The organism is Microbacterium sp. (assembly GCF_041641055.1).
Taxonomy (GTDB): Bacteria; Actinomycetota; Actinomycetes; order Actinomycetales; family Microbacteriaceae; genus Microbacterium.
On record NZ_JBEPZB010000027.1, the window covers coordinates 1 to 44,121 of the forward strand.

Consider the following 44,121-nt stretch of genomic DNA (forward strand, 5'->3'; position numbering starts at 1 on the left):
TTCGGCCAGAAGTCGGTCGACGAGGTGCGCGACAAGCTCATCTCGCTCGGTCTGTCGCTCAAGGATTCGGTGCCCGGTTTCGACGGCGCCCACTTCTACGGCGGCAGCGAAGACGAGTCCTTCTGACCCACCCGGATTGTCATCTGGCATCGGCCAGCTGACCGACCTTTCCTGACCAGGAGCTAGATATGCCCAAGCCCACCAAGGGTCCCCGCCTCGGAGGCGGCCCCGCCCACGAGCGCCTGCTGCTTGCCAACCTCGCGGCGGCCCTGTACACCCACAAGTCGATCAAGACGACCGAGACCAAGGCCAAGCGCCTTCGTCCGCTCGCCGAGCGCCTGATCACCTTCGCCAAGCGCGGAGACCTGCACGCTCGTCGTCGCGTTCTCTCGGTCATCGGTGACAAGGATGTCGTGCACACCCTGTTCGCCGAGATCGCACCGCTGGTCGCTGACCGCGACGGCGGCTACACCCGCATCACCAAGGTCGGCAACCGCAAGGGCGACAACGCTCCGATGGCCGTGATCGAGCTCGTCCTCGAGCCCGTCACCCCGAAGGCGAAGTCCACCAAGAAGGCTGCCAAGGCTGAGAAGCCGGCCGAGGTCGTCGAGGAGGCTCCGGCCGAGGAGGCACCCGCTGAGGAGGCTCCCGCCGAGGAGTCCGCCGGTGCCGAGTCGCAGGCCGAGGGTGAGGCAGCCGAGGCTGCCGCCGAGGACGCTGTCGAGAAGAAGTCCGAGTAAGCACCTCGCTCACTCGAAGAAGCCCGTCATCCGAGAGGATGGCGGGCTTCTTCGCGTGCGGGCCGCGACGTCAGGACCCGGCGCGCAGATCCTTGCGGAGGATCTTGCCGGAGGCCGACTTCGGGATCGCGTCGATGAACTCCACCTGACGCACCTTCTCGTGCGGGGCGACGTGCCCCGCGACATGCGCCATCACCGCATCCGCGTCGAGCTCCGCGCCCGACTGCACCACGACGAACGCCTTGGGCACCTCCTGCCCGTCGTCGTCGAGTGCGCCGATGACGGCCGCATCGGCGATGGCGGGATGCTCGAGCAGCACGGCCTCGAGCACAGCCGGCGCGACCTGGTAGCCCTTGTACTTGATGAGCTCCTTCAGCCGGTCGACGATGCGGAAGATGCCGTCGTGGGTGACCGTCGCGACGTCTCCGGTATGCAGCCATCCGTCGGCGTCGAGCATGTCGGCTGTGGCGTCAGGGCGGTTGAGATAGCCCTGCATGACCTGGGGACCGCGGATGAGGAGTTCGCCCGGCGTGCTCGCACCCTCCGCCGGCACCTCGACATCGGCTCCGTCCTCGCCGATCAGGCGGGCTTCGGTGTCGGCGAGGAGCAGACCCACCGACGAGCGGTCGATGTCGGGGCGGTCGTAGGGGATCGCATGCGTGACGGGGCTGGTCTCGGTCATGCCGTACCCCTGGCAGACCGTGCAGTCCAGGCGCGTGGCGACGGCTGTGGCGAGGGCGCCGTCGAGCGGAGCGGCACCCGAGAAGATGACCTTGATCGACGACGTGTCGAACTGATCGACGAGCGGATGCTTCGCGAGCGCCACCGCGATGGGGGGAGCGATGAACACCCAGGTGGTGTGGTGGTCCTGCACGACGCGAAGGAACTCGGTCAGGTCGAACTTCGGCATCGTGACGAGCGCGGCGCGCTGGCGCAGTGCGAAGTTCAGGAGAACGGTCATGCCGTAGATGTGGAAGAACGGCAGCACGGCGAGCACACGGTCGTCGTCGCCGAGCGAGATCGTGGACCGGCACTGGCTCACGTTGGCGATGAGGTTGCGGTGGGTCAGCATCACACCCTTGGGGCGCCCGGTGGTGCCGGACGAATACGGGAGGACGGCCAGATGCGTCGCCGGATCGAATGCCACCTCGGGGGCGTGGTGTCCTTCGCCGAGGAGCGCGGGCAGTGACGGATGACCGTCCGCGCCGTCCAGCACGATCAGGTGATCGTCCGCGATACCTCGGCTGGCGGCAGCGACCTTCGCTCCGGGTAGGAGCGGTGACACCGTGATCAGCCAGTCGGCGTCGGCATCCGTCAGCTGGTTCGCGATCTCGTCCGGGGTGTACAGCGAATTGATGGTGGTGGCCGTGGCGCCGGCCCGCAGCACCCCGTGGAAGACCGTCGCGAAGGCGGGGACGTTCGGGCACAGGATGCCGACCTTCGTGCCCACGCCCACTCCGCGCGCGGCGAGAGCGCCGGCGAAGAGGTCGATCTGCCCGATCAGCTGCCGGTAGGTCGTGGTCGCGCCACTGACGCCGTCGATGAGGGCGACCGCGTCGAGACGATCCTCATCCACGTCGCCGAACAGGAACTCGTGGATCGAGACCGCGGGGATCTCGACACCGGGATAGGAACTGCGCACCATGAGATCTCCTTCGATCCGGCCGAGGACGACGACGTCCGATGCGATCCAGTGTCGCACAACTCGATACCCAGTCCCAGGGGTTCGTCCGCAGTCCGAGTCGGGGGTCGTCCGAGAGTAGGCTGAACCGGTGACCGATGCCGAGACCCTGAGCAGAGGGCCTCGCGCCTACACCGCCTTCATCGGGATCGGCCTGATCGCCGGCCTCCTCTCCGGCCTCTTCGGCGTCGGCGGCGGCACGGTCATCGTGCCGCTCCTCGTGCTCTTCCTGCACTTCAACCAGCGCCTCGGCGCCGGCACCTCGCTCGCCGCGATCGTGCCGACGGCCACGGTCGGCGTCATCTCCTACGCGGTGAACGGCGCGGTCGCGTGGATCCCTGCACTGATCCTCGCGGCGGGCGCCGTGGTGGGGGCGCAGATCGGCACCCGACTGCTGCCGAGGATCTCGCAGACGGTGCTGCGCTGGTTCTTCGTCGGCTTCCTCGTGATCGTGATCATCAGCCTGTTCCTCGTCGTCCCGTCGCGCGACGCAGAGTTCGAGCTGCAGCTGCTGAACGGGCTCGCCCTGCTCGTGGTCGGCGTCGGCACCGGCATCCTCGCAGGTCTCATCGGCGTGGGCGGCGGCGTGATCGTCGTGCCGGTCCTCATGCTGGCATTCGGCACCAGCGACCTGGTGGCCAAGGGCACCTCGCTGCTGATGATGATCCCCACGGCGATCTCGGGGACGATCGGGAACCTGCGCAATCACAACGTCGACCTGCGGGCAGCGGCGATCGTCGGGGTGTCGGCCTGCACGACGACCGCACTCGGCGCGTGGCTGGCCACGCTGATCGACCCGCTCGTCGGCAACATGCTGTTCGCGGCATATCTCGTGGTGATCGCGGTGCAGATGGCGATGAAGGCGATCAAGGGGCGCAAGAAGAAGGACTGAGGGCGGACCTGTCGCAGGCCCTCGGTAGGATCGAGGGGTGGCAGTGAATCAAGAACTGGTCGGCCGGGCGTTCCCGCCGACGGCCCCGTACCTCGTCGGCCGTGAGAAGGTGCGCGAGTTCGCTCGCGCCGTCTTCGCCGACGCCCCGCAGCACACCGACGTCGACGCCGCGCGTGCCGCAGGCTTCGACGACGTGGTCGCTCCACCGACGTTCGCGATGGTGATCCAGGACCAGACGCTCCAGCAGCTGCTCGCAGAACCCGACTCGGGCATCGTGCTGGCGCGGACCATCCACGCCGAGCAGAAGTTCACGTACTCGCGGCCGATCGTCGCCGGGGACGAGCTCACCGGTCGGCTCAGCGTCACCGGCATCCGGATGATGGGCGGCAACGCGATGATCACCAGCGCGGCCGAGATCGTGGATGCCGCGGGCGAGCACGTCGTGACCGCCACCAGCGTGCTGCTGGTCGGCGCCGAAGAAGGAGCCGAGTGATGCCGTTCGCCGTCGGAGACGTCGTCGCAGAGCGCACCGTCCACCTCACGCGCGAGTCCCTCGTGCGATACGCCGGTGCGTCCGGCGACTTCAACCCCATCCACTACCGCGACGACGTGGCAGCGTCGGTCGGTCTCCCCGGCGTGCTCGCCCACGGCATGCTGACCATGGGCATCGCCTCGTCGGTGGTCGTCGCAGCCCTCGAGCCGGGCACGCGGATCCTCGACTACGGAGTGCGCTTCACCAAGCCGGTGGTGGTCGACCCGGTCGACGGAGCTGACCTGCATGTGGTCGCGACCGTGGGCGCCGTCGATGACGCCTCCACGCGCGTCGACCTCAAGGTGACGTTCGACGAGACGACCGTCCTGGTCAAGGCGCAGCTGCGCATCGCCTCCTGATGGGCGGCGCGGTGCACGAGGTCGAGCCGATCCGGCTCTCGACTCTGACGACCCTGCGCACGGGCGGCGCACCGGAGCGCATGCTCGAGGCCTCGACCACGGCAGAGCTCGTCGACGCGCTCACCGAGGTGTGGTCGCGCGGCGACGAATGGCTCGTCCTGGGCGGCGGCTCGAACCTGTTCGTCGGCGACGAGCCGTTCGAGGGCACCGTCATCCGCATCCTCACCCAGGGCATCGAAGAGCTGCCGTCCCCGCACGACGGTCGCGTGCGGCTGCGCGTGCAGGCGGGGCACGGCTGGGACGACCTGGTCGCCTACGCCGTCGAGCACGGGTACGCGGGCCTCGAGGCCATGAGCGGCATCCCCGGGACCGTCGGCGCCTCACCCGTGCAGAACATCGGGGCGTACGGCCAGGAGATCCAGGAGACGCTGGTCGAGGTCGAGCTGATCGACGAGGCGACGGGCGAGATCTCGGTCGTCCCGGCGGCCGAGCTCGGTCTGGGGTTCCGGACCTCCGTGCTCAAGCACCACTACGGCGGGGTGCCGCAGCGTCGGGCCGTCATCCTCTCCGTCACGGTCGACCTCGTGGTCGCGAGCGAGCGCGTCGTGCGCGGCGAGCAGCTGCGCAGAGCACTCGGTCTCGACTCCGACGCACCGGTGCCGCTCACGTGGGTGCGCGAGCGCATCCTCGCCACGCGCGCGTCGAAGGGGATGCTGCTCGATGAGCACGACCCCGACACCCACGGCGTCGGCTCCTTCTTCCAGAACGCGATCGTGCCGGAGATCGTGGCGCGGTCGCTGCCGCCGGAGTGCCCTCGGTGGCCGGTGACTCCCGACCTCGACGCCGTGACGGTGATCCCTCTCGCCTCGTACGACGGCTTCGTGCCCGCCGTGAAGCCGGAAGCGCCCGATGTGAAGGTGAGCGCCGCGTGGCTGATCGAGCAGGCCGGGATCCGCAAGGGGTTCAAGCTCCCGCGGTCGCGCGCCTCGGTCTCGACCAAGCACGCCCTCGCCCTCACCAATCGGGGCGGTGCGACGGCGGCCGAGGTCTCCGAGCTCGCCCGCTTCATCCAGAGCCGCGTGCACTCGGAGTTCGGCCTCGTGCTGCAGCCTGAACCGGTGCTGCTGGGCGTCGAGCTCTAGCCGGCGATGCTCGACTGGCTCCAGGCCGAGTGGCCGCAGGTCCTCGGTTTCGTCACCGGCGCCGTGTGCGTCTGGCTCGCAGGCCGACGCCACGTCGCGAACTACCCGATCGGCATCGCCAACAACGTGGTGCTGTTCGTCGTCTTCATCGGCGCGGGACTGTATGCGACCGCGGTGCTGCAGGTGGTGTACCTGCTCATGGGGGTGCACGGCTGGTGGCGGTGGACGCACGGTGTCGAGCAGAGTCGCACCTACGTCGTGAGCACTCCTCGCCGCGCGTGGACGTGGCTGATCGCCGCCGCGCTCGTCGGGACGGCCGTGCTCGTCTGGGTGCTCCTGACGTTCACTGACTCGCAGGTCGCGATCGCCGACGCCGCCACGACCGCCGTGAGCCTCGTGGCGCAGTACATGCTGAATCGCAAGTGGATCGAGAACTGGTTCGTCTGGATCGCGGTCGACATCGCGTTCGTCGGACTGTCCGTCGCGGCGGGGCTGTGGGTCATCGCTGCGCTCTACACGCTCTTCATCGGGCTCTGCGTGATCGGATACCGCTCCTGGCGTCGGGCGGCGGCCGCTGATCTCGAGGCGGGTGCCGCGGCATCCGTCATCCGGGCGTGAGGGCGCAGGCGTGAAAGGACGAGCATGAGCGGGCAGCGACTCGGGCACGGACTCGTCCTCGGCAAGTTCTATCCCTTCCACAGCGGTCACTCCCACCTGATCCGCTCAGCCCAGCGTGCGAGCGACAGGGTCACCGTCCAGGTGCTGGGAGCATCGGTCGAGTCGATACCGCTCGACGTCCGTGCGGCCTGGATCCGCGAGTCCCACCCGGGCACGACAGTGGTCGCGGCGATGGACGATGCCCCGGTCGACTTCGACTCGGAGTCGGCCTGGGACGAGCACATGGCGCTGATCGCGTCGCTGCTCGACAGCCCCGTCGACACGGTGTTCTCGTGCGACGCCTACGGCGGCGAGCTGGCCAGGCGACTCGGCGCGCGGTGGGTGCGGATCGACGAGGGACGCCGGATCAACCCCGTCTCCGGGACCGCGATCCGCGGCGACGTCGCCGGGCACTGGCACGAGCTGGCCCCGGCCGTGCGGGCCTGGCTCACCTCCAGGGTCGTGGTGCTGGGCGCCGAGTCGACGGGCTCGACGACCCTCGCCGCAGCGCTCGCGGCGCACCTCGGCACGCTGTGGGTGCCGGAGTACGGCCGCGAGCACTCCGTGACCCGGGAGGGCGGCTTGACCGCCCCCTGGCGCAGCGACGAGTTCGACGTGATCGTCGACCGGCAGATCGACCTCGAGCGGCGGGCGCTCCGGGAGGTGCCGGTGCCGGTGCTCGTGTGCGACACCGACGTGCTGGCGACGGCGCTGTGGCACGAGCGCTACGTCGGTCACCCGGCTCGGCGGCTGTTCGATGCGGCGGCCGCGCACCGTCCGCTCCTGTATGTGCTGACCGGGGACGAGATCCCCTTCGAGCAGGACGGCATGCGCGACGGCGAGCACATCCGCCACGACATGCAGCAGCGGTTCCGAGCCGTGCTCGCGGCGCAGGACGTGCCGTGGCTCGAGGTGCGCGGTGACGTGCCGGCACGTGTCGAGGCGGCCGCATCCGCTCTCGCCCCGCTGCTCGCCGAGCGGCTGCGGTTCGCGGTGCCGCTGGAGGCGAGGCCCCTCGACGAGCAGCGTGCGCTCCAGTCGGACGCGCGGACGAGATCGTTAGGATGATCGCATGCCCGACCGCTGGAACCGAGTCTCCGCATCTCCCACGAACCCCGGCAGCGGTCACGGCGTCGAGGACTTGACCGCCGAGGACCTGTTCCGCCCGGCCGCACGCGCGACCGTGCCTCTCGACGAGAAGCTCCGACAGGTCTACTACTGGATCGTCAACCGCGCGGTGATCTCGCCCTACTACGACATGGAGTTCTCGCACGGCGAGCCGCTGTCGATCGGCCTCGGCGACGCGGGGGCGACGGTCTCGCTGCCGACCCAGGCCTCGTTCTCCTCGAACGTCCTCGTGCCGCTGCTCACCTTCGCGGTCGGCGGGAAGTGCCTGCTGATCGGCGGACCGGGACGCGGCAAGACGACCGTCGCCGTGCTGATGGGCGTGCTCGCGGGCACGTCGTCCGAGGACGTGCGACGAGCGGTGCAGCAGGGACAGCCACAGCTCACGGTGAGCGATCTCGTCGGCATCCCGCTTCCGCGCGACCTCGTCGGCGCCGAACGCCTCGCCGACATCCGCATCGCCTGGCGGGACTGGCTCGGTCTCCCCGTGAAGATCATCGACGAGTACAACCGCATCCCCACCAAGACGCAGTCCGCGCTGCTGACGATGGTGGCGGAGGGATACGTCGAGAGCCACGACCAGATGCGACGCACGGCGCCCGACGGCGGCGTCGAGAGCTGGTTCTTCACCGCCAACGACGACGCGGGTGGTGGGACGTTCCCCGTCATCCAGGCGCTCCGCGATCGGATGGACGTCACGGTGCAGGCGGCGGGCTTCAACAGCCGCTTCTTCGACGAGCTGATCACCCGCGTCGAGGCGGGGGAGAAGCCGGAGGAGCACGTGCCGACGGAACTCGCCTTCGACGCCGCGCAGCAGTCCGAGATGCGCGCGCGGATCCGCGCGGTCCCGATCCCGGATGCGGTGCGCGATCGGCTGCGGTTCTTCCTCAGCCACTTCGAGTTCGTGCAGCACGGCGGACGCCGGTTCGAGTATCGGACGAAGGATGTCGTCACGACGGCCGGCGGCCGTGTCGGCGATGTCATTGAGGCGAACAGCGGTGCCGACCTCGAAGTCGATCTCGGCGCGCAGACTCGCAACGGCCTGTCGGTCCGAGCACTGCAGACGCTCATCCTGTACGCGAAGGCGATGGCCTGGTTCCGGGGCATGGACGCGGTCGAGCTCGACGATGTCGCGGCGGTGCTGCCCTTCGTGCTCCGCGGCAAGCTCCTGCCGCACAGCACCCACCCACGGTTCGACGTCGGCGCCGAACCCGAGCTCAGCACCGACACGGTGAGCTGGCTGGCCGACCTGTTCACGCAGTCCTGCCGCCAGTACGACGCCCTGGGGCGTGACGCCGACGACGCCGTGGCGGCCCTGCTCGCGGAGTTCGATCGTGGACTCGACGGCGTCTCGGCGCTGGAGGCCTCTCGGCGCATCACAGCGGTCGAGGCGCAGCTGCGCCGCATCGCCACGGTCGGCAAGCTCTACGGACGCGACTTCGACGACGTGATCGCGCTGAAGTACCTCCACCAGCGGTACACCGCCTATGTGCGCTGGCAGGAGCTGCGCGGGTGAACCGTCTGCCCGTGCAGCTCGCGAACATCGCGGCGCCCTTCACCCCGGCCGACCTCCCCGATCTGTCCGCCGCGGGACTGGATGCCGCACTGGCCGCCGCCTCCGTGCGAGCGGCTCACGGTGACCCTGTGCTGTTCGCTCACGCGCTCGCCGCGGGCGTCGCGACGGACCCCGCCGCGGCGACGGAGCGGGAGCGCGCCCTCGCCCTCGTCGCGATCGCGGCGTGGAGATCGGGTGCTCTGGCGCTCAGGGCGGATGCTCTCCGTCGCCTCGACGCGGTCGACACCGCGCCCGGTCTGACCGCGGCGGCGGCGACGCTCGGCCTTGAGCTGGATGTGCTCGAGGAGTTCCGACGACGCCAGCGGACCGACCGGTACTGGTGGCCGGGGCGCGCGGAGCAGCGCGGGTATGTGCTCGCCGTCGGCGGCTTCCGCGGCATCGGCGGTGCCTGGATCCGGCCGCCGGAGCGAGTGGAGCGTCTGGCAGACGACGGCGCCTTCGCTCTCCTGGTCTCGGACACGTGGTGGCGCCTGGACAGCGACGTGTGGGGTGCTCGGCTCTCGTCGCTCCCGGAGGAGCCTTCGCCGTCACCCGCTCGCGACGACGGCGTGAGTGTCGTCATCGGACCGGACACGCACCTCGCCTGGGTGCATGTGCGGGAGCAGGGATGACCCGCCTGCCCGACCGTGTGCCGCTGTCGGATCAGGCTCGCTCCGCCTGGGAGCGAGCGCTCGGGCTGTGGCGGGTCCGACTGGAGGATCCCGCGATCCGACCCGGCGCCGCTGCGCGCCAGGGCGCGCCCGCCTGGTTCGCCTTCCCTCCGTCGGTGACCGTGGATCCTCGCTACCTCGCCGATCACGGGCTCGCCGACGAGCTGTGGAGCATGTTCGCGCACGAGATCGGTCACCACGTGCTGGCCCCCAGCACCCGGATCGATTCGCTCAAGATCGATCACCAGATGGCCAGGGCGATCGCGGTCGCCGCACCGCGGCGGGATGCCGGCGACGGGGCGCGGCGGCTGTCGAACCTGTGGTGCGATCTGCTCGTGAACACGAGACTCGCCCAGCTCCAGCGGGCGGAGCGGGCGCCCGACCACGTGCCCACGGCCGACCTGGGCGTCGTCCGCCTCGGACGCGCGCTGTACCCGGTCCCCGAGGGGAGCACCGACCGCCTCTGGTGGGTGTACTGCCGCGCATACGAACTGCTGTGGCAACTGCCGACCGGCACCCTGTGCGCCGCCCGGCCTCCGGCACGGCCGGTGCGGGCGCGCGTCGAATCGACCGAGGTGCCGCTCAGCCGCATCCCGGAGAAGCACCGGGAGCAGGAGCGGCTGCTGCGGGCGGCGCGCGCCGAGAGCGCACGTGTGGCCGCCGAACTCGCGGGGGCGACCGCGACGAACCCCGCGGTGGACGCCGCTCTCGTCGCCGATGCCGTCCGCTCCTTCTCCGCCGACCCGGTCTCGGGAGCCGCTCTGTTCGGTGTGATCGCGGCGCCGTACCTCGCGGAGCACGACGGCGCCGGTGGGGTCGGCGATACCCCGAAGGGCGGCGGGCGAGGCAGCAGCGCCACGAGCGGATGCGGGGTCGACGATGCCCCGGCCACCGCGGACGAGCTCGGTCGCATCCTGGCCGATCAACGGCTCCGCGGGGACCTGCCTCGGCATCCTGGCGCAGTCGGGGACGCCGACGCGGGGAGCGGCGACGACGACCAGGCCGCAGACGACGGGAGCGCCGGGCAGACCCTGACGATCGCCCGCACGCTGCAGCTCTACAGCGAGAGTGGAGAGGATGCCGTGCTCGCCGCCTGGTACCGCAACGAGGCCGCAGCGTGGGTGCGCCCCTATACCCGTCAGGCGCCCTCGACGCCGACCGGCGGCATCCCCGGTCCCGTCGAGCTGTGGGAGGTGGGCGACGCGCTGGCTGACGTCGACTGGCCGCTGACGATGCGCTCGGGTGCGGTCATCCCCGGGGTCACCACGCGTCGACGCTCGGAGCTCGACGACGAACCGCTCGTGCAGGAGACGAGTCTCGAGCTCGACCTGTACATCGACTCCTCCGGCTCGATGACCCATCCGCGCAACGGCTCACCCGCGGTCCTCGCGGCGACGATCCTCGCGCTGTCGATCCTGCGCGGCGGCGGCCGGGTGCGCGTCACCAGCTTCTCTGGCACGGGCGAGGTCGCCGGCATGTCCCGCTTCGGCCGGAACCCCTCCGAGATCATCGCCGCGGTTTCGCTCTTCTTCGGCCGCTCCACCTCCTTCCCGCTCGATCTGTACGCGTCGCGCTATGCCGGCCTTCCGCCCGCCGACGATGCGCAGCGTCATGTCGTGGTGCTCTCCGACGACGGCCTCGTGTCGATGTTCGGCGTCGGCAACGAGCCGTACTCGGGCGTCGCGAAGGCCGTTCGCCAGGTGCTGACCACCGGTACGCTCGTGCTCATGGACCCTCGGCACCAGGTGGCGCAGCTCGCCGAGCGCGACGGCTACGACGTGGTGTATCTGCGCACCATGGCCGATGCCCCCGGAGCCTGCGCGGCGTTGGCGGAGACTCTGCATGGCTGAGACGGAGGCGCTGCTCGCAGCCTGGAGCGAGCGCTCGGGCGGTGAAGCCGAAGCCTGGGCGCGCGCACGACCGGGACCCCGGCTCGACGCGGTCGCGGCGCGCATCTCCGGCATCCCTCAGGAGTTCCTCGACGAGCGGATCGCGCTGCGGGCGCTCGCCGGAGACATCCTCGGCGTGCAGCTCGCAGCGCAGCGTTTCGACGACGACCCGCGGGTTCGTCAGGGGGCCGCGATCGGGCTCTGGCTCGCGGCGAGCGAGGGACTGCTCGAGCCCTTCGAACCGGCGCTCTCGACCGGATGGACGGCCCTCGCCGTCGACGCCCTGGCACTTCGGGTCGCCCCGGTGGCAGCGCCGTCGGCGTGGACCTCCGACGATGAGAGACGGATCGAGGCCGCACGCACGTTCCTGCTGTGGTGCGGGTTCCTCCCCGCGGGCGAGGATGCCGCGACGGCCTCCTCGCTGCTCGCCGCCTGCGACTCGCTCGCCCGCGACCGGGCGCTGGCCGAGGCGTATGAGGGGCACCGGCATCGGGCGGACATCGCTCGCAAGCTCCAGGAGGCCCGCCGCAAGGAGGCAGCGGCGCGGTACTCCAGTGAGTGACCCGGACCTCGCGGGCGCGCTGGCGCTCGCCGAGTACGCGCCGGGGGAGGCCGCGGTGCTGTCGGATGCCGAGCGCTGGCCGACGATCGATCGCGAGGGGTCGGCGCGGCTGTCGCGCTGGCGCTCGCATCCCGACGCCCCGCACTGGACCCATGCCACGGGCGACAGGCTGACAGCGGAGCAGGTGGAGCGGGTCCGCCGTCCGCTCGCCACCGCCGGCTGGCTCGACGAGCACCTCGCTGCGGCGCGCCGCACACTGCGGTATCGCGGGATGCCTGCGGGTGCGGCACTCGAGGACCATCCCACGATCTCCCGCTCCGACCTCGTCGAGGATCTGGCGGCGTTCGTCCCCCTCGACGCGGACCTCTCCCGCATGCTCCACGGCACGAGCTCCGGCTCGACCGGCGCCGCCCTGCTGATCCCGGACGACGTCGAGGAGGTCGCTCGCGGCTTCCACCTGCTCCTGAGCCTCGCCGAGCGCGCCGGAGCCACCGTCGTCGCGGTCGGAGAGCGGATGGCGCTCGTCAACCTCGTCTTCCAACGGCAGGCGTTCACGTATGCGTCGGTGATCTCGAGCTTCGCGCACCGCGCGATGGCGCGCCTCAACCTGCATCCATCCGCCTGGCCGGCACCTGCCGCCCGTACCCGCTTCCTCGCCGACGCCGACCCGCAGATCCTCAGCGGGCACCCGACGAGCCTGGCCGAGCTGCTGGATGCCGGGCTCGATGACGTGCTGCATCCCGCGGTCGTCTTCTCCGGGGCGATGGCGCTGTCCGCTCCACTGCGGGCGCGGCTGGAGGCCGCCCTCGCCTGCCCGGTCATCGACGTCTACGGCCTGCACGAGACGCGCCCGATCGCGGCGCGCACCGACGACGGTCCGTTCCGGATCCTCGACCGCCGGGTGCACGTCGAGGTGCTGGACCCGCGGCGGGACGTCGCGGTCCCGCCCGGAGCGATGGGCGAGATCGTCGTGACGGCGGGGGAGAACCCGCTCCTGCCTCTGGTGCGCTACCGCACCGGCGACCACGGCCGTCTGGTGACGTTCCCCGACGGCACGCGGGGCATCGCCGACCTCGAAGGCAGGGACAACACGCGTTTCCGGGGGGCGGACGGCACTCTCGTGCCGTGTGTCGAGGTGACCCAGCAGCTCCAGTCCCATGGCGCGGAGGGCTGGTCGATCGAGCAGGACTCCGACGGCGAGGTCAGCGCGACGATCGTCGCCGGCGACCTCGACGCGATCCGCCTCGCCCTGCACGCCCTGCTCGGACAGCCGCTGACCGTACGGCAGGTCGCACGGCCGATCGACCTGGGCGAGGGGAAGCCGCGCCGCTACCGCAGCGCCGTCCCGGACTGACAACCCCGTCGGTTCGCCGTACACTCGCGGCATGAGCGGACTGATCCCGTACCTGCTGTTCCCCGGCAACGCCGCGGAGGCGCTCGAGCACTATCGCTCGGTCTTCGGCGGCGACCTGCAGCTCCTCGACTACGCGCACGCCGGGCGTCACGACGGTCCTGGTGACGCGATCGCGCACGGGCAGCTGTCGGGTCCGGTCGAGCTGGCAGGAGCGGATGCCGGTGCGGACGACGACGCCGTGCAGATGAACGGCATGTTCCTCTCGCTGCTGGGCACCGCGGACGCCTCGACGCTCACCAGCTGGTTCGACCGGCTCGCCGTGCAGGGGCGCGTCATCGATGCGCTGCAGAAGCGCCCCTGGGGCGACTATGACGGCACGCTCGTCGACCGCTACGGAATCCGCTGGCTCATCGGATTCCACGACGAGGACTGAGTCGCGTCGGACTCAGGAGAACAGCCGCTGCAACCGCTGCACGCCCTCGAGGAGCTGGTCGTCTCCGAGCGCGTACGACATGCGGATGTAGCCGGAGGGGCCGAAGGCCTCTCCCGGCACGACGGCGACCTCGGCCTGATCGAGGATGAGGTCGGCGAGCTCGAGCGACGTGGTCGGCGTCACCCCTCCCCAGGTGCGTCCGAGCAGCCCCTGCACGTCGGGGTAGACGTAGAAGGCGCCGAGCGGGTTGGGTACGACGAGGCCGTCGATCTTCGACAGCTCGGAGACGATGAGGCGGCGGCGACGGTCGAAGGCCTCGCGGAACTGCTCGGCCTCGGTCTGGGGGCCGTTGAGCGCCGCGATCGCCGCCTTCTGCGCGACGTTGTTGACATTGCTCGAGAGGTGCGACTGCAGGTTGCCGGCGATCTTGATCGCGTCGGCGGGGCCGACCATCCAGCCCACCCGCCAGCCCGTCATCGCGTAGGTCTTCGCCACTCCGTTGACGAGGATCGTCTGGCCGGCGAGATCGGGAACCGCCGCGACGATCGAGGTGGCCGTCGTGCCCTCGTACGTGAGGTTCTGGTAAATCTCGTCCGAGATCACCCAGATGCCGTGCTCGAGCGCCCACTCGCCGATGGCTCTGGTCTCCTCGGCGGTGTAGACGGATCCGGTCGGGTTCGAGGGGGAGACGAACACGAGCACGGTCGTGCGCTCGGTGCGGGCGGCCTCGAGCTGCTCGACCGTGACCTTGTACTCCTGGTCGGCGCCGGCGAAGACCTCGACCGGGGTGCCGTCGGCGAGGCGGATCGCCTCGGGGTACGTGGTCCAGTACGGCGCGGGCAGCAGCACCTCGTCGCCCGGGTTCACGACGGCCTGGAAGGCCTGGTAGACCGACTGCTTGCCGCCGTTGGTCACGATCACCTGGCTGGGGGAGACATCGAGCCCGGAGTCGCGCAGCGTCTTCGCGGCGATCGCCTCACGCAGGGCCGGGAGGCCGGGAGCGGGGGTGTACCGGTAGCTCGCGGGGTCGGCCAGCGCCTCGGCGGCCGCATCCACGATGAACTGCGGCGTCGCGAAATCGGGCTCGCCGGCGGCATACGAGATGACGGGCTTGCCTTCGGCCTTGAGGGCCTTCGCCTTCGCATCGACCTTCAGGGTCGCCGATTCGGCGATGGCGGACAGTTTGCGAGAGAGAGGAGCGCGTTCGGTCACGAGTACGAGCGTACCCGGGAGGCCCCGGGTCCTGCCGGGCGTGTCGCCGACAAGAAGCGAGGTTCTTATCGAGCGGTCAGGTGCTCACGCGGGCGCTCGCGGCCGAATCGCTCAGACCGCGTCGAAGCCGTGAGCGCGGGCGACGGCATCCAGCGTGATCCGTCCGTCACGGACGTTGAGCCCCTTCGCCAGTGCCGCATCGGCGGAGGCCGCGGCATCCCAGCCCTTGCCGGCGATCGCCGACACGTAGGGGAGGGTGGCGTTGGTGAGGGCGCGGGTGGCCGTCTCCGGCACGGCACCCGGCATGTTGGCGACGCAGTAGTAGATCGAGTCGTGCACCGCGAACGTGGGGTCGTCGTGCGTGGTCGGACGCGATCCCTCGAAGCATCCGCCCTGGTCGATCGCGATGTCCACGAGCACCGAACCCGGCTTCATCGCGGCGACCATGTCGTCGGTGACCAGCTTCGGTGCGGCGGCACCGGGGATCAGCACCGAGCCGATCACGAGGTCGGCGCTCGCCAGCTCCTCGGCGATGTCGTATCGGCTCGACGCCCTGGTCTGCAGGGCGCCGCCGTAGCGGTGCTCGAGCTCGCGCAGTCGGGGGAGGGAGATGTCGATCACGGTCACCTGCGAGCCGAGACCGAGTGCATTCGCGGCCGCGTGCTCTCCGGCGACGCCGCCGCCGATCACGACCGTCTTGGCGCGCGGGGTGCCGGCGATGCCGCCGAGCAGCACGCCGCGACCGCCGGCGGAGCGCATCAGCGAGTACGAGCCCATCGTGACCGAGAGGCGCCCGGCGATCTCGCTCATCGGCACGAGCAGCGGCAGGCTGCGGTCGGGCAGCTGCACGGTCTCGTAGGCGACGGCGGTGGTGCCCGCATCGACGAGCGCCGTGGTGAGGGCCCGATCGGCGGCGAGGTGCAGGTAGGTGAACAGGGTGAGATCGGGCCGCAGGAAGCCGTACTCCTGGGCGATCGGCTCCTTGACCTTGATCACGAGCTCCGCCTCGCCCCAGGCCTCGGCCGCCGTGTCGACGATCTCGGCACCGGCGGTGCGGTAGTCGTCGTCGGAGATGCCCGAGCCGACGCCCGCGCCCGATTGCACGAGCACGCGGTGGCCTTCGTGCACGAGGCGGTCGGCGCCCGCCGGAGTGAGGGCGGTGCGGTTCTCGTTGTTCTTGACCTCTGTGGGCACGCCGATCTTCATCGATCCTCCATCTGACGGTTGCGCGAGTGCAATCCAGAATCGCAGAAACGTCGACCGATCGACAGATCTCCTGAAGAAGATTCGCTGAGGACGGGATTCCTGCATAATCGTTCACATGGAGACCTCGTCCGAAGCCCCGCCGTCGAACACTCTTCGCGCCCCGGCTCTCGATCCGATCGATGCGCGGATCGTGCAGCTCCTGAGCGGGGACGGACGCATGACGAACGCGGAGCTCGCGGGCCAGCTCGGGGTCGCTCCCTCGACGGCCCACGCCCGGCTGCGTGCGCTCGTGGATCGCGGGGTCATCAGCGGCTTCCACGCGAGCGTCGACGAGCGGATGCTGGGCGCCGGCCTCCAGGCGATCATCGGCGTGAGCCTGCGTCCGAGCGCTCGGCGTGAGAGCATCGTCGAGTTCGCCGACCGCGTGCGGGCGCTGCCGCAGGTGATCCAGGTGTTCTTCCTCGGCGGAGACGACGACTTCCTGCTGCACATCGCGGTCGCCGACTCGTCCGAGATGCGCGAGTTCGTGCTGGAGCACCTGTCGGCCCAGAGCAGCGTCGCCTCGACCAGGACCAGCATCGTGTTCGACTACCACCGCAACTCCGTGGCGGCATCCTTCCGCTGAGAGCGAGCGCCGAGCGTATATATTGCAGGCGCTCTCACGACCTCCCTAGGGTGAGGGCGGAAACGGAGCGGCCGACGAGCGAGCGGTCAGCATCCGGTGGGGGTGCGATGGGTCGGGTGCTCGACGACGCGGAGATGGCGGCGTGGCTCGCCCGCCTCTCAGGCGGGCTCTGGACGAGAGTCGGTGACGACCCGGCCGGTGCGACGGTGCCCGCCTGGTTCACGGAGGAGGTCCTGAGGCTCGAAGGCCAGGTCGGGATGCTCCAGCTGTCGAACTTCGGCACGATGAAGGCGCATGATCCCGACGCATTCGAAGCGGCCCTGCTGCGGCGTTCGATCGGAGCCACGATGCTCTACAGCACCCTGCAGACCCCGCATACGGTCACGTACGAGCGGGGCGACGAGGCGGACGAGGACATCGTCATCGTCGGCATGGCCAATCAGGGCGGTGAGCGATTGCACACGGCGACGGGCGCGCAGTTCCTGAGTGTCGGGCGGATGGGCTTCATGTCGAGCCTCGGTGCCTCCGTCGTCGAGCATCTCGGGGTGAGCGACACTACGGGCGTCGTCGTACCAATCGCCGCTCTTCCCGGATACACCAGCGTGCTCGCCCGCGGAGCCGAGCTGTTCCCCGACACCCCTCTGACGAGGGCGGCCGGTGCGGCACTGGGGCGGATGCTGTTCGAATGGGCGAAGGATCCCGATCAGGGACCAGGAGCGATCGCCGGCACGGAGGCGGCCCTGCTCGCACTGGTGCGGGGACTCTTCCGACAGTTCCCGGCAGACGGCGAGGCGGATCGCGCGAGCGAGCTTCGCGCCGAGGCGGGGAAGATCATCGAGAGACGTCACAGGGACGCGTCGTTCGGCATCGAGGAGCTCGCGGCCGACCTGCACATGAGTCGACGGCAGCTGTTCCGGCTCTTCGCGGGAACCGAGGAGAGCGTCGCGGGGCGGCTGTCACGCCGGCGACTGGCGACCGCACGGGAGGAGCTGCTGATCCTGCCGGCCCAGGACCTGGCGACGGTGGCGACGCGCTCGGGTTTCACGGATGCCGCCGCGCTGCGCGCGCAGTTCTCCCGCCACATCGGCGTGAGTCCGCGCGCCTTCCGCCACGCCGCGAGCTTCCGGCCGCCGCGGCTGGCGGAGGCGATGCTGCTCAGCGACGAGCAGTCCGGTGCCCCGGTATCCGACGGTCCGCGCGCCCGGTGACGTGCGATCGCGAATAGCGTGCCATCCTCGACGCTGAGTGCCGGAGTGCGCGCGGGCGGTGACAGATGCCGCTGCGGCGCTTCTCCCCGGTCCCGAGCGTCTCTACTCTGAACCTGCCCGCGCCCCCAGGCGGGCCACGACGGCAGGTGATGACGGGTCCGCGGGCCTCGAGACGCCGGCCCGTCGGGGCTTCCGGACCGGCGGATCGCCGGTCCGGAAGCTCGGGCGCGCGGGCGGCGGCGTTCGTCGGTCAGGCGCCGAACGACGACGGCAGCGCGCAGTAGTCGGCGAAGCGGCGGGTCGCGTTGTCGGGATCCGTGAGGTCGACGAGAGCACTCGCGATCGAGTGGGGCGGCTCATCGCCGGCCAGCTGCCAGACGATGAAGTTCCAGAGGCCACGGGCCGTCGGGGCCACGAGCATCTCGGGCCCCGAGACGACAAGGATCGTCGGCGCGTCGGCGGCGCGGAACGGCGCGATGATGTCGGCGCGCAGCGCGGCCTCGTCCTCGTCATCGACGTGCCCGCGTTCGACCTGTTGGTCCGCGGCGGTGAGAGCCGCCGCGAGATCATCGGCGGCGCGGCGCGAGCGCTCGGCATCCGCTCCGGAGACCGCGACGAGGCGACGCCCTCGCGGATACAGGTGCAGGAACTCGGAAGCCAGGTCGGACCAGACGTCACTCATGATTCCAGGCTACGCCCGCACACGACCACGGGCCCTGCGGATGCCGATGCCCCCGCGGGCCCCGCCGGGCGCTCAACCCTCTTCGACGAGGAACCGGCTGTAGGCGCCGAGCGTCAGGAAGGCGGGGAACTCCTCCTGCAGCGCGACCTCGCGGAACACGGATGCCGCGTCGTCGAAGCGATCGCCCTGGTGACGGTCGACCTCGTCGAGCACCTCCGAGATCAGGCCTTCCACGAACTCCGCCGTGATGGCCGTGCCGTCCTCGGTGGAGCGGTCCTGGTGGATCCACTGCCACACCTGCGAACGGCTGATCTCGGCCGTCGCGGCATCCTCCATCAGGTCGTCGATCGCCACGGCGCCGAGTCCTCGCAACCAGGCCTCCAGGTACCGGATCGCCACCGAGACGTTGCCGCGCACCCCCCGGGCGGTGATCGGTCGACCGATGTGCAGGTCGAGCAGCTGCGACGCGGTCACCATGACCTCAGGGCGGGTGCGGTCGATCTGGTTCGGCCGCTCGCCGAGCACGGCGTCGAACTCGGCCTGGGCCGTCGGGATCAGGTCGGGATGCGCCACCCAGGTGCCGTCGAAGCCGTCGCCGGCCTCTCGCTTCTTGTCGGCCGTCACCTTCTCGATCGCCCTCGCCGTGACCTCAGGGTCACGGCGGTTCGGGATGAAGGCGCTCATGCCGCCGATCGCGTAGGCGCCCCGCTTGTGGCAGGTCTGCACGAGCAGCTCGGTGTACGACCGCATGAACGGCACCGTCATCGTGACCTCGCTGCGGTCGGGGAGCACGAAGCGTGCGCCACGGCCGCGGTAGTTCTTGATGATCGAGAAGATGTAGTCCCAGCGTCCGGCGTTCAGGCCTGCACAGTGATCGCGCAGCTCGAAGAGGATCTCGTCCATCTCGAAGGCGGCGGGCAGCGTCTCGATGAGGACGGTCGCGCGGATCGTGCCGTGCGGGATCCCGACGTACTCCTCGCTGAACGAGAACACGTCGTCCCAGAGCTTCGCCTCCTCGCTCGACTCGATCTTGGCGAGGTAGAAGTAGGGACCCCGGCCGTTCGCGATGAGCTCCTGCGCGTTGTGGAAGAAGTAGAGCCCGAAGTCGACGAGCGAACCGGATGCCGCGGTGCGGCGCCCTGCCCGATCGGTGAACTGCAGGTGCTTCTCCGGCAGGTGCCACCCGCGGGGACGCATCACGATCGTCGGCGTGCGCTCGGCGGTGACGCGGTACTCCTTGCCCTCGGGGGAGGTGAAGGTGAGCTGGTCGCGGATGGCGTCGCGCAGCGAGAGCTGGCCCTCGATGACGTTCTTCCAGGTGGGGCTCGTGGCGTCCTCCTGGTCGGCGAGCCACACCCGAGCACCGGAGTTGAGGGCATTGATCGTCATCTTCGGATCCGTCGGTCCGGTGATCTCGACACGTCGGTCCTCGAGCCCAGGCCCTGCGCCGGCGACCCGCCACTCGGCATCCGCACGGATGTGCGCGGTGTCGTCGCGGAATCGCGGGTCGTGGCCGTTGCCGATCTCGAATCGACGGCGCAGCCGGTCGGCGAGCCGATCGTGACGGCGTGAGGCGAACCGGTGGTGCAGCTCGGTGAGGAACGCGATCGCCTCGGGGGTGAGGACCTCGTCGTAGCGGTCGCGCAGGGGCCCGGCGACGGTGAGAGCGGGGCCCTGCTGCGTCGTCTGGATGGGAGCCGTGGTCGGGGGTGCGGTGGGAGTGGTCATGATCGTGTGTCCTTCACAAGAGGTTCAGTGGAACTGCGCGGCTTCGGTGGAGCCGGCGAGGGCGAGGGTCGCGCTGTCGGGGTTGAGCGCGGTCGAGATGACGTCGAAGTAGCCGGTGCCCGCCTCGCGCTGGTGCTTGGTGGCGGTGTACCCGTTCGCCTCGGCGGCGAACTCGGCCTCCTGCAGCTCGACGTACGCGCTCATGGCGCGTTCGGCGTAGCCGCGGGCGAGGTCGAACATGGAGTGGTTGACGGCGTGGAAGCCGGCGAGCGTGATGAACTGGAACCTGTAGCCCAGGTCAGCCAGCTCCTGCTGGAACGTCGCGATCTCGGCGTCCGACAGGTGGCGCTTCCAGTTGAAGCTCGGTGAGCAGTTGTAGGCGAGCAGCTTGCCCGGGAACTCGGCATGGATCGCTGCGGCGAAATCGCGAGCCAGCTCGATGTCGGGCTCACCCGTCTCGACCCACAGCAGGTCGGCGTACGGGGCGAACGCGAGCCCGCGACTGATGACCGACTCGATGCCGGGGCGGATGCGGTAGAAGCCCTCGGGCGTGCGCTCGCCGGTGGTGAACCGCTGATCGCGCTCGTCGACGTCGCTGGTGAGCAGGTCGGCGGCCAGAGCATCCGTCCTGGCGATGATCACCGTCGGGACGCCGGCCACGTCGGCTGCGAGACGTGCGGCGTTGAGCGTGCGGATGTGCTGCTGCGTGGGCACCAGCACCTTGCCGCCGAGGTGACCGCACTTCTTCTCGCTGGCGAGCTGGTCCTCCCAGTGGATCGCGGCCGCCCCGGCCTGGATCAGGGACTGCGCGAGCTCGTATGCGTTGAGCGGTCCGCCGAAGCCGGCCTCGGCGTCGGCGACGATCGGAGCCAGCCAGTCCTGGGTGACGTCGCCCTCCGCATGCTCGAGCTGGTCCTGACGGATCAGGGCGTTGTTGATGCGGCGCACGACCGCCGGCACCGAGTTCGCGGGGTAGAGCGACTGGTCGGGATAGGTCTGGCCGGCGAGGTTGCCGTCGGCGGCGACCTGCCATCCCGACAGGTAGATGGCCTTGAGGCCGGCCCGCACCTGCTGCACGGCCTGCCCGCCGGTGTAGGCGCCGAGCGCCCGGACGTAGTCCTCGGTGTGCAGGAGGTTCCACAGGTTCTCGGCTCCGCGGTGCGCGAGCGTCGCATCCTCACGGACGGAGCCCCGGATGCGGATGACGTCCTCTGCCGTGTAGGTGCGCTCGACGCCGTCCCAGCGGGGATCCGTCTCCCAGATCTCCCGGAGCTCGGCGGCCGTCTGAACCTGGTCACCGGCACGCAGGCCGGCGGGGCGTGGGGTCTGGTTCTGAGCGGTGTTCGTCATGGTGTCTCCTCCGTTGGATGCCCGGACCGTGAAGCCCGGTGGCGTGTTCCCACTGTGCGTGAAGTTCCAGGCCCGCGATGACCGATCCCGGGGTGAAGATCGCGTGAAATTCTGTTTCTGTGACAGAATCGGCCGCATGACCACCCCTGCCGTCGAAGAAGACGCCGACGCTCTCACGATCGGCCGCCGCATCCGCCAGCTGCGCACCGCGCGCGGCATGACCCTCGATGACCTCGCCGCCGCCGTCGATCGGGCACCCAGTCAGCTGTCGATGATCGAGACGGGCAAGCGCGAGCCGAAGCTGACGCAGCTGCAGGCGATCGCCCGAGCGCTGGGCGTCACGATCGACGCCCTCCTCGAGGGGGAGCCTCTGGACGAGCGCAGCGCGATCGAGATCGCCCTCGAACGGGCCATGAAGGGGCAGACGTTCCAGGCGCTCGGCATCGAGCCGTTCCGGATCGCGAAGAGCATGCCGACGGATGCCCTCAAGGCGCTGCTCGCTCTGCACGGCGAGATCGATCGGCTCAAGGACGAGCGCGCGGCGACGCCGGAGGAGGCGCGGAGGGCCAACGTCGAACTGCGCCATCTGATGCGCCGTCAGGACAATCACTTCGCCGACCTCGAGGCCAAGGCGGCGGAGATCCTCGCCGCCGTCGGGCACCCCGGCGGGCCCCTCACGCAGCGGACGGCGTCGGAGATCGCCGCGCACCTCGGCTTCACCCTGCACTACGCGCCCGATCTGCCGCAGACCACCCGCAGCGTCGCGGATCTCGCGAACGGCCGTCTGTACCTGTCGAGCAGCGTGCCGGCGAAGGGCGACGCCAGGACCGCTGTGCTGCAGGCGCTGTCGAGTCGGATCCTCGGTCACGCCGAGCCGCGCAGCTACGCCGAGTTCCTCCGCCAGCGTGTGGAGACGAACTACCTCACCGGCGCGCTGCTGATCCCCGAGGCCCATGTCGTCCCCGCGCTGAAGGACGCGAAGGCACGCAAGGCCATTTCGATCGAGGATCTGCGCGACGCCTACTCGGTGTCGTACGAGACCGCGGCCCACCGGTTCACCAACCTCGCGACGCGCCACCTCGACATCCCGGTGCACTTCCTCAAGGTGCACGAGTCCGGCACCATCACCAAGGCGTACGAGAACGACGACGTGAACTTCCCCACCGACCGGCTGGGATCCATCGAGGGCCAGATGTGCTGCCGTCGCTGGACGAGCAGGGTCGTGTTCGACGAGGACGACCGGTTCAACCCGTACTACCAGTACACCGACACGGGCAACGGCACCTACTGGTGCACGGCGCGGGTCGAGGCGTCGAGCGAGGGGCTGCACTCGGTCAGTGTGGGCGTGCGCTTCGACGACACCCGCTGGTTCGTCGGTCGTGACACCCCGCACCGCGGCGTCTCGAAGCACTCGGTCGAGGTGTGCTGCCGACGGGCGCCGGCCGAGCTCGAAGGGCGCTGGCGCGAGAACTCCTGGCCGAACGTGAAGACGCCCAGGACGCTGCTCGCCACACTGCCGACCGGGGCCTTCCCCGGGGTGGACACCACCGACGTGTACGAGTTCCTGGACGCGCACGCGCCGCGCTGAGACGCGTCGGGCGGCATCGACGCTGCATCAGCGGGGGTTGATCCAACATCGAACGGGTGTTAGGTTTTCGCGTGTCGGAGCGCTGCGATCGGCAGCGCCGTTCTCGATGAGGAGACACGATGAAGCGATGGATGAACACGCTGGCGGCGATCGGACTCGTCGTATCAGCAGTGGGGCTCGCCGGGCCCGCAGCGGCCGGCGGGGGACGACCTGGCACGGCGGAGCTGAACCGCTGGGCAGCGGATACCTGGCGATCCCTGGACGCGACGACCGACGAGCAGACCGGACTGCCGTCGGACAACATCACCGGTGACCTCCAGACGCCTGGCGCCTACACCTCGCCGACGAACATCGGCGGATACCTGTGGTCGACCGTCACTGCTCGCGATGTCGGGATCATCAGCGACGACGAGGCGAGCTCTCGTCTGTCGACCACCCTCGACACTCTCGCGAACCTGGAGCGGAACGAGGCGAGCGGCATGTTCTACAACTGGTACTCCCCGACGACGGGCGAGAAGCTCACCACCTGGCCGGACTCCGGCGACCCGGTGCATCCGTTCCTCAGCACGGTCGACAACGGCTGGCTCGCCGCAGCGCTGCGCATCGTCCGCGAGGCGGAACCGGAGCTCGCGACAGAGGCCGACGCCCTGTACGACTCGATGGACTTCGCGGCGTTCTTCGACCCCGAGGGTGCGGCAGGTCTTCCTGCCGGCACGAATCGCGGCGGATTCTGGGATGCGGCACCGCCGGACTGCAGTGTCGAGGCTCCGATGTACAACGGATCGGGGGAGACCGCGTACTACACCTGCCACCACTACGACACGACCGTCAGCGAGAGCCGGATCGCGACCTACCTCGGCATCGCGAACGGGCAGATCCCGGCCACGGCGCTGTACGGCACGCACCGCACCATGCCTCCTGGCTGCGACTGGGCCTGGCAGGAGCAGCTGCCGCAGGGCGAGGTCCGCACCTACGACGGCGTCGAGGTCTGGGAGGGCACGTACTCGTACGACGGGATGTCGTTCGTGCCGAGCTGGGGTGGGAGCATGTTCGAGTCGCTGATGCCCGACCTCCTCGTGCCGGAGACCAAGTGGGGTCCGCGGTCGTGGAAGCTGAACCACCCGATCACGGTCGCCGTGCAGAAGCAGCACGGACTCGAGGAGGCCGGTTATGGCTACTGGGGATTCTCGCCCGCGAGCGACCCGTTCGGCGGGTACGCCGAGTACGGGGTGGACGTCGCCGGTATGCGGTCGGACGGCTACACCTCGGATGCCGAGAAGACGGATGTCGACATCGATCGCCCCGGGTGCGCGACCGGTACGAACCCCGCGCCGGAGTTCGGCGACGGGGTGGTGACGCCGCACGCGGCATTCCTGGCCCTGCCCTACGACCGCAAAGGTGCGCTGAAGAACCTGGAGGGCATCGAGGACGAGCTGGGCGCGTACGGCCCCGGCGGGTTCTACGACGCCGTCGCGGTGCACAGCGGCACGATCGCCGACCGCTACCTCTCGCTCGATCAGTCGATGATCATGGCGGCGATCGGCAACGAACTCACGAAAGATACACTCAAGGCCTACTTCGTGGACCGCGAGATGGAGCAGCGCCTGCGGCCGGCGATGACGCAGCAGGTATTCGGCTCGTCGTGGGGAGCCGGAGGCGGCCACAAGGGCTGACGCTCCGCATCGCCCGCGTCACGGGAGGGAGTGGACGATGAGCACGGACGAGCGACCGGCCGCGGGGCGCGGACCCCGCGGCCCCTACGCCACGGGACAGGCGCGCAGACAGGCCATCGTCGATGAGGCGCTGGCGGTGTTCTCCCGCACGGGATTCAACGGCGGATCGCTGCGGGAGATCGCCCAGCGCGTCGGCATGACGCCGGCCGGCCTGCTGCATCACTTCGCCGGCAAGGAGGAGCTCTTCGCCGAAGTGCTCCACCAGCGCGACGAGAAGGTGCGAGAGGCCGCCGGGGACCCCGCGGAGCACACGCTGGTCGAGCAGGCCAGGCGGGTGGTCGCGCACAATCAGACGTCGCGAGGTCTGACCTCGCTCTACGCGATCGTCTCCGCGGAGGCGGTCGACCCCGAGCACCCCTCGCACGCGGACTTCGCGGCGCGTTATCGCGACCGTGCCGCCGAGGCCGAGGAGATCCTGCGCCGCGGTCAGCGCGACGGCGAGGTGCGCGACGACATCGACCCCGCGTCGGCGGCACGACTGATCAGCGCTGTCATGGACGGCATCCAGCTCCAATGGCTCCTGGACGAGTCCGTCGACATGGTGTCCCTGTTCGAGGAGTTCGTCGGACGCTACCTCCACCCGGCCGATCCGCTCAGTCGCGCGCCGTCTGCAGCAGCGCCCACAGCTCCGCCCGAGCCGGGAACGACGACAGGTCGATCCCCAGCAGTGCCCCCGACTGCGTGATGCGGGATCTCAGGGTGTGCCGGTGCACTCCCAGTGCGGCAGCGGCAGGATCGACGCGGGCGTCGTGCTCCAGCCAGGTGCGCAGTGAGCCCTCCAGATCGGAGCCCGATCGCGCGTCATGGTCTCGCAGAGGGGCCAGGCGGGACTCGGCCACCAGCCGCGCCTCATCCGTCGCCAGAGCGCTGAGGATGCTGGACCCCACCGTGTCCGCATAGCGGAAGACCCCTGCATCTGCCTGCTGACGGAGAGCCGCCAGTGCCTGAGCGTGTGCACGGGCGAAGGCATCGTACGACTCCGAGCCTGATGCGCCGATGCGGATGCCGAAGCGCGTGGCCACCTCGTCGAGCAGGGCGTCGTCGGCGACCGAGACGCACATCACGACGCCCTCCGTCGACTCGGCGAGGAAGCTCGGGGTGCCGTGCTCGATGCGGCGCCGCTCCCACCAGTCCGTCAGTGGACCGGCCGGGGCGTCGGCAGCGACCGCGACCGTGACCGGTGCGGAGGGGAGTCCGCCGAGCACCCTCCTGGCGAGGGCCGGCTCGTTCTCGAGCAGCGATCCGAGCAGCTGCGAGTGCAGGCGCCGCCGACTGCGCGCCAGCTGGTCGCTCTGCTCGAGGGCGAGCCCCGCCATCGCGATCACCGAGGTCACGACGGTGCGCGCCTCGGGATCGAGGGCGTCGACGGCGAGCGCGATCACGCCGCGCAACTGCCCGCCGCGTCCGACCGTGAAGAGCATGAACGTCCGGCCGTCGATCGTCAGCGACTGCCCGGCCTCGAGCCCTCTGCTGAGGATCTCGGTGGCGCGCTCGCCGAGGGCTGTCAGCCTGCTCGACGGTGCCGAGGTGCGCGGGTGCGAGAGATTCAGCGCCCCGGAGGCGTCGAACATGCCGACCCAGGCACCCAGCCGGCGGCCGAGCTCGGCGAGCGTGGCGTCGAGGCCGTGCGGGCGGAGCGCCGCGAGAGCGAGCGCGCGTTGCGCGTCCAGGGCCCACGACCGGCGGGCGTACGCCTGCGCGGCGATCGCCTCGGAGTGCGCGCGGGCGATCGCGATGAACGGAGTGAGGTAGGGCACCTCGAACAGGGGGATGCCTCGGCTCCGGCATTCTGCGACGAGCTCGTCGGGGATGCCGGCGCGATGCACCTCCGTGCCGTAGCCGAGGCCGCGCACCCCGCGGTCGGCCAGTCGACTCACGTACACGTCGATCGCCGTGTCGGCATCGAGCTGGGTGCCGGTCGTGAGCAGGGCGAGGTCCTCCGCGAGGAAGGGAGTGGGGTCGGCGAGGTCGGAGCTGTGCACCCAGCGCAGCGGCTGGTCGAGGGCTCCGCGGGGAAGATCCTCCTCGGGCGACACGAGACGCAGGCCCAGGTCTCGACGGCTCAGCAGCGCGCGCAGTGTCGGCTGCTCCGTGACATCCATGCCCGTCTCCCTCTGTCGTGAGTACGCCTGCTCTGTACAGCGCGGCGATACTCTGGGAGAGATTGTACAGTTCGGCGAATGCATCCGGCTGCTCTCCGGTCGTACGCTCGCCCACATGGCACTCCTCGACACCGCAGCTGTTGCAACCCCCCTCGGCGGACCCGACCTTCCCCAGGAGCGTCGCCTCGTGACCGAGCTCCCCGGCCCCCGCTCGGCCGAGATCCTCGCCCGCAAGGCAGACGCCGTGGCCGCAGGCGTCGGGCACACCGTTCCCGTCGCGGCCGTCGCCGCCGGCGGCGGTGTCGTCGTCGACGCAGACGGCAACTCGCTCATCGACCTCGGCTCCGGCATCGCCGTGACGACGGTCGGCAACGCGCACCCCAAGGTCGCCGCCGCGGTGGCCGCCCAGGCCGCCCAGTTCACGCACACCTGCTTCATGATCTCGCCGTACGAGTCGTACATCGGCGTCGCCGAAGCGCTCAACCGTCTCACCCCCGGCGACTTCGCCAAGAAGAGCGCACTGTTCAACTCCGGTGCCGAAGCCGTCGAGAACGCGATCAAGATCGCCCGCAAGCACACCGGTCGCCAGGCCGTCGTCGCCTTCGACCACGGCTACCACGGCCGCACCAACCTCACCATGGCGCTGACGGCGAAGTCGATGCCGTACAAGAGCGGCTTCGGCCCGTTCGCCCCCGAGGTGTACCGTGCGCCGATGTCGTACCCCTTCCGCGACGGGCTCGAGGGCGGCGAGGCCGCTGCCCGCGTCATCCTGCAGCTCGAGAAGCAGATCGGCGCCGACAACCTCGCCGCCGTCATCATCGAGCCGATCCAGGGCGAGGGCGGATTCATCGTCCCGGCCGAGGGCTTCCTCCCCGCGATCCTCGACTGGTGCCGCGCGAACGGCGTCGTCTTCATCGCCGACGAGGTGCAGACCGGGTTCGCGCGCACCGGACACATGTTCGCCAGCGAGATCTTCGGCATCGAGCCCGACCTCATCACCACGGCCAAGGGCATCGCCGGCGGTCTGCCGCTCGCCGCCGTCACCGGGCGCTCCGAGATCATGGACGCCTCGCACGCCGGCGGCCTCGGGGGCACCTACGGAGGCAACCCGATCGCGTGCGCCGCCGCGCTCGCCGCCATCGACGTCTTCGAGAACGACGGGGTCATCGAGCGCGCCCGCGAGATCGGCGGGATCCTCACGGCACGCCTCGGCGCGATCCAGGAGAAGGATGCCCGCATCGGCGACATCCGCGGACACGGCGCGATGATCGCCGCCGAGTTCGTCGACCCGGAGACCAAGGCGCCGGACGCCGCGCTCACCGCGGCCGTCGCCAAGGCCTGCGTCGCCCAGGGCGTCATCGTCCTCACCTGCGGCACCTACGGCAACGTCATCCGCTTCCTGCCTCCGCTCTCGATCGGCGACGACCTGCTGAACGAAGGCCTCGACGTGGTCGCGGCCGCGCTCGCCCAGGCCTGAGGCAGACCCGGTCGCGGGCGACCGCGACCCGAACACACGTCCGGTCGTGACTCGTATCGGGGGATTTCGAGTCACGACCGGCACATTTTTTCCAACGAAGGAGATGCAGATGGCTGAGATCACTCGCGACGTGCTGATCGTCGGAGCCGGAGCCGCAGGGCTCACCGCGGCGAACGACCTGCGCAAGGCAGGCCTGTCGGTCGCCGTCCTCGAGGCACGCGACCGTGTCGGCGGGCGACTGTGGACCGATGTCATCGAGGGCGCCATGCTCGAGATCGGCGGGCAGTGGGTGTCGCCCGACCAGGATGCACTCAAGGACACCATCGAGGAACTGGGGCTCGAGACGTACAGCCGCTACCGCGAGGGCGACAGCGTGTACGTGGGCCCTGACGGCCAGGCGCACCGATTCACCGGCGAGATGTTCCCGGTGTCGGCGGAGACCGAGGCGGTCATCGCCGAGATCACCGAGCGTCTCGACGGCATGGTCGCCGAGATCGACCCGGACCGCCCGTGGGAGCACCCGCTCGCCCAGGAGTGGGACTCGATCACCTGGGACGCCTGGCTCCGCGTGCAGACCGACGACGACGAGGCCGTCCGCAACCTCGCCTTCGCCACCGGCTCCGCGATGCTCACAAAGCCCACGCACAGCTTCTCGCTGCTCCAGTCGCTGCTGATGGCCGCGTCCGCCGGTTCGTACTCGAACCTCGTCGACGCGGACTTCATCCTCGACAAGCGCGTGGTGGGCGGCCTGCAGAAGGTGCCGCTGCTGCTCGCCGAGCGCCTCGGCGACGACGTGCTCCTGAACCAGCCGGTACGTTCGCTCGAATGGGGCGACGAGGGCGTCACCGCCACGACAGACGACACCACCGTGCGCGCCCGGTTCGCGATCCTCGCCCACGCGCCGGTGCTGTACAGCCGCATCGCCTTCGTGCCGCCGCTGCCGCGCCGTCAGCACCAGCTCCACCAGCACCTCTCGATGGGATTCGTCATCAAGGTGCACGCGGTGTACGAGCGCCCGTTCTGGCGCGAGCAGGGACTCAGCGCGACGGCGTTCAGCCCCTACGAGATCGTGCACGAGGCCTACGACAACACCAACCACGGTGACGAGCGCGGGACGCTGGTCGGCTTCGTGTCGGACCAGAACGCCGACGGCGTCTTCGAGCTGTCTGCCGAGGAGCGCAAGCAGCGCATCCTCGAGTCGCTCTCGCACTACTACGGCGACGAGGCCAAGAACCCGGTCGTCTACTACGAGAGCGACTGGGGCAGCGAGGAGTGGACCCGCGGCGCATACGCGGCGAGCTTCGACATGGGTGGCCTGCACCGCTATGGTGCGGACCTCCGGTCGGCGGTCGGTCCGATCCACTTCGCCTGCAGCGACATGGCCGGCGCCGGGTACCAGCACGTCGACGGGGCCATCCGCATGGGCCACCTCGCCGCGGCGAACATCGTCGAGTCGAGCCGCACTGCCGGTGACAAGGTCGAGGTCGGCTGATGACCGGCGCGGTCGTCGTCGGCTACACGGCGACGGATGCGGGAGCGGATGCCGCAGCGCTCGGCGCGCGGCTGGCCCGCAGCCTCGGGGCCGTCCTGCACCTCGTGATCGTGCTCCCCTCGGAGGGCACCCGCAGTGCGGCGGTCCCGCCGGAGCGCGCGTATGAGGACCACATCCGCCGCCAGGCGAAGGAGTGGCTCGAGGATGCCGTGGTCCGGCTGCCTCAGGAGCTGACCCGCACCGGACACGTGCGCTTCGGCGAGTCGTTCGCCGAAGGGCTGATCGCGGCGGGTGAGGAGTTCGACGCCCGTGTGATCGTCGTCGGCACCGCAGGGGGCAGCATCTTCGGACGCCACCGCCTCGGCAGCGTCGCCTCGGAGCTGCTGCACTCCTCGACCATCCCGGTGGCTCTCGCGCCGGCGGGCACCGCGGACGAGGACGACCACGTCCTGCCCCGCGTGACCGTCGCGGTCGGCAACCGCGCAGGCGCCGACAATCTGCTCGACGAGGCGGCCGCGATCGCGACCGAGTCGCGCGTCGGGCTCCGTCTCGTCTCCCTGGTGCCGTTCGACGTCCCGCCGGGACTCGACACGGGAGCGATCCGCCTGGTCGGCGACGCGCACGCCCACGATGTGCTCGCCGTCGCGAAGGGCCTGCTCCCCGAAGAGCTGAAGGCCGAGGTCGAGGAGGCGCCCGGCGACTCCGTCGAAGACGCGGTCGCGAACCTCACCTGGCTGCCCGGCGAGGTCGTCCTCGTCGGCTCCAGCCGGCTGGCGCAGCCGCGCCGCCTGTTCCTGGGCTCCACCGCAGCGAAGATGCTGCACGAACTGCCCGTCCCCATGATCGTCGTCCCGCGCACCCGCGCCGAAGCAGGAGAACGCTGATGAGCAGCACGAACCGGGCGACGGAGCCCGAATCCGGCGTGACCACCGGCATCTCGCAGAAAGGGCTGAGCGCGGGAGCGGTCGGCGTCCTCGGAGCCGTCGTCATCGGCGTCTCCACGATCGCCCCGGCCTACACCCTCACCGCATCCCTCGGCCCGACCGTGGCCGTCGTCGGCACGCAGGTGCCCGCGATCATCCTCGTCGGATTCATCCCGATGCTGCTGACGGCGTTCGGCTACCGGGAGCTGAACCGGATGATGCCGGACTCCGGCACCTCCTTCACCTGGGGCGTGCGGGCATTCGGACCGTGGATCGGCTGGATGACGGGTTGGGGCCTGATCGCTGCCACCGTGATCGTCCTGTCGAACCTCGCCGGCATCGCCGTGGAGTTCCTGTTCCTGCTGATCGCACAGCTCAGCGGCAACCCCGAGATCGCGGACCTCGCGTTCAACCCGTTCATCAACGTGGTCGTCTGTCTGCTCTTCATGCTCGGCGCGACACTCGTGTCCTACCGCGACATGCAGACCACCCAGAAGTTCCAGTACATCCTCGTCGGCTTCCAGGTGCTCGTGCTCGTCGTCTTCGCGACCGTCGCGATCGTCAAGGCCGTCAACGGCGACGCACCGGAGCCGACCGCGTTCTCGTGGTCGTGGTTCAACCCGTTCGAGGTGCCGTCGTTCAGCGCCTTCGCCGCCGGCCTCTCGCTGTCGATCTTCATCTTCTGGGGCTGGGATGTCGTCCTCACCATGAACGAGGAGACCAAGGACCCCACCAAGACGCCCGGACGCGCCGCGATGGTCACCGTCGTGGTCGTCGTGAGCCTCTACCTGCTGCTCGCGATCGGTCTCATCATGTTCGCCGGTGTCGGCACGGGGGACTACGGACTCGCGAACGAGGACATCTCCGCGAACGTGTTCTTCGCGCTGTCCGACCCGATCCTCGGGCCGCTGGCGTTCCTCGTCTCGCTCGCCGTGCTGTCGAGCTCCGCAGCCTCGCTGCAGTCGACCGCCGTCGGCCCCGCCCGCACGCTCCTGGCCATGGGGCACTACGGTGCGCTGCCCAAGCAGTTCGCACGGGTCAGCCCGCGGTTCTTCACCCCGGGTTACTCGACGATCGTCTCGGCCGTCGTCGCATCCGTCTTCTACGCCGTGATGCGCCTGGTCAGCGAGAACGTCCTCACCGACACGATCCTCTCGCTCGGCATGATGATCTGCTTCTACTACGGACTCACCGCCTTCGCCTGCGTCTGGTATTTCCGCAGGCAGTGGTTCGACTCGGCCAGGAGCTTCTTCTTCACGCTCCTGTTCCCGCTGGTCGGCGGCGTCATCCTCGCGGTTCTGTTCGTGACGACGCTCATCGACTCGATGGACCCGGCGTACGGCAGCGGATCGAGCATCGGCGGCCTCGGCCTCGTGTTCGTCCTCGGTGTCGGCATCATCGTCGTCGGCATCGCGATCATGATCTGGCAGGCGATCCGTCGCCCGGCCTTCTTCCGTGGCGAGACCCTCGGCGTCGACGCGCCGCCGAGCATCCGCCGCCGCTGACCTGAAATCCCCGCCCCCACAGAAAGAGAACCCATGAGCACTCAGACAGAGCAGGCGCTGCTCGACAGCATCCCCACCGGCCTCTTCATCGGGGGAGAGTGGATCGACGGTGAGACCGGCGGCACGTTCGACGTGCACGACCCGGCGACCGGGGCGGTCATCCGCACGATCGCCGACGCCACGCCCGGCGATGGCATCCGTGCTCTGGATGCCGCCGTCGCCGCCCAGGATTCGTGGGCGGCCACCGCGCCCCGCACCCGCAGCGACATCCTGCGCCGCGCGTTCGACCTCGTGCAGGAGCACAAGGAGGACCTCGCGCTGCTGATGACGCTCGAGATGGGCAAGCCGCTCGCCGAGGCACGGGGAGAGGTCGGATACGGCGGCGAGTTCCTCCGCTGGTTCAGCGAGGAGGCGGTGCGCATCAGCGGCCGCTACGGCATCAACCCCGAGGGCACCGGCCACATGGTCGTCTCGCAGCGTCCGGTGGGGCCGTCGTTCTTCGTGACGCCGTGGAACTTCCCGTTCGCGATGGCGACCCGCAAGATCGCGCCGGCGCTGGCAGCCGGATGCACCGTGGTCATCAAGCCCCCGGCACTCACCCCGCTGACGACGATGTTCTTCACCTCGCTGCTCGAGAAGGCGGGCCTCCCGGCCGGTGTCGTCAACGTCGTGCAGACCTCGAAGTCCTCCGCGCTGTCGGCGCCGATCATCGCCGACCCGCGGCTGCGCAAGCTGTCGTTCACGGGATCCACCGAGGTCGGTCGCAAGCTCATCGCCCAGGCCGCCGAAGGCGTGCTTCGTGTGTCGATGGAGCTGGGCGGCAACGCCCCGTTCGTCGTGTTCGACGATGCCGACCTCGACAAGGCGGTCGACGGCGCACTGGCCGCGAAGTTCCGCAACATCGGACAGGCCTGCACCGCGGCCAACCGCTTCATCGTCCACCAGGACGTCGCCGAGGAGTTCGGACGCCGGGTGACCGAGCGCGTCAACGCCATGAAGATCGGACGGGGCACCGAGGAGGGCGTCGCCATCGGACCGCTCATCGACAAGGATGCCGTCGCCAAGGCGGGCGAGCTCGTCGATGACGCCGTCGAGCGCGGTGCCACCCTGCTCGCGGGAGGCAAGGCCGTCGAGGGCACCGGCACGTTCTACGAGCCGACCGTGCTCACGGACGTCGTGCCGGGATCCGCCATCCTCCGCGAGGAGATCTTCGGACCGGTGCTCGCCATCGCGACCTTCGAGACCGAGGAGGACGCGGTGCGCCTGGCGAACGACACCGAGTACGGGCTCGTCTCGTACGTGTTCACCGAGAACCTGCAGCGCGGACAGCGCATGATCGACCGCCTCGAGACGGGCATGATGGGTCTGAACGTGGGAGTGGTGTCCAACGCCGCTGCCCCCTTCGGCGGCGTCAAGCAGTCCGGCGTCGGTCGCGAGGGCGGTCTCGAGGGCATCCACGAGTACCTGTCCACCAAGTACACGCTGATCCCGGTCTCCTGACCGGGCGGCCAGAGGAGGAGAGAACATGACCGATTACGCCGTCATCAACCCCGCCACCGGAGAGACGCTGGCGTCCTTCGACACCTTCACGGACGCGCAGATCGAGGAGGCGGTCGCCGCCGCCGACGCCGCGCACCGCGAATGGTCGCGGTCCTCGACCGTGGCTGAGCGCGCGGCCCTGCTCCGCCGCGCCGCGGAGCTGCACCGCGAGCGCCGCGAGGAGCTCGCCGACGTCTTCGTGCGCGAGATGGGCAAGCCCCGCGAGGCCGCGCTCGGAGAGGTCGACTTCGCGGCCGACATCGCCGAGTACTACGCGGACCAGGCCGAGGCGATCATGGCCGACCAGCCGATCGCGATCCTCGGAGACGGCTCGGCGATCATCCGCCGGTCCTCCCTCGGGCCGCTCGTCGGGATCATGCCGTGGAACTTCCCGGCGTATCAGATCGTCCGCTTCGCGGCTCCGAACCTGATCGTGGGCAACACCATCCTGCTCAAGCCCGCACCGCAGTGCCCGGAGTCGTCGACCGCGATCGAGGCGATCTACCACGACGCCGGATTCCCGCAGGGCGCGTACCAGAACGTGCTGGCGACGAACGAGCAGATCGCCGACATGATCGCCGACCCGCGCGTGCAGGGCGTCTCGCTCACCGGCTCGGAGCGCGCCGGTGCGGCCGTCGCCGAGATCGCCGGGCGCAACCTCAAGAAGGTCGCGCTCGAGCTCGGCGGCTCCGACCCGTTCATCGTGCTGTCGACGGACGACCTCGACGCCACGGTGCAGGCGGGCGTCGACGCTCGTCTCGACAACAACGGCCAGGCGTGCAACGGCGCGAAGCGCTTCATCATCGTCGACGACCTGTACGACGCCTTCGTCGAGAAGTTCACGGCGGCGATGGCCTCGGTCGAGGCGACCGACCCGACGCTCGACGACACCGTGCTCGGACCGGTCTCCTCCGAGACTGCGGCGGAGAACCTGCAGAAGCAGATCGACCAGGCCGTCGAGCAGGGCGCGACGCTGCTGACCGGAGGCACCAGGGACGGCGCGTTCTTCGCCCCGACGGTGCTCGCCGACGTGACGCCCGAGATGAACGTCTACCGCGAGGAGCTGTTCGGTCCTGCGGCTGTCGTCTACCGGGTCGCCGACGAGGATGCAGCCGTCGCCCTCGCGAACGACACCACCTTCGGTCTCGGCTCGTACGTCTTCACCACGGACGCCGAGCAGGCAGAGCGCGTCGCCGACAACATCGAGGCGGGCATGGTCTACGTGAACCTCGTGCTGGCCGACAGCCCCGAGCTGCCGTTCGGCGGCATCAAGCGCAGCGGCACCTCGCGCGAGCTGGGGCACCTGGCTGCCGACGAGTTCGTCAACAAGAAGCTCATCCGCATCGGCTGAGCGATCGCATGGCGGAAGGGGCGGATGCTGCGGCATCCGCCCCTTCTGCGTCCCCGGCGGCGCCGTGAGGGTCGGCGCCGAGCCGGCGCCGGGCCGGAGCCGACCTCCGTGCCCGGGCGTAGGTTGGATGCATGGCCACTGTCGCAGCGAACATCGTCAAGTCCCTCCGCGCCAACGGCATCGACCGCGTCTACGGTCTGCCCGGCGACTCGCTCAACGGTTTCACCGATGCCCTCCGCAAGGACGGCGGAATCCGCTGGGTGCATGTGAGGCACGAGGAGTCCGCGGCGTTCGCGGCCGCAGCGGATGCCGCGCTCACGGGCGAGCTCGCAGTCGTCGCCGGTTCCTGTGGGCCGGGCAACCTGCACCTCATCAACGGCCTCTACGACGCGAATCGCTCCCGGGTGCCGGTGCTCGCGATCGCCGCGCACATCCCGACCACCGAGATCGGCACCGGGTACTTCCAGGAGACGCATCCGCAGGAGCTGTTCCGCGAATGCAGCGTCTACGTCGAATACGTCGCCGATCCGAAGCAGATGCCGCGTCTGCTGGAGATCGCGATGCGCGCCGCGATCGAACAGCGCGGGGTGGCCGTGCTCGTGATCCCCGGCGACGTCGCGCTGGCCGAGATCGCCGACGACCGCGCCGTGGTCATCGAGCGCTCGCATCCGGTGGTCGTTCCGAGCGGTGACGAGCTCGACCGCGCGGCCACCCTGCTGAACGCCTCGAAGAAGACGACGATCCTCACCGGCGCAGGAGTCGAGGGCTCCCACGACGAGGTCATCGCGCTGGCCGACCGCCTCGGCGCGCCGATCGTGCATGCCCTCCGCGGCAAGGAGTTCATCGAGTACGACAACCCGTTCGACGTCGGCATGACGGGGCTGCTCGGCTTCGCCTCCGGCTACCGGGCGATGGAGGCCGCCGACACCCTGCTGGTGCTCGGCAGCGACTTCCCGTACGAGCAGTTCTACCCGGAGCACGCGACCACGATCCAGGTCGACATCCGCGGGTCGCAGCTGGGCAAGCGGCATCCGCTCGATCTCGGTCTGGTGGGCGACGTCGGCGCCACCGCCACCGCACTCCTGCCGCGCCTCGCCGAGAAGAGCGACCGCGACCACCTCGACGACTCGACCGCTCACTACCGCAAGACCAGGGCCAAGCTCGATGACCTCGCGACACCCACCAGGGCCGGGCGGCCGATCCATCCGCAGTATCTCGCGCGCCTCTTGGACGAGCAGGCGGCGGATGACGCGATCTTCACCGCCGACGTCGGCTCGCCGACCGTCTGGGCCGCGCGCTACCTGTCGATGACCGAGAACCGCCGCCTGATCGGCTCGTTCACACACGGTTCCATGGCTAACGCGCTGCTGCACGGGATCGGCGCCCAGGTGTCGCATCCCGACCGTCAGGTCGTCGCCCTGGCCGGCGACGGCGGTCTGGCCATGATGCTCGGCGAGCTGCTGACGCTCACGCAGAACAGGCTTCCGGTGAAGACGATCGTGGTGAACAACTCGTCGCTGAACTTCGTCGAGCTCGAGATGAAGGCGGCCGGCTTCGTGAACTACGGCACGGAGCTCACGAACCCGAGCTTCGCGGCGATCGCCGAGGCGATGGGCATCTTCGCCCGTCGGGTCGAGAACAGCGAGGACCTGCCGGATGCCGTGCGCGAGGTGCTCGCGCATGACGGCCCCGCTCTGCTCGATGTCGTCACCGAACGACAGGAGCTGTCGATGCCGCCGGCGATCGAGGCCGCGCAGGTCAAGGGCTTCGCGCTCTACGCGATCCGGACCGTCATGTCGGGCAAGGGCGACGAGCTGCTCGATCTCGCGCGGGCGAACTGGCGCCAGTTCCTCTGAGCCGGGCGTTCTGACGGCGATCGCGCCCATCGCAGGAGGTCGCGCCCGCGCGCGCTGCGGCGATCACGCCCAGCGAAGGAGATCACGCCCAGCGAAGGAGGGATGCGCCGGATCGGTCCTTCTGAGGAGGAGATCTCCTGCGCAGGCGGTGCGGGCTGGGGCACCGCGTCCAGCGAAGGAGATCACGCCCAGCGAAGGAGGGATGCGCCGGATCGGTCCTTCGGAGGACGAGATCTCCTGCGCAGGCGGTGTGAGCGAACGCCCGACCAGACGAGGATGCGGAGACGGAGCGCCCCGCCGTTCACCCGTCGATGAGCGCGCGCACCTCCGCCGCCTCGGCATGGCGGCCGAGGGATTCCAGCACCGTGCCGAGCTCGAGCGCGGACACCTCGCGCAGCGGCGGAAACCCGGCCGCGTGGTCCAGCGCACTCCGGTAGATCGGCACGGCGTCGGCGGCGCGATCGCTGCCGGCGAGCAGGCGGGCGGCGAACAGCTCGGAGCCGCCGGCGGATCCGACATCCCCGGTCTCGGCGAAGCCGTCGGCGGCCGTCAGCGCAGCGGCCACAGCCTCCTCGGTGCGTCCGCACTCGGCGAGTGCCCGTCCCCGGGAGTCCGTGACGTCTGCCAGCAGCCAGCCCGCGTCGTGCTCGCGCGCGATCGTTTCGACCTCGTCGAACAGGGCGAAAGCGCGCTGGTCCTGCCGCGCGCCGTAGGCCTGGCCGAGGTTGTGCAGCACGTCGGCGAGCGCGCCCACGGCATCCGGAGCCCGTCGCACGATCGTGGATGCGGCTTCGAGCGATTCGATCGCGTCGTCGTGCTCGTCGAACCGTGCGAGGATCTTGGCGCGCTCGGTCAGGGCGATCGCCTGATCGGCGTGCTCCTCGGCCTCGCCGAACAGCTCTGCCGCGTACCCGTACGCGCCGACGGCCTGCGCGAACTCCCCGGCGCCGGTGAGTGCACGGGCGAGCAGCGAGGCGGTCATGGCGCGGGATGCGGCGGGCACCTCGGCTCGCTCCTCGCTCTCGAGCACCTGCCCGAACAGCTCGGCGGCCACCTCCGCCTCACCGGCTGCGAGCAGTGCCCTGGCCAGCCGGAAGTCGGCGCCGGTGGTGTCCGCCCCCTCCTGGGCAAGGAGGCGCGAGGTGACGCGGTAGCGGGTGACGGCCTTCTCGGGATCGCCGGCATCCTCCCAGAGCGCTCCGGCGAGCAGGTGCGCTGACGCCGACGCCGCGGTCGCACCGAGTCCGGCGAGCAGCCGCGTGGCCTCGTCGGCGTCCGCCGCCCCCTCGGGGTAGGCCTCGGTCCCGCCGCGCACGCGCGCGCGGATCTGCAGCGCCTGTGCCCGATGCCCGACGCTGAGGTCGTCCTGTGCGAGCAGGCGATCGAGCAGAGCGGATGCCGCCTCGATGTCGCCCTTGTGCAGGACGGCTGCGATCGCCACCAGCGTGGTGGTGTTGGACAGGCGCACGTCGCCCGCCTCCGCGAAGGCCCGTGCGGCGATCTCCGCCATGTCGAGGGCGGCATCCGGCTCCTCCGCATGCATGTGCAGCGAGGCCCGGCTGATGGCGAGGTCTCCTCGGGACCAGGCGGGCAGCGATGCGGCGTCGGCGAGTTCGTCCTCGAGCGCCGCCGTCGTCTCAGGGGTGTTCAGGCCGAAGGTGGCGAGTCCGAGGCGCTGCTCGAGGTCGGCCTGCACGTCGAGGCCGGCCGCCCGCAGGGCGTCGATGCGGGCGGGCAGCAGCTCGGCGGCTTCGTCGGCGCGATCCAGGGCGATCAGGATGCCGAGGCGCATCGACAGCAGCTGAGCGAGCTTCGCGGGGTCCTGCACCTCCAGCGCCCGGGGGAGGGCATGCAGCGTCTCCTGCTCGGCTCCGAACTGGGCCAGCTCCATCGCGCGGTCGAACCATGCATCCGCATCCGCCGGCGTCGTGGCGTCCGGCGTGCTCACGAAGGCATCCGACCGGATCGGGACGTCGTAGTGCTCGTCGGCGAGAGCCCGGATGCGCGCGAGACTGCGTGCATGCCCCTCCGTGCCGTCGCGTCGATCGAACTCGGCACCCATGCGCTCGGCGGCTGCCCACGCGGCGGCGGCGAGGTCCGCGGCATCCCACGGTCCGTCATGCTCGCCGAAGAACGTCGTCAGCGCAGCGGAGTCGGCTCCGCGCACGGTCGCGCCTCCGTGCCCCGCTGCGCTCACCCGGTCGAGGGCGAAGGCGAAGGCGGCCAGGGCGGCGAAGTGCGCATCGACGTTGAGACCGTCGTGGGCGAGCCACGGCAGGTGGCGCTCGACGTGCGCGAGCGCACGAGCCTCGTTGCCGGTCAGCGCGGCGAACACGATGTTGTTCGCGACGATGCGCAGATTGTCGGGGTTGTCCTTGGCGAGGCGATAGCTGCGCAGGTGCGCGCTGCGGGCGTCGTCGAACCGTCCAGCACGCAGGTACGGCACGAGCACGCGTGACAGGGCGTGCTCCGGCTCCTCGCCGCAGGAGAACCCGCCCTCGATCATCTCCTCCACGAGGCGGATGGCATCGGCATCCCGCTCGGTGTCCGCGAAGAACCCCGCGAACTGACTGCGCCCGCAGGCGTCGCAGTGGCTGTGGTCGTCGCGCGGCGTCGCCTCCAGCTGCACGCGCAGCGTCTCGGCCTCGTCGAGGCGGCCCGCATCCCACGCATCCTCGAACCGTGCCGTCAGGACGCCGCTGAGACCCAGACCGGCAGCTCGGTAGTGCGCCTCCATGTCGTCGAGCACGGCGGCGATCTGCTCGACCGAGAAGGCGGGTGAGGAGCGCAGCGAGGACGCCATCCACTTGAACTGCCACATCAGGTCGGCGCCGCCGTAGTCGAGATCGGCAGGGAACCGCTGCGGATCCGCATCGTGGCGGGCCAGGCACCATGCGAACGAGTTCAGCATCACATCGGTCGCGCCGTTCATGTTCGCCGAGGCGGTCTGGCGCATCCGGGCCTCGTACTCCAGCTGCTCGTCTCCGAGCTCGACGGCGAGCGAGACGGCCTCGGCCACGAGAGCCTGCTCGGCCGGACCCCACGGGGTGCGGTCGATCTCCTCGATCAGCTGGGAGAAGCGCTTGTTCGGACGTGCCATGTGCGAGCCCCTTCAGGCGGGATGCGGGATGCGGAGTCAGAGCGCGTCGTCGAAGGGGAGCGAGTCGCCTTCGATGCCGGCGGAGAGCGAGACGAGATCGGTGAGCGCCGTCGTCATCAGGGCGCGGTCGGAGTCCGAGAGCGGGTGGTGCCCTGCCAGCAGCGCCTGGATGTAGAGGAGCTGCACCGTACGGGCGAACACCGCGTCGTCCTGCACGCGGACCAGCGCGCGCACGACCCTGTTCGACCAGTTGAGGCACAGGCGGGCGCTCAGGTCGTCATCGCGCGACGCGGAGACCGTGGAGTCGATGCGGTCGAGGACGCCTCCCCACAGCGATCCGGTGATGCCCCTGGTCCGTCCGCGGTCGATCCGGCGCAGCACCTCGGGATCGGCGACATAGAGGGCGGCGAGCTCGGGCTGGGCGATCGAGCGGACGGTGATGGCGCATCCGGATGCCGCCAGCACGTCGCCCGCGCGGGCCTCCAGTGTCAGAGCGGCCTCGCGATCGTCGAGGGGAGGGGGGTCGAGGCGGTCGAGCTCGCCCGCCACGTCGACGAGCTCGACGGTGGTCTGCGGATACAGATCGGGCAGCATCCGCACGAGGTCGGCGTCGTACAGGTATCCGCCGTTGACCAGGACCTCGGATGCGGGGGAGATGCCGGCGACCTGGCGGAACTCGTCGACGGACTGTGCGAAGCGCACATGCGGGTAGCGCTCGACGAGGTCGCCGATGCGCATCGTCCCGTGGGTGGTCTCCAGCGTGAGCCAGCGGGTGATGAAGCGCGCGAGCTCGTCGTCGTGGCGCACGAGCGACTTGAGGCCGATCTCGTGGATCGCCACGAACTGGGCGAGCCGGTGCGGTTCGCGCAGGCCCAGCTCGAGCACCCAGCGGCGGATGCCGGAGCCGAGATGCTCGCGGACGCGCTCGAGCGCCGGATCCTCGACGAGGGACTCGCGGCTCGCGGTGGGCGAGAGCCCGGTGGAGTCGAGGACGGCCCGCACGAAGAACGCCCATTCCGGGAGGACGTCGTCGACGCGCTCGCCGAGCAGCATCCGTCCGATGTACATCCGGGTGGCCTGCCGCGCGCCGGGTGGGGGAGCGAAGGGCAGCACATAGGCGAGACCTCTCGTGCCGGTGGCCGGTTCGCTGAGCTCGATGACGTCGAGCGGCGCCGCTCCGAGCAGGTCGCGGCCGTACTGCAGCGCCTCCTCGACGTTCTCCGCGGCGTCGAGGAACGGTGCACGCCGCGTGATGTCGGTGTCGCCGCTCGGCGTCTCCAGCGTCACCCGCACCGGCAGGAACTCGGCGAATGTCGTCGCCAGCTCGCGCACCGTCGCCGGGCGCAGCAGGTCGCCGGAGTCGAAACGCGGCACGAGGTGCACGCTCGTGCCGATCGGCAGGTCGTCGTCGATCTCGACCACGCGGAACGTGCCGTCCGCGTTGCCCGTCCACTCCACCGCGGCGCCCCCACGGGCGCTGCGAGAGCGGATCACGATCGTGTCGGCGACCATGAAGCAGCTGAGCAGGCCGATGCCGAACTGGCCGAGGTAGTCGCTGCGCGGCAGGTCGAAGATGTCCCGCTTGGAGCTGCGGCCGACCGTGGCGAGCAGGTCGGCGACCTCGTCCACGGTGAGGCCCACGCCGTCGTCGCGCAGCACGAACTCGCCGGACGCGTCGTTCAGCGGGGTGATGCGGATGCTCCCGCCGCCGCCGTCGACCTCGCGTCTGGCGGTGATCGCATCCCTGGCATTCTGCAGGAGCTCGCGCAGATACACGCGAGGGCTCGAGTAGATGTGACGGCTCAGGAGGTCGACGACTCCGCGCAGGTCCACCTGGAACTGCTGCACGCCAGCACTCACCGCATCCCCTCCTGTTGCATCCGCTCGCCGAGCCTAACAACAACGGGCATGCCCCACCCGGTTCGGCTCCGGCCGATGGATGCCGTATGCTGGACCAGCAGTTGTTGTCTGCATTCTTTCGCCGTGCCCGGTCCCTGTGGTCCGACAGCGGTGGCAAGATGAAGATGACACCCCGAGACCTCCCGGTCTCTAGGGCGGTAGCTCAATTGGCAGAGCAGCGGTCTCCAAAACCGCAGGTTGCAGGTTCGATTCCTGTCCGCCCTGCGCGTCAGCACAGGCTGACACACGAAAGGTACATTCAGGATGGATCAGGACGAACCGCGCGGCGAGGTCGTCGCGGCCGGCGCCACCCGCGAGAACAAGCGCGGGATCGTGGGCTTCTTCGGGAGCATCGCCCTGTTCTTCCGTCAGGTCATCGCAGAGCTGCGCAAGGTCGTCACGCCGACCCGCAAGGAACTGGTCAAGTTCACCGCGGTGGTGCTCGTCTTCGTTCTGATCGTCATGGGCATCGTGTACGGACTGGACACCTTGTTCGCCTGGGTGACGCACATCGTCTTCGGGGTCCCGGGCGCCTGACGCCCACGCGGCCCTGGCCGCAGTGATTGGAAAGAAACAACGTGTCTGAACGATATTCCGACGACGCCGACTGGGCGACGGCTGCCGAGCAGTCGAGCGAAGAGGACGAGGCCCAGGAGGGCAACGTCCTCGCCGCAGAAGAGATCTCGGTCACGTCTGCCGAGCATGTCGCCCTCCACATCGAGGACGTCGACGGCGAGGACGAGACCGACACGCAGGACGACACCGACATCGAAATCGACGACCCGGAGGCGGACGCGATCGTGAACGACGCTCTCAACCTGGACGAAGCGGCTGAGTCTGAGGCTGCCGCTGAGGTCCTGAACGATTCTGTGGCGGAGGAGACCGCCGAGCTCGAGGCCGCAGAGGCCGACGAGGTCACCCCGTACGACGGCCCCGACGTGAACGGCGACGAGGATGCCGACGCCGAGGCGGAGGACGACTCCGAGGAAGACCCGTACGAGGCGTTCCGCCTCGACCTGCGGATGCTCCCGGGCAAGTGGTACGTCATCCACTCCTACGCGGGCTTCGAGCGCAAGGTCAAGGCGAACATCGAGCAGCGCAAGTCGACGCTCGAGGTCGAGGACGAGATCTACCAGGTCGAGGTCCCGATGGAGGACGTCGTCGAGATCAAGAACGGCCAGCGCAAGATGGTCACCCGCGTGCGCATCCCTGGCTACGTGCTCGTGCGCATGGAGCTGACCGAGGACACCTGGTCGGTCGTGCGCCACACCCCCGGTGTCACCGGCTTCGTGGGCAACGCCCACAACCCGACGCCGCTGCGCTTCGAAGAGGCCTTCAACATGCTGAAGTCGCTCGTCGAGGTCAAGGATGTCCCGACCGCCAAGAACATCGCGTCGAAGGGCGGCGTCGCCGTCGCTCGTCCGCTGCCGGCCGAGGTCGACTTCGAGGTCGGCGAGACGATCACCATCAAGGAGGGCTCGTTCGCGGGTCTTCCCGGTTCGATCAGCGAGATCAAGCCCGAGAGCGGCAAGCTCACGGTCCTCGTCTCGCTCTTCGAGCGCGAGACCCCGGTCGAGCTGTCGTTCGACCAGGTCACGAAGATGATCTGACACCTGCTTTTCGAGAACGGCCGTCCCATGCGGGGCGGCCGTTCTCGCGTTCCCGGCGCTTGCCCCGGGCCCGTGCGGGGTCACTTCCGCATCCCTGAGCCCGTGCGGGGTCACTTCCGCATCCGAAACCGGCTGTTCCGCTGCGCAATCGGCCCCGCCTGGCGCTCGATCATCGAGCGGCAGTGATCGACATGCGCGAGCATCAGGTAGACTTGTGTGGTTTGTGTGCCGCTTCGGCGTGCGCGCAGACGACCGCAGCCCGGAGATGCCGGGTTCGCGGGAGAGCGGATGCAACCGGCATCCGTTCGATGAAAGGAAGAGGATATGGCACCGAAGAAGAAGG

Annotated in this window: 37 protein-coding genes, 1 tRNA gene and 1 pseudogene; 29 read left to right on the forward strand and 10 right to left on the reverse strand. The window is 69.8% G+C overall.

Features of this window, described 5'->3' with window-relative positions; all coding sequences use genetic code 11:
- Both ACESK8_RS14400 and rplQ read left to right on the forward strand, forming a co-directional pair.
- A pseudogene (locus ACESK8_RS14400) lies at positions 1-126 on the forward strand (DNA-directed RNA polymerase subunit alpha); the annotation flags it as partial.
- A 62-nt stretch (positions 127-188) separates the two neighbouring features.
- The gene (gene rplQ, locus ACESK8_RS14405; RefSeq protein WP_372969240.1) at positions 189-740 is read left to right on the forward strand and encodes a 50S ribosomal protein L17; all 552 of its coding nucleotides are present in this window, start codon (positions 189-191) and stop codon (positions 738-740) included.
- Between the two features lie 70 nt (positions 741-810).
- Here rplQ and ACESK8_RS14410 read toward each other — a convergent pair whose 3' ends face one another.
- Complete coding sequence (locus tag ACESK8_RS14410) at positions 811-2,385, reverse strand: AMP-binding protein (protein ID WP_372969241.1); 1,575 nt, start codon at positions 2,383-2,385, stop codon at positions 811-813.
- 127 nt (positions 2,386-2,512) lie between these two features.
- On the opposite strand from ACESK8_RS14410, the gene ACESK8_RS14415 reads away from it, so the two are divergent.
- From ACESK8_RS14415 to ACESK8_RS14470, 12 genes are read left to right on the forward strand one after another with little or no spacing between them, the layout of a single operon-like run.
- Positions 2,513-3,313: a sulfite exporter TauE/SafE family protein gene (locus ACESK8_RS14415; protein WP_372969242.1), complete on the forward strand. Its 801-nt coding sequence runs from the start codon at positions 2,513-2,515 to the stop codon at positions 3,311-3,313.
- A 37-nt stretch (positions 3,314-3,350) separates the two neighbouring features.
- Positions 3,351-3,806, forward strand: coding sequence for a MaoC family dehydratase N-terminal domain-containing protein (locus ACESK8_RS14420; RefSeq protein WP_060927218.1), 456 nt, complete (start codon positions 3,351-3,353; stop codon positions 3,804-3,806).
- On the forward strand, positions 3,806-4,204 hold the full coding sequence (locus tag ACESK8_RS14425; RefSeq protein ID WP_372969243.1) for a MaoC/PaaZ C-terminal domain-containing protein: 399 nt from the start codon (positions 3,806-3,808) through the stop codon (positions 4,202-4,204). Before ACESK8_RS14420 ends, ACESK8_RS14425 begins: the two co-directional genes overlap by 1 nt.
- Positions 4,205-4,215: 11 nt before the next feature.
- A complete protein-coding gene (locus tag ACESK8_RS14430; protein ID WP_372969271.1) occupies positions 4,216-5,346 on the forward strand; it encodes a UDP-N-acetylmuramate dehydrogenase in 1,131 nt (376 codons plus the stop codon).
- A 6-nt stretch (positions 5,347-5,352) separates the two neighbouring features.
- Positions 5,353-5,964: a nicotinamide riboside transporter PnuC gene (pnuC, locus tag ACESK8_RS14435; RefSeq protein ID WP_372969244.1), complete on the forward strand. Its 612-nt coding sequence runs from the start codon at positions 5,353-5,355 to the stop codon at positions 5,962-5,964.
- A 24-nt stretch (positions 5,965-5,988) separates the two neighbouring features.
- The gene (locus ACESK8_RS14440) at positions 5,989-7,071 is read left to right on the forward strand and encodes an AAA family ATPase (RefSeq protein WP_372969245.1); all 1,083 of its coding nucleotides are present in this window, start codon (positions 5,989-5,991) and stop codon (positions 7,069-7,071) included.
- A 4-nt stretch (positions 7,072-7,075) separates the two neighbouring features.
- Positions 7,076-8,644 (forward strand): AAA family ATPase, encoded by a 1,569-nt coding sequence (locus tag ACESK8_RS14445; protein WP_372969246.1) that lies wholly within the window; start codon positions 7,076-7,078, stop codon positions 8,642-8,644.
- Positions 8,641-9,315 carry a potassium transporter Kef gene (locus ACESK8_RS14450; RefSeq protein ID WP_372969247.1) on the forward strand — a complete coding sequence of 225 codons (675 nt, stop codon included), beginning with the start codon at positions 8,641-8,643 and terminating at the stop codon, positions 9,313-9,315. Before ACESK8_RS14445 ends, ACESK8_RS14450 begins: the two co-directional genes overlap by 4 nt.
- Entirely contained in the window at positions 9,312-11,204 is a 1,893-nt protein-coding gene (locus ACESK8_RS14455) for a VWA domain-containing protein (protein ID WP_372969248.1), read from the forward strand. Before ACESK8_RS14450 ends, ACESK8_RS14455 begins: the two co-directional genes overlap by 4 nt.
- Positions 11,197-11,805 carry a phosphohydrolase gene (locus tag ACESK8_RS14460; RefSeq protein WP_372969249.1) on the forward strand — a complete coding sequence of 203 codons (609 nt, stop codon included), beginning with the start codon at positions 11,197-11,199 and terminating at the stop codon, positions 11,803-11,805. The genes ACESK8_RS14455 and ACESK8_RS14460 overlap by 8 nt, the downstream gene beginning before the upstream one ends.
- On the forward strand, positions 11,798-13,159 hold the full coding sequence (locus tag ACESK8_RS14465; RefSeq protein WP_372969250.1) for an AMP-binding protein: 1,362 nt from the start codon (positions 11,798-11,800) through the stop codon (positions 13,157-13,159). The genes ACESK8_RS14460 and ACESK8_RS14465 overlap by 8 nt, the downstream gene beginning before the upstream one ends.
- A 31-nt stretch (positions 13,160-13,190) precedes the next feature.
- Positions 13,191-13,592, forward strand: a complete 402-nt coding sequence (locus ACESK8_RS14470) for a glyoxalase/bleomycin resistance/extradiol dioxygenase family protein (protein WP_060928518.1) — start codon at positions 13,191-13,193, stop codon at positions 13,590-13,592.
- Between the two features lie 12 nt (positions 13,593-13,604).
- Here ACESK8_RS14470 and ACESK8_RS14475 read toward each other — a convergent pair whose 3' ends face one another.
- Both ACESK8_RS14475 and ald read right to left on the reverse strand, forming a co-directional pair.
- The gene (locus ACESK8_RS14475; protein WP_372969251.1) at positions 13,605-14,804 is read right to left on the reverse strand and encodes a pyridoxal phosphate-dependent aminotransferase; all 1,200 of its coding nucleotides are present in this window, start codon (positions 14,802-14,804) and stop codon (positions 13,605-13,607) included.
- Positions 14,805-14,915: 111 nt separating this feature from the next.
- The gene (ald, locus tag ACESK8_RS14480) at positions 14,916-16,010 is read right to left on the reverse strand and encodes an alanine dehydrogenase (protein WP_372969252.1); all 1,095 of its coding nucleotides are present in this window, start codon (positions 16,008-16,010) and stop codon (positions 14,916-14,918) included.
- Positions 16,011-16,125: 115 nt separating this feature from the next.
- Between ald and ACESK8_RS14485 the strand changes: the two genes are divergently transcribed.
- Positions 16,126-16,635, forward strand: coding sequence for an Lrp/AsnC family transcriptional regulator (locus tag ACESK8_RS14485; RefSeq protein ID WP_372969253.1), 510 nt, complete (start codon positions 16,126-16,128; stop codon positions 16,633-16,635).
- Positions 16,636-16,742: 107 nt separating this feature from the next.
- Positions 16,743-17,843, forward strand: coding sequence for a helix-turn-helix domain-containing protein (locus ACESK8_RS14490; RefSeq protein WP_372969254.1), 1,101 nt, complete (start codon positions 16,743-16,745; stop codon positions 17,841-17,843).
- A 250-nt stretch (positions 17,844-18,093) separates the two neighbouring features.
- On the opposite strand, the gene ACESK8_RS14495 is transcribed toward ACESK8_RS14490, so the two are convergent.
- The 3 genes from ACESK8_RS14495 to aceA all read right to left on the reverse strand — a co-directional run bounded on the left by ACESK8_RS14495 (position 18,094) and on the right by aceA (position 21,603).
- Positions 18,094-18,525, reverse strand: a complete 432-nt coding sequence (locus ACESK8_RS14495; RefSeq protein WP_372969255.1) for a hypothetical protein — start codon at positions 18,523-18,525, stop codon at positions 18,094-18,096.
- A 72-nt stretch (positions 18,526-18,597) separates the two neighbouring features.
- A complete protein-coding gene (aceB, locus tag ACESK8_RS14500) occupies positions 18,598-20,253 on the reverse strand; it encodes a malate synthase A (protein ID WP_372969256.1) in 1,656 nt (551 codons plus the stop codon).
- Positions 20,254-20,277: 24 nt separating this feature from the next.
- Complete coding sequence (gene aceA / locus ACESK8_RS14505; protein WP_372969257.1) at positions 20,278-21,603, reverse strand: isocitrate lyase; 1,326 nt, start codon at positions 21,601-21,603, stop codon at positions 20,278-20,280.
- A 136-nt stretch (positions 21,604-21,739) separates the two neighbouring features.
- On the opposite strand from aceA, the gene ACESK8_RS14510 reads away from it, so the two are divergent.
- From ACESK8_RS14510 to ACESK8_RS14520, 3 genes are all read left to right on the forward strand, one after another.
- Positions 21,740-23,191 (forward strand): helix-turn-helix domain-containing protein, encoded by a 1,452-nt coding sequence (locus ACESK8_RS14510; protein ID WP_372969258.1) that lies wholly within the window; start codon positions 21,740-21,742, stop codon positions 23,189-23,191.
- A gap of 119 nt (positions 23,192-23,310) precedes the next feature.
- Positions 23,311-24,864 carry a glucoamylase family protein gene (locus ACESK8_RS14515; RefSeq protein WP_372969259.1) on the forward strand — a complete coding sequence of 518 codons (1,554 nt, stop codon included), beginning with the start codon at positions 23,311-23,313 and terminating at the stop codon, positions 24,862-24,864.
- 37 nt (positions 24,865-24,901) lie between these two features.
- Entirely contained in the window at positions 24,902-25,609 is a 708-nt protein-coding gene (locus tag ACESK8_RS14520; RefSeq protein WP_372969260.1) for a TetR/AcrR family transcriptional regulator, read from the forward strand.
- Here ACESK8_RS14520 and ACESK8_RS14525 read toward each other — a convergent pair.
- The gene (locus tag ACESK8_RS14525) at positions 25,518-27,026 is read right to left on the reverse strand and encodes a PucR family transcriptional regulator (protein WP_372969261.1); all 1,509 of its coding nucleotides are present in this window, start codon (positions 27,024-27,026) and stop codon (positions 25,518-25,520) included. The genes ACESK8_RS14520 and ACESK8_RS14525 overlap by 92 nt on opposite strands.
- 115 nt (positions 27,027-27,141) lie before the next feature.
- On the opposite strand from ACESK8_RS14525, the gene gabT reads away from it, so the two are divergent.
- The 7 genes from gabT (at position 27,142) to poxB (ending at position 37,169) form a co-directional block, all read left to right on the forward strand.
- Entirely contained in the window at positions 27,142-28,503 is a 1,362-nt protein-coding gene (gabT, locus tag ACESK8_RS14530) for a 4-aminobutyrate--2-oxoglutarate transaminase (protein ID WP_372969262.1), read from the forward strand.
- Positions 28,504-28,612: 109 nt separating this feature from the next.
- The gene (locus ACESK8_RS14535; RefSeq protein ID WP_060926655.1) at positions 28,613-29,995 is read left to right on the forward strand and encodes an NAD(P)/FAD-dependent oxidoreductase; all 1,383 of its coding nucleotides are present in this window, start codon (positions 28,613-28,615) and stop codon (positions 29,993-29,995) included.
- Complete coding sequence (locus tag ACESK8_RS14540) at positions 29,995-30,879, forward strand: universal stress protein (RefSeq protein ID WP_372969263.1); 885 nt, start codon at positions 29,995-29,997, stop codon at positions 30,877-30,879. The genes ACESK8_RS14535 and ACESK8_RS14540 overlap by 1 nt, the downstream gene beginning before the upstream one ends.
- Entirely contained in the window at positions 30,879-32,423 is a 1,545-nt protein-coding gene (locus tag ACESK8_RS14545; RefSeq protein ID WP_372969264.1) for an APC family permease, read from the forward strand. Before ACESK8_RS14540 ends, ACESK8_RS14545 begins: the two co-directional genes overlap by 1 nt.
- Positions 32,424-32,456: 33 nt before the next feature.
- Positions 32,457-33,923, forward strand: a complete 1,467-nt coding sequence (locus ACESK8_RS14550; RefSeq protein ID WP_372969265.1) for an NAD-dependent succinate-semialdehyde dehydrogenase — start codon at positions 32,457-32,459, stop codon at positions 33,921-33,923.
- Between the two features lie 25 nt (positions 33,924-33,948).
- Positions 33,949-35,313 (forward strand): NAD-dependent succinate-semialdehyde dehydrogenase, encoded by a 1,365-nt coding sequence (locus ACESK8_RS14555; RefSeq protein WP_372969266.1) that lies wholly within the window; start codon positions 33,949-33,951, stop codon positions 35,311-35,313.
- 131 nt (positions 35,314-35,444) lie between these two features.
- Positions 35,445-37,169, forward strand: a complete 1,725-nt coding sequence (poxB, locus tag ACESK8_RS14560) for a ubiquinone-dependent pyruvate dehydrogenase (protein ID WP_372969267.1) — start codon at positions 35,445-35,447, stop codon at positions 37,167-37,169.
- Between the two features lie 301 nt (positions 37,170-37,470).
- Here poxB and ACESK8_RS14565 read toward each other — a convergent pair whose 3' ends face one another.
- Together ACESK8_RS14565 and ACESK8_RS14570 are read right to left on the reverse strand one after the other, a co-directional pair.
- A complete protein-coding gene (locus tag ACESK8_RS14565) occupies positions 37,471-40,269 on the reverse strand; it encodes a hypothetical protein (RefSeq protein ID WP_372969268.1) in 2,799 nt (932 codons plus the stop codon).
- A 36-nt stretch (positions 40,270-40,305) separates the two neighbouring features.
- Positions 40,306-42,129 carry an HSP90 family protein gene (locus ACESK8_RS14570; protein ID WP_372969269.1) on the reverse strand — a complete coding sequence of 608 codons (1,824 nt, stop codon included), beginning with the start codon at positions 42,127-42,129 and terminating at the stop codon, positions 40,306-40,308.
- A gap of 191 nt (positions 42,130-42,320) precedes the next feature.
- Here ACESK8_RS14570 and ACESK8_RS14575 point away from each other — a divergent pair.
- The 3 genes from ACESK8_RS14575 (at position 42,321) to nusG (ending at position 43,778) form a co-directional block, all read left to right on the forward strand.
- Positions 42,321-42,393 (forward strand) — tRNA-Trp (locus ACESK8_RS14575).
- A 39-nt stretch (positions 42,394-42,432) separates the two neighbouring features.
- Positions 42,433-42,705, forward strand: a complete 273-nt coding sequence (gene secE / locus ACESK8_RS14580) for a preprotein translocase subunit SecE (RefSeq protein WP_060926661.1) — start codon at positions 42,433-42,435, stop codon at positions 42,703-42,705.
- Positions 42,706-42,746: 41 nt separating this feature from the next.
- Positions 42,747-43,778, forward strand: a complete 1,032-nt coding sequence (nusG, locus tag ACESK8_RS14585) for a transcription termination/antitermination protein NusG (protein ID WP_060926662.1) — start codon at positions 42,747-42,749, stop codon at positions 43,776-43,778.
- A gap of 110 nt (positions 43,779-43,888) precedes the next feature.
- On the opposite strand, the gene ACESK8_RS14590 is transcribed toward nusG, so the two are convergent.
- Positions 43,889-44,121 (reverse strand): hypothetical protein (locus ACESK8_RS14590; RefSeq protein ID WP_372969270.1); only part of this gene is annotated, 233 nt, incomplete at its 5' end.

Coding starts and splice junctions, on each gene's coding strand:
- secE (WP_060926661.1), top strand. CDS start 42,433: ATGGATCAGGACGAACCGCGCGGCGAGGTCGTCGCGGCCGGCGCCACC.
- ACESK8_RS14495 (WP_372969255.1), bottom strand. CDS start 18,525: ATGAGTGACGTCTGGTCCGACCTGGCTTCCGAGTTCCTGCACCTGTAT.
- pnuC (WP_372969244.1), top strand. CDS start 5,353: ATGCTCGACTGGCTCCAGGCCGAGTGGCCGCAGGTCCTCGGTTTCGTC.
- ACESK8_RS14555 (WP_372969266.1), top strand. CDS start 33,949: ATGACCGATTACGCCGTCATCAACCCCGCCACCGGAGAGACGCTGGCG.
- ACESK8_RS14425 (WP_372969243.1), top strand. CDS start 3,806: ATGCCGTTCGCCGTCGGAGACGTCGTCGCAGAGCGCACCGTCCACCTC.
- ACESK8_RS14470 (WP_060928518.1), top strand. CDS start 13,191: ATGAGCGGACTGATCCCGTACCTGCTGTTCCCCGGCAACGCCGCGGAG.
- ACESK8_RS14540 (WP_372969263.1), top strand. CDS start 29,995: ATGACCGGCGCGGTCGTCGTCGGCTACACGGCGACGGATGCGGGAGCG.
- ACESK8_RS14515 (WP_372969259.1), top strand. CDS start 23,311: ATGAAGCGATGGATGAACACGCTGGCGGCGATCGGACTCGTCGTATCA.
- ACESK8_RS14545 (WP_372969264.1), top strand. CDS start 30,879: ATGAGCAGCACGAACCGGGCGACGGAGCCCGAATCCGGCGTGACCACC.
- gabT (WP_372969262.1), top strand. CDS start 27,142: ATGGCACTCCTCGACACCGCAGCTGTTGCAACCCCCCTCGGCGGACCC.
- ACESK8_RS14440 (WP_372969245.1), top strand. CDS start 5,989: ATGAGCGGGCAGCGACTCGGGCACGGACTCGTCCTCGGCAAGTTCTAT.
- ACESK8_RS14455 (WP_372969248.1), top strand. CDS start 9,312: ATGACCCGCCTGCCCGACCGTGTGCCGCTGTCGGATCAGGCTCGCTCC.
- ACESK8_RS14520 (WP_372969260.1), top strand. CDS start 24,902: ATGAGCACGGACGAGCGACCGGCCGCGGGGCGCGGACCCCGCGGCCCC.
- ACESK8_RS14565 (WP_372969268.1), bottom strand. CDS start 40,269: ATGGCACGTCCGAACAAGCGCTTCTCCCAGCTGATCGAGGAGATCGAC.
- ACESK8_RS14490 (WP_372969254.1), top strand. CDS start 16,743: ATGGGTCGGGTGCTCGACGACGCGGAGATGGCGGCGTGGCTCGCCCGC.
- ACESK8_RS14550 (WP_372969265.1), top strand. CDS start 32,457: ATGAGCACTCAGACAGAGCAGGCGCTGCTCGACAGCATCCCCACCGGC.
- rplQ (WP_372969240.1), top strand. CDS start 189: ATGCCCAAGCCCACCAAGGGTCCCCGCCTCGGAGGCGGCCCCGCCCAC.
- ACESK8_RS14535 (WP_060926655.1), top strand. CDS start 28,613: ATGGCTGAGATCACTCGCGACGTGCTGATCGTCGGAGCCGGAGCCGCA.
- ACESK8_RS14445 (WP_372969246.1), top strand. CDS start 7,076: ATGCCCGACCGCTGGAACCGAGTCTCCGCATCTCCCACGAACCCCGGC.
- aceB (WP_372969256.1), bottom strand. CDS start 20,253: ATGACCACTCCCACCGCACCCCCGACCACGGCTCCCATCCAGACGACG.
- ald (WP_372969252.1), bottom strand. CDS start 16,010: ATGAAGATCGGCGTGCCCACAGAGGTCAAGAACAACGAGAACCGCACC.
- aceA (WP_372969257.1), bottom strand. CDS start 21,603: ATGACGAACACCGCTCAGAACCAGACCCCACGCCCCGCCGGCCTGCGT.
- ACESK8_RS14410 (WP_372969241.1), bottom strand. CDS start 2,385: ATGGTGCGCAGTTCCTATCCCGGTGTCGAGATCCCCGCGGTCTCGATC.
- ACESK8_RS14485 (WP_372969253.1), top strand. CDS start 16,126: ATGGAGACCTCGTCCGAAGCCCCGCCGTCGAACACTCTTCGCGCCCCG.
- ACESK8_RS14510 (WP_372969258.1), top strand. CDS start 21,740: ATGACCACCCCTGCCGTCGAAGAAGACGCCGACGCTCTCACGATCGGC.
- ACESK8_RS14460 (WP_372969249.1), top strand. CDS start 11,197: ATGGCTGAGACGGAGGCGCTGCTCGCAGCCTGGAGCGAGCGCTCGGGC.
- poxB (WP_372969267.1), top strand. CDS start 35,445: ATGGCCACTGTCGCAGCGAACATCGTCAAGTCCCTCCGCGCCAACGGC.
- ACESK8_RS14525 (WP_372969261.1), bottom strand. CDS start 27,026: ATGGATGTCACGGAGCAGCCGACACTGCGCGCGCTGCTGAGCCGTCGA.